Below are 57671 nucleotides of genomic sequence, written 5' to 3' on the forward strand. Positions count from 1 at the left end.
GGCGTCGTTTCCGCCGGATCTGATCGGCCGATGCTTCGATCAGGGCCACTGTGACGCAGTGTGGTGCTCGGACATCACCTATCTGACCTGCGGCGAAGGCGACATGTACTTGTGGGCGATCCGTGACGAGCATTCTCGGCGGGCACTGGGCTGGAACACCGATGACCACATGCTCACCGAGCTGGTCACCAGTGCCGTCGATCCGGCGGCGCTCGTGGGGTCATCCTGCACAGCGATCGCGGGACCCAGTACACCGCCCACGATATGGCCACCGCGTGCGGCAACCACGGACTGCGCCGCTCGATGGGGGCTACCGGGGTCTGCTGGGACAACGCCGGCGCCGAATCGCAAATCAACGAAGGCATTCAGCAATCGGTATGCGCTCACCTATCGACTACGAGCGCACGCTGACCGCCATCACGGAAGCAAGTTAACCGTGTCCACCTTTTCGGGGGAACCCCAATCTTGCCCTCGGCGGTGGGGATTGCCGGTGGAAAGGTCTGGGTAGCGCCGTTGATGTTAATCTGCCCTCATGCGCTTTGCCGTGGCTATTGTGTCACCTCAGAATTTCGAGCACAGCAAGGCATTTGACGAAGTCGCAGAGGGTTTGCACCATGCGCTTTTGGCGCTTGGTCATGAGTCGGTGCTGACCAATCGTCTCGATCTCGACGATCGCCGGAGCATCGTACTCGGCGGAAACGTCCTCGTGCGGCATGGCTTGAAGCCACCCAAGAATCCTATCTTCTACAACCTGGAGCAATTGGGCGAGGACTTGCCTTCGGCGACGCTGCCAGCATTCTTCGACCTGTTCCGGCGCTACCCGACTTGGGACTACAGCCAGGCCAATATCGACTACCTGGCTGCGTTGGGATTGCCCCGGCCCATCCACGTTCCGATCGGATACGTCCCAGAGCTGACCCGGATCACCCCGGCGCCCGAGGACATCGACGTTCTTTTCTACGGCGCTCCCTACGAGCGCCGCTACGCCGTGCTTAAGGACCTGCACAACCGCGGTCTTCGCGTAAAATGGCTGTCCAACGTTTACGGTACGGCCCGCGATGCGTGGATCGCGCGTTCGAAGATCGTGTTGAACATGCACTATTGGGACGCGAAGATATTCGAGATCGCGCGGGTGTCCTATCTGCTGGCCAACAAGCGCGCGGTGGTCTCCGAGCGGGGTGATGATCCGGCTTTGGAGCACGAGTTGGAGTCCGGTGTGGCGTTCGCCGACTACGAGGATTTGGTTGATCGCTGCGTGGAGCTGCTCGGTGACGAGGACGCACGGCGCGAACTCGCCGTGCGTGGCTACCAACTGTTCTCCGCTCGCGATCAGGTCGCGATTGTCGGGCGCGCACTGGCAGCAAGCCCAGAACAGCTCCCCCATGAAACCGCTGCGGCAGATCCCTCATTCCTCGAGGTGCCTATGGAGGGCGGAGACCGCGGTGCCGATCAGCCGCTCCGCGAGCGCGAACTGTTCAGGCACAAGTTCGCACCCGACCGTTATCGGTGGCTGGCCGAAGTTGAACGTGATCCCGAAGATGCCCGGTCGGTTTTTTTCCTTGCCGAGACCTGCTTTCAGTTGGAGGATTTCATCGCCGCGCGCAGGTGGTATGCGCGGCGCATCGAGTTGGGCGGCGATGAGGAGGAGGAGATCTACTGGGCAATGTATCGGCTAGCCGCGACGATGCAGAAACTCGACGAGCCGTGGCACGCTGTGGAAGACGCCTACCTACGCGCCTGGGCTTTCCGACCAACCCGCGCTGAGGCATTACATGCCATCGCCGCTGAGTACCGCCAGGCGCGGCGGTACGGGCTTGGCTACGTGTTCGCCAAGCGTGCTGCCGCAATCTGCTTCCCCGACGAAGACCTCTTCGTCCTCGGATACTTTGCCGAGATTTACGCATGGCGTGCGGTTGATGAGCAGGCGGTGTGTGCGTCCTGGATCGGTCGGCATATCGAGGCGTTTGCCCTGGGACGGCAATTACTGGCCCGCGCCGACCTCCCCGATTCCGATCGGCAACGGATCGCAGCCAACCGTGATTTTTCGGTGCCGACCATGATCGAGGTGGCCTCCCCCTATTCCGAAACCTTGGTGCAGTCCCTGACCGCAACCCCCAGGCACAGCGAGGTCACCGTCAGCCTGATCGCCGGACCGGACCTGCAGACCACCGAGCAGACATTGAACTCATTTCTGAACTGCTGCCTCGATGTATCACGCATCGGGCATTTCCTGGTGCTTGATACTGGCCTATCCCCCGCCGACCGCGCACAGCTGCGCAAACGCTACGGTTTCCTGAAGTTCGCCCGGGGCAGGTCCGGTGGTGGACCGGGAGCCCAGCTCGCACAGCTGCACGCGCAGATCAGGGGACGGTTCTGGCTACACCTGGGCCAAGGCTGGCGGTTCTTCGCCCCCGAGAACTACCTCACCCGCCTGACCGCAGTGCTCGACGCCGACCCCCGGGTCTTCCAGGTCGGCATCAACCTCAACGACGCAACCGCACTCACCGGCGCCAGCGCAGCCGAAGAGGCGATTCATCGCGCCGCTGACACCGGCCGCTACATCCTGACCAACGTCATGGCCCGCGGCCCAGCCATGTACGACACCGCACGCTTAGGCCGGGCCCTCCGCGTCAAAAACACCAACCTCGATCCGGCCACCGGCCCACGCACCGCCAGCCTCGACGAAGTCCTGTGCATCGCAGACCCACAAACCTAGACACGTCACGCCCTATTCAGCGCAGCCCGTCGATAAAGGCGCGCGTCGCGTCCCAACTGGGCAGCAGACCGGCCTCACGTACCTCGGCCAGCGTCGGCGCGGCGGCATCGCGTTCGGCGAGCAGCCGCTCGCCGGCCGGCAGCGGCCACTCGATACCCAGCGCCGGGTCGTCGGCGTTGATGGTGTGCTCGCGCTGCGCGTCGTAACCCGCCGAGCACAGGTACATCACCGTCGAGTTGTCTTGCAGTGCAAGGAAACCGTGTCCCAGCCCTTCGGAGAGGTATATCGAGCGGCGGTTTTCGCCTTCCAGCAGCACCGCATCCCATTGACCGAAGGTCGGTGAGCCGACCCGGATGTCGACCACGACGTCCCACACCGCTCCGGAGACGCAGGTGACGTATTTCGCCTGGCTGGGCGGGAGCTCGGCGAAGTGCAGCCCGCGCAGCACTCCGGCCGCCGACACCGAGCAGTTGGCCTGATGCAGATCGAAGTGGTGGCCGGCGAATCCGGTGAACGCGCGATCGGTGAACCACTCGAAGAACACGCCGCGCGAATCGGCGTGCTGTTTGGGAGTGAGCTCCCACGCACCGGGTACGGCCAGTTCACGGACCTGCATCTCACTGCCCTCGCTCTTCGTATCCACGCTCGACGGCGTCTTTCAATGGTGCCCACCAGGATTCGTTGTTCTCATACCATTCGATGGTTGCGCGCAGGCCGGACTCGAAATCGGTGTGCTGCGGCCGCCAGCCCAGCTCGTCGCGCAGCACCGTCGGGTCGATGGCGTACCGCAGATCGTGGCCCGCACGGTCGGTCACGTGGTCGAAATCATCGGCCTCACGACCCATCAGGCGCAGAATGTCTTGCAGCACGGTGATATTGCTGCGTTCCCCGTCCGCGCCGATCAGGTACGTGCGGCCGAGCTGGCCGTCTTCCAGGATCCGCCAGACGGCGGCGTTGTGGTCGTCGACGTGGATCCAGTCACGCACGTTGGCACCGCTCCCATAGAGCTTCGGCCGGCGACCGGTGAGCACATTGGTGATCTGGCGGGGAATGAACTTCTCCACGTGCTGGTAGGGGCCGTAGTTGTTCGAGCAGTTCGAAATCGTCGCCGCCACACCGTAGGAACGCGTCCACGCCCGCACCAGCATGTCGGAGGCGGCCTTGGTCGACGAGTACGGGCTCGACGGGTTGTAGGGGGTGGCTTCGGTGAAGCGCTGCGCGCCGTCGAGCGGCAGGTCGCCATAGACCTCGTCGGTGGAGACGTGGTGCAGCCGCACGCCGTGCCGGCGCACCGCCTCCAGGATCGTGAACGTCCCGACCACGTTGGAGTGCAGAAACGGCTCGGGGTCGCTCAACGCGTTGTCGACATGGCTTTCGGCGGCGAAGTGCACCACCGCATCCGATTCCGCGACCAGGGACCCGACCACCGCCGCGTCGGCGATGTCACCCTCCACCAACCGGATGTCGTCGGCGACAGCGGCCAGCGATTCGCGGGTGGCGGCGTAGGTCAGCGCGTCCAGCACCGTCACCGCCACCTCGGGGTGCTGGGAAAGGGTGCTGTGCACGAAATTCGCACCGATGAACCCCGCGCCGCCGGTGACCAGAAGCCTCATGACGAGGAATCATAATCATAGCCGCGCTGCGCGCAGTTCCCCGAAAGCCATTCAGCACCGGCTGCGCTCACGCGCAACCGGTGCTGAACCGGACAACTGGTGAGTTACTGCTGCTGGCAGAGCCCGTCCAGCACGTCGATCTCACCGCGCAGCTGGTCGCGCAGCGGCTGCTGAACGGCGTCGTCCGGCGCGTGTCCTGCCAGGTAGTTGATGCTCAGCGACTCCAGCGTGTTGGCCATGTCGCGAGCCGCCGTAGTCAGATCGTCCGGCGCGGCCGGGTTGGCCTCCAGACTCTGGTACAGGTACGCACCACCGGCGAACAGCGACAGACGAGCGTTGGTGCCCACCGCCAGATCGCCGGCCAGGTCACCCGGAACCGGGTTCTGCAGGTTGGTGTTGAACTGCGTCCCCTGCCGCACGACGGCCTGGGCCTCGCAGACCTTGCCCTTGGCTTCGGCGCGCTGGCCGTCCGAGAACTTCTCACCGCTCGACGGGTAGAACCACCCGAAGACACCCACCACGATGCCGATCACGGCCAGCGCCAAAGCGGCGATCGTCGGCAGCGACGAACCCTGCGACGGAGCGGACGATTTCGGAAACCCCGCGCCCTTAGACTTGCTGGTGGGCTTGGGGACCTTGGCCGTGGGAGCAGATTCGCTGGCAGGAGTCTCAGACATTGCGCGATCGTAACGGTCGAAATCCCAATAGTCACGCAGAACAGGCAACCGGTGCGTTGGCGGTACCCTCATGGGCGATGTTGAGCACCGACCTACCGACCACTGCGCGTCGCCTCACCGGCTGGGGCCGCACCTCGCCGAGCGTGGCGCAGGTGCTGTCGACCCCCGATATAGAGGTCATCGCCAAAGCGGTGGCCCGCGCCGCCGACGGCGGGTCCCAAAAAAATCGGGGCGTGATCGCCCGCGGCCTCGGTCGCTCCTACGGCGACAACGCCCAAAACGGTGGCGGCCTGGTCATCGACATGACGGCGCTGAACCGGATCCACTCGATCTCCGACGGAGTCGTCGACCTCGACGGGGGCGTCAGCCTGGACCAGCTGATGAAGGCCGCGTTGCCGTTCGGCCTGTGGGTGCCGGTGCTGCCGGGCACCCGCCAGGTCACCATCGGCGGGGCCATCGCCTGCGACATCCACGGCAAGAACCATCACAGCGAGGGCAGCTTCGGCAACCACGTGCTCTCGATGGAGTTGCTGACCGCCGACGGCTCGGTACGCCACCTCGAGCCCGAGGGTGAGGGGTCCGAACTGTTCTGGGCGACGGTCGGGGGCAACGGCCTGACCGGGATCATCCTGCGCGCGACCATCGCGATGACGGCGACCGAGACCGCGTACTTCATCAACGACGGCGACAACACCGCCACGCTCGATGAGACCATCGCCTTCCACAGTGACGGCTCCGAGGCTGAGTACACCTACTCGTCGGCGTGGTTCGATGCGATCAGTGCGCCGCCGAAGCTGGGCCGGGCCACCATCACCCGCGGGCGGCTGGCGCTGCGCGACGAGCTGCCCAAGAAGCTGGCGCGTGATCCGCTGAAATTCGATGCGCCGCAATTGATGACGGTGCCCGACGTCTTCCCCAACGGGCTGATGAACAAGCTGAGTCTGAGCGCCATCGGTGAGCTGTACTACCGTCGCGGCGGCCACTACCGCGGCAAGATTCAGAACCTGACGCAGTTCTATCACCCGCTGGACCTGCTCGGTGAGTGGAACCGCGGCTACGGCCCGGCCGGCTTCGCGCAGTACCAGTTCCTGGTGCCCACCGAGGCGGTCGAGGAGTTCAAGAGCATCATCATCGACATCCAGGCCAGCGGCCACTACTCGGCGCTGAACGTGTTCAAGCTGTTCGGGCCGGGAAACCAAGCGCCGCTGAGCTTCCCGATGCCCGGCTGGAACGTCTGCCTGGACTTCCCGATGAAGCCCGGTGTCAACGAACTGCTCAACGACCTGGACCGCCGGGTGCTGGAGTTCGGCGGCCGGCTCTACACCGCCAAGGACTCCCGCACCACCGCGGAGAACTTCCACGCCATGTACCCGCGCATCAACGAATGGATCGCGGTGCGGCGCAAGGTCGATCCCGACGGGATCTTCGCCTCCGATATGGCCCGACGTTTGGAGCTGCTCTAGATGGTGTTCGACGCAACCGGCAACCCCCAGTCCGTTCTGGTGCTGGGAGGAACCTCCGAGATCGGCCTGGCGATCTGCGCGCGCTACCTGCGCAACGCCTCCGCCCGGGTGATCCTGGCCTGCCTGCCGGGTGACCCCGGCCGCGACGGCGCGGTGGCCGCGATGCAGGCCGCCGGCGCGAAGTCGGTGCGGATCGTCGACTTCGACGCCCTGGACACCGCGTCGCATCCGGCGGTGATCGACGCCGCGTTCAGCGAGGGCGATATAGACGTGGCCATCGTTGCCTTCGGCATGGACGCCGACGCCGAGGAGCTCTGGCACAACCAGGCCAAGGCCGTGCAGGTCGCCGGGATCAACTACACCGCCGCGGTGTCGGTGGGCGTGCTGCTGGCCAACAAGATGGGCGCCCAGGGCTTCGGGCAGATCATCGCGATGAGCTCGGTGGCCGGCGAGCGGGTGCGGCGCACCAACTTCGTCTACGGCTCCACCAAAGCCGGACTCGACGGGTTCTACCTCGGCCTGGGCGAGGCGCTGCGCGAAGACGGGGTGCGGGTGCTGGTGATCCGGCCCGGCCAGGTGCGCACCCGATTCTCCGAGCACGTCAAGGAAGCGCCGCTGACCGTGGATAAAGAGGACGTCGCCGAACTGGCGGTGGCCGCCGCCGGTAAGGGCAAGGAGATCGTCTGGGCGCCCGGGGCGTTCCGCTACGTGATGATGGTGCTGCGGCACGTCCCGCGGGCGATCTTCCGCCGGCTGCCGATCTGATCTGGAATCATTGCTTCATCACTGATACGACGGGCAGCGACGACGCCGGCGAGCTGATTCACACCAGTACGCCGAGCCTCGCCGAACTGAGCGAACGGATCAGTCGCCACATCAAACCTGGAACCGAACCGCTGCTCGACGTCGCCGAGTTCTACCAGACCCGGCCGTAGCGGCAACATCAACATCGACACCGTCAACCCCGGGCATCAGCCCGGCCGGTAACCTCTGTGACGATGATGCGCAACGCGCTGACCACAGTCGGCCAGATGGTGCTCGCGGGCGGCATCGCCGTCGTCGTCGCCGTCGTCGCCTTGGTGGCCATCGCCCGGGTGCAGTGGCCGGCGTATCCGTCGTCGAACCAACTGCATGCGCTGACCACCGTCGGGCAGGTGGGCTGCGTAGCCGGGCTGATCGTGGCCGCGGCCCTGTGGCGGCGCGGCCGGCAAGCACTGGCCTGGCTGGCCGCGATCGTGTTCACCACCGCCTTCAGCGTGGTGACTCTGGCGATGCCGCTGGGCGCCACCAAGCTGTACCTGTTCGGCATCTCGGTGGATCAGCAGTTCCGCACCGAATACCTCACCCGCCTGGCCGACAGCCCGCAGCTGCACGACATGACCTACCTGGGGCTGCCGCCCTACTACCCGCCCGGCTGGTTCTGGTTGGGTGGACGCGCCGCGGACTGGCTCGGGATACCGGCCTGGGAGATCTACAAACCGTGGGCCATCACCTCGATGGCGGTGGCCGTCGCGGTCGCAATGGTGTTGTGGAACAAGATGATCCGCTTCGAGTACGCGCTGGCCGTCACCCTGGCCGGCGCGGCGGTGACGCTGGCCCACAGCTCACCGGAGCCCTACGCGGCGATCATCACCGTGCTGCTGCCGCCGGTGCTGGTGCTGGCCTGGTCGGGCCTGGGTGCGACCGGCCGGGGCTGGGCTGCGGTCGTGGGCACCGGCGTCTTCCTGGGCTTCGCCGCCACCTTCTACACCCTGCTGGTGGCCTACGGTGCGTTCACCGTGACGCTGATGGCGCTGCTGCTGGCGGTCATCGGGCGGCGGGTGGGCCCGCTGCTGCGGCTGCTGGTCAGCGGGGTGATCGCCGCGGTGATCGCATCGATCACCTGGACGCCGTACCTGCTCCAGGCGCTGCACCGCCCGCTGGGCGAGACCCGCGGTGCCTTCCACTACCTGCCCGGCGCCGGGGCCGAACTGAGCTTCCCGATGCTGCAGTTCACCCTGCTCGGGGCGTTGTGCCTGCTGGGCACGGCATGGCTGGTGGTGCGGGCCCGGAACTCCACCCGGGCGGCCGCGCTGGCCACCGGCGTCGGGGCGATCTACCTGTGGTCGCTGCTGTCCATGCTGGCCACCCTGGCCCAGACCACCCTGCTCAGTTTCCGGCTGCAGCCGACGCTGACGGTGCTGCTGGCCACCGCCGGGGTGTTCGGCTTCATCGAGGGCGCCCAAGCGCTGGGCCGCGCCGCCCAGGGCTGGCACCGGATCGTCTACCCGACGGCCACCGCGGTGGGCCTGATCGGCGCGGTGGCGTTCAGCCAGGACATCCCCGAGCAGCTGCGACCCGACATCACCGTCGCCTACACCGACACCGATGGGCACGGCGACCGCGGCGACCGGCGGGCGCCGAGTGCGGCCAAGTACTACGAGGCCATTGATGCAGCAGTCGCGGCGGCCACCGGCAAGCCCCGCAACCAGACCGTGGTGCTCACCGCCGACTACAGCTTCCTGTCCTACTACCCCTACTGGGGCTTTCAGGGCCTGACGCCGCACTACGCCAACCCGCTGGCCCAGTTCTCGGCGCGCGCCGCGGCCATCGAGTCCTGGTCCAAGCTGGAGACGTCCGAGCAGTTCACCCACGCACTCGACGCCCTGCCATGGCCGGCGCCGACGGTGTTCCTGATGCGCCACGGCTCCGGGGACACCTACACGCTGCGGCTGGCCCGCGACGTCTACCCCAACCAGCCCAACGTGCGGCGCTACACCGTGGAGCTGGACTCCGCGCTGTTCGACGGTTTCACGGTGGAAAAGATCGGGCCGTTCGTCCTCGCCATCCGCACCTGACGGCCAGCTGTCCACGGACCAGCATCACTTCGTGTCAGAATGCATGACATAATGGCTGACAAAAGGAAGACAGGCAGACATTATGGGAGCTAACGCGCTCGCCTCGACGGTGTCGAGTGCGATCGAACACCTGGGATTAACCTACGAGGAAGTCGGCGACATCGTCGATGCATCAGCGCGCTCGGTGGCGCGCTGGACGTCGGGTCAAGTCGTCCCGCAACGCCTCAACAAGCAACGACTGATCGAACTGGCCTACGTGGCAGACGCGCTGACTGAGGTCCTTCCCCGCGACCAGGCCAACGTGTGGATGTTCTCGCCGAACCGACTACTCGCGCACAGCAAGCCCGCCGACCTGGTACGCGATGGTGAGTATCAGCGCGTCTTAGCCCTCATCGACGCCATGGCCGAAGGAATCTTCGTGTGAGCGGTTCCGTGCGCGCCGACGAAATCATTGCCGAACGTCAGGTGATCCAACTGTCCCCCGATGCGGCCGAGGCGTTCGAAGCCGCGCTCGCCCTCCCGGCACAGGTCAACGAGAATCTGCGCAGGTCACTGCAACGGTCCGCCACGTTCACCTGGCTGGATTGACCCGGCGTGCGGTTCCACCGGCCGAGCCTGTTGGCCACGTGCTCGCAGTCGCGGTCCAGATCAACACCACCGCGGCCTGCCGCGCCGTCGTCGTCAACGCACTCGACGCCGACGCCTCGCGGTGGTGGCAGCGCTTCGGATTCACCCCGCTGAACCCCGATAACGACACCGATCTCGACCTGTACCTCCTGACCGGCGACATCCAGCGCACCATCGAAGAGCTGGACGAGATCCCCGACCGCTGACGTCTGCCACGGCACTGTCGAGCACACCGATAGCATCTAGGCCCGTGACCGATACGCGCTCCGACTACCGGATCGCCCGGACCGTCGCCGTCGTCGCCGGCGTACTGGGCGCACTGCTGGCGATCCTCACCCCGCTGCTGCCGGTCAAGCAGACCACCGCGGAGCTGAACTGGCCGCAGAACGGCGTCATGGCCAGCGTGCAAGCGCCGCTGATCGGTTACGTCGCCACCGACCTCGACATCAGCGTGCCGTGCCAGGCCGCCGCCGGGCTCACCCCGGGCCGCAGCGTGCTGCTGTCCACGGTGCCCAAGCAGGCGCCCAAGGCCGTCGACCGCGGACTGCTGATCGAGCGCGTCAACGACGACCTGGTCCTGGTGGTGCGCAACGTGCCGGTGGTGGTGGCGCCGCTGACGCAGGTGCTCGGCCCGAACTGCCAGAAGCTGACATTCACCGCACACGCCGACCAGGTCACCGCCGAATTCGTCGGCCTCAAATACGGGCCCCACGCCGAACACCCCGGCTCCGCGCTCAAAGGAACCCGCAACGGGTACGACTTCCGGCCGCAGATCGTCGGGGTCTACACCGACCTGGCCGGGCCGGCGCCGGCCGGACTGGACTTCACCGCCACCGTCGACACCCGGTTCTCCAGCGCGCCCACCCCGCTGAAGCTGGCCGCGATGATCCTCGGGGTCGCGCTGACGATCATCGCGCTGATCGCCCTGCACATCCTCGACACCGCCGACGGCAGCCGCCACCGGCGCTTCCTGCCCGCCCGCTGGTGGTCGATGTCGCCACTGGACGCCTTGGTAACGCTGGTGCTGGTCTGGTGGCACTTCGTGGGCGCCAACACCTCCGACGACGGCTACATCCTCACCATGGCCCGGGTCTCGGAGAACGCCGGCTACATGGCCAACTTCTACCGCTGGTTCGGCACCCCGGAGGCGCCGTTCGGCTGGTACTACGACCTGCTGGCGGTGTGGTCGCACGTGTCCACCTCCAGCATCTGGATGCGCCTGCCCACCCTGGGGATGGCGCTGGCCTGCTGGTGGCTGATCAGCCGCGAGGTGATACCGCGACTGGGCCACGCCGTGAAGAAGAGCCGCGCGGCGGCCTGGACCGCGGCCGGCATGTTCCTGGCGTTCTGGCTGCCGCTGAACAACGGGCTGCGCCCAGAGCCGATCATTGCGCTGGGCATCCTGGCGACCTGGTGCTCGGTGGAACGAGCGGTGGCGACCAGCCGGCTGCTGCCCCTGGCGATCGCCTGCATCATCGGCGCGATGACGCTGTTCTCCGGGCCGACGGGCATCGCCTCGATCGGCGCGCTGCTGGTGGCGATCGGGCCGCTGCGCACGATCCTGCACCGGCGGTGGAAGCAGTTCGGGCTGGCGCCGCTGCTGGCGCCGCTGGCCGCCGCGATCAGCATCACCGCGATCGTCATCTTCCGGGACCAGACCCTGGCCGGTGAGATCGAGGCCAGCACACTGAAATCCGCGGTCGGGCCCAGCCTGGCCTGGTTCGAGGAGCACGTCCGCTACGAGCGGCTGTTCCTGGCCACGCCCGACGGCTCGGTGGCGCGCCGCTTCCCGGTGCTGGCGCTGGGGGTGGCGCTGGCCGTTTCGGTGGCGATGGCGTTGCGCAAGGGCCGGATTCCGGGCACCGCGGCCGGGCCGAGCCGGCGCATCATCGGGATCACCATCATCTCGTTCATGGCGATGATGTTCACCCCCACCAAGTGGACGCACCACTTCGGTGTGTTCGCCGGGCTCGCCGGTTCCCTGGGCGCGCTGGCCGCCGTTGCGGTCGGCGCCGCGGCGATGCATTCGCGGCGCAACCGGACGCTCTTCACCGCGCTGGTGCTGTTCATCACCGCGCTGTCGTTCGCCAGCGTCAACGGCTGGTGGTACGTCTCCAACTTCGGGGTGCCGTGGTCCAATGCATTCCCCAAGTGGCACTTGGCCTTTGCCACCGTGGGCGTGGGGCTGACGGTGTGCGCGCTGCTGGCCGCGGCCTGGTTCCATTTCGTCAACGGCGAGGACCGGCCGCCGCGCTGGCCGGGGCTGTCCGGGTATCCGCTGGCGATCGCCTCCTGGGTGCTGATCCTGTTCGAGGTGGTCTCACTGACCGCGTCGATGATCGGCCAGTACCCGGCGTGGACAGTCGGGCGCTCCAACCTGGCCGCCGTCAGCGGCAAGACGTGCGGGCTGGCCGATGACGTGCTGGTCGAGCAGGACCCCAACGCCGGCCTTTTGGCGCCGGTGGACGAGCCGGCGGATGAGGCGTTGGGTGCGTTGTTCTCAGTGGGCTTCTCCCCCAACGGGATTCCCTCCGACGTCTCCGCCGACCAGTTGATCGGCCCGCCCGGGCTGGGCCGACTGGCCGACGACGACGCGCAGATCGCCAGTGGTGAGGCCGGTACCGAGGGCGGTACGACGGCGCGTGAGGGCATCAACGGCTCGCGGGCCCGGCTGCCCTACAAGCTCGACCCCGCCCGGGTTCCGGTGCTGGGCAGCTGGCGGCCCGGGATGCAGGTGCCGGCGCTGCTGCGTTCGGCCTGGTACCGGCTGCCCGCCGACCGGGCCAACGCGGGGCCGCTGCTGGTGGTGGCCGCCGCGGGACGGTTCGACCGCGGCGAGGTCACCGCGCAGTGGGCCACCGACGCCGGGGCCGCGGCTGATAAGCCCGGCGGTTCAGCGAGCCTCGACGAAGGAGAGGCGAAGCTGGGACCGCCGCAGAATTCCAGCGGGACCGTCGATTTCGGTGACATCGGGGCGGTGCCGGCCTGGCGCAACCTGCGAACGCCGATGTCGTCGATCCCAGCCGAGGCCACCGTAGTCCGGCTGGTGGTCCGCGACGACGACCTGGCCCCGCAGCACTGGATCGCCGTCACCCCGCCGCGGGTGCCGCAGTTGCGCAGCCTGCAGGACGTGGTGGGCTCGTCGGACCCGGTACTGCTGGACTGGCTGGTGGGCCTGGCGTTCCCGTGCCAGCGGCCGTTCGGCCACCGCAACGGGGTGACCGAGGTGCCCAAGTGGCGGATTCTGCCGGACCGCTACGGCGCCGAGGCCAACTCGCCGGTGATGGACAACAACGGCGGCGGCCCGCTGGGGATCACCGAGTTGCTGGTGCATGCGACCACCGTGCCGAGCTATCTCAACCACGACTGGTTCCGCGATTGGGGCGCCCTGCAGCAGTTGACGCCCTACTACCCGTCGGCGACGGTCGCGGAGCTGGATCTGGGGACGACGGTCCGGTCCGGGCTGTGGAGCCCCGCGCCGCTCCGGCACTGAGGTCCTGCCCCCTCTCTTTGGCGCGAGCGTGCACAAGCGTCCGGTATCTCCGCAGGAGAGGGTAAACATTTGTGCACGCTCGGCGGGGATGACGGCACCCCCCGGTACGGGGTTCCCCGCAAGACCGACCCCGTCGCATAGCATCAGGGCTCGTGTCCTCCCACCACGATCAATCCCCGGACCAGCCCAAGCAGCGCTATCGGATCGCCCGGCTGATCGCGGTGGTGGCGGGCGCCGCCGGCGTGCTGCTGTGCGGCGTCACCCCGCTGCTGCCGGTCAACAAGACCACCGCCGCCATCGTCTGGCCGCAGGGCCTCGACACGCAAGGCCACGTCACCGACGTCACCGCCCCGCTGGTCTCCGGCGCACCGAAGAGCCTGAACATCACCATCCCCTGCTCAGCGATGGCGGACCTGCCCGAAAAGGGCGGCCTGGTGCTCTCGACCGTCCCCGCCGGCGGCGTCGACGCCACCGCGCACGGCCTGTTCGTGCTGGCCAACAAGACCATCGTCGCCGCCGCCTACCGCGACCACGTGGCCGCCGCGGCCCCCCGCGCCAAGCTCGCCGACTGCAGCGAACTGCACCTGTGGGCCAACGCCGGCGAGGTCGGCGCGGACTTCGTCGGGATCCCCGGCGCGACCGGAACCCTGCCCCCGGAGAACAAGCCGCAGATCGGCGGCATCTTCACCGAACTCAAGATCGGCCCCCAACCGGGCCTCAACGCCCGCATCGACGTCGACACCCGCTTCATCACCAACCCCACCACCATCAAGACCGCGGTGATGGCGCTCGGCGTGCTGGCGGTGCTCGCATCGATCTTCGCCCTCGGCGTGCTGGACGGCCCCCGGCGTCGACGGACCAGATCCAAGGTTCACCCCGTGACCCGACTCGCCGACGTGGGCGTCATCGGCACGCTGGCGCTGTGGCACGTGATCGGCGCCATCTCCAGCGACGACGGCTACAACCTGACGATGGCCCGCAACGTCGCGCACGCGGGCTACGTCTCCAACTACTACCGGTTCTTCGGCGCCAGCGAGGCCCCCTTCGACTGGTACCCGGCACTGCTGGGCCAACTGAGCACCATCAGCACCGCCGGCGTGTGGATGCGGCTGCCCGCGACGCTGGCCGGGATGGCCTGCTGGCTGATCATCAGCCGTCGCATCCTGCCCCGGCTGGGCCGACTGTCGGGCAATCGGGTGGCGGTGTTCACCGCGGCGATGATGTTCACCGCGGCCTGGCTGCCGTTCAACAACGGCCTGCGCCCCGAACCGCTGATCGCGCTGGGCACCCTGGTGGTCTGGGTGCTGGTGGAGCGCACCATCGCCACCCGCCGGCTGGCACCGACCGCGTGGGCGATCGTGGTGGCCGTCTTCACCGTCACGCTGGCCCCGCACGGGCTGATCGCGCTGGCCCCGCTGCTCACCGGCTCGCGGGCCATCGAGGCGGTGATCCGCAGGCGCCGTTCCGCCGACGGTCTGTTCGCGCCGCTGGCCGTGCTGGCCGCGGCGGCATCGGTGCTGGCCGTGGTGGCGTTCCGGTCACAGACCCTGGCCGCGGTCGCCGAATCGGCCCGGATCAAATACGTCGTCGGCCCGACGATCGCCTGGTATCAGGAGTTCCTGCGGTACTACTTCCTGACCGTCGAGGAGAACGTCGACGCCTCGCTGACCCGACGGTTCGCCGTGCTGGTCCTGCTGTTCTGCATGTTCGCCATGCTGGTGGTGCTGCTGCGGCGCGGCCGGATCAGCGGGGTTGCGTCCGGCCCGGCCTGGCGGCTGATCGGCTCGACCGCGGTGGGCCTGCTGCTGCTGACCTTCACCCCGACCAAGTGGGCGGTGCAGTTCGGCGGATTCGCCGGGCTTGCCGGGGCACTGGCGGCGCTGACGGCGTTCACGTTCGCCCGGGTCGGGATGCACAGCCGACGCAACATGACCCTCTACGTCACCGCACTGCTGTTCCTGGTGGCCGTGGCGACCTCCGGCGTCAACGGCTGGTTCTACGTCGGCGGCTACGGGGTGCCGTGGTTCGACATCCCGCCGGTGATCGCCAGCCGCCCGGTGACGTCGATGTTCCTGGCGGCCTCGATCGCCACCGGTCTGCTGGCCGGCTGGCAGCACTTCCGGATGGACTACACCGGGCACACCGAGGTGACCGCCAACCGGCGCAACCGGATCCTGGCGTCGACGCCGCTGCTGGTGGTCGCCAGCCTGATGGTGCTGCTGATGGTCGGCTCGATGGCCAAGGCCGCCGCGGGGCGCTACCCGGCCTACACCACCGCCCGGGCCAACGCCGACGCGCTTTTATCCGGCCTGAGCAGCTGCGGCATGGCTGACGACGTGCTGACCGAACCCGACGTCAATGCCGGTCTGCTGCAACCGGTTCCGGGTCAGACCTACGGCGAGCTCGGCCCGCTCGGCGGTTCCGACCCGTACGGCTTCGACCCCAACGCCGTCGACGACGACCTGACCTCGCTGGCCGTCATCGCCAAACCCGGCGTGCCCAACGCCGACGCCTCCCCCAACAAGCCCAGCGCCAACCAGAGCGACGCCGCGGGCACCGCCGGCGGCAAGATCCCCGACGACGCCCCCGACGGCGTGAACGGCTCCCGGGTGGCGCTGCCGTTCGGCCTGGACCCGGCCGTCACCCCGGTGCTCGGGTCCTACAAGGAGCAGGTCGCCGCGCACGCCACCTCGGTCTGGTACCGGCTGCCCGAGCCCTCGAAGGAGCGGGCTCCCATTGTCGTGGTGACCGCCGCCGGCGCCATCTGGTCGCACGGCGAGGACGGCAAGCTCGACTACGGTCAGCCGCTGAAGCTGGAGTGGGGTGTGACGGCCCAAGACGGCACGGTCAAGGCCCACGGCGAGGTGGAGCCCATCGACATCGGGCCGCAGAACTCCTGGCGCAACCTGCGTTTCCCGCTGGCGTGGGCACCACCGGGCACCGACGTGGTGCGGATCGTCGCCAACGACCCGAACCTGTCCACCGAACAGTGGATCGCGTTCACCCCGCCGCGAGTTCCGGTGGTACAGACCATCACCGAGCTGATGGGCTCGCAGACCCCGGTGCTGATGGACATCGCCGTCGCCGCGAACTTCCCCTGCCAGCGGCCCTTCACCGAGCACCTGGGCGTCGCGGAACTCCCCGAGTACCGGATCATGCCCGACCACAAGCAGACCGCGGCGTCGTCGAACCTGTGGCAGTCCGCCGAGGACGGCGGGCCGTTCATGATCACCCAGGCGATGCTGTGGACCACGACCGTCCCCACCTACCTGCGGGGCGACTGGTATCGCGACTGGGGGGCGATAGAGGCCTATCACCGCCTGATCCCGGCCAAGACCGCGCCCGACGCGATCATCGAGCAGGGCACCGTCACCGCTACCGGCTGGAGCCGGCCCGGACCGATTCGAGCACTGCCATGAGCATTCGCACCACTCGCTGGGTGGCCGCCATCGCCGGCCTCGTCGGCTTCCTGCTGTCGGTGGCCACGCCGCTGCTGCCGGTGGTGCAGACCACCGCGACACTGGATTGGCCCCAGCACGGCGACTTGCACAGCGTCACAGCGCCGTTGATCTCGCAGACCCCGATCTCGCTGTCGGTGAAGGTGCCGTGCTCGCTGGTGAGCGAGCTGCCCGCCTCCGGCGGCACGCTGCTGGCCACCGCGCCGGCCAAAGGCAAGGACGCCGCCCTCAACGGGCTGTTCATCACCGTCACCGAGAAGCGGGTGGACGTCACCGACCGCAACGTGGTGCTGGCCACCGCACCGCGGGCCAAGGTGGAAGGCCCCGGCTGCTCCACCATCGAGGTCACCTCGTCGCACGAGGGCACCTACGCCACCATCGGCGGAATCACCCAGCGCTACGGCTGGGCCGACCCGAACCTGCGCCCGCAGATCGTCGGGGTGTTCACCGACCTCGCCGGGGCTGCGCCGCAAGGCCTTTCGTTCAACGCCGACATCGACACCCGGTTCTCCACCAAGCCGACGGCGCTGAAACGGGCCGCGATCTACCTGGCGATCATCGCCACCGTGATCGCGGTGCTGGCGCTGTGGCGCCTGGACCGCCTCGACGGCCACCGGATGCACCGGCTGATCCCGTCGCGCTGGCGGTTCTTCAGCTGGGCCGACGTCGCGGTGGTGCTGGGCTTCGTGGTCTGGTACGTGATCGGCGCGAACTCCTCCGACGACGGCTACATCCTCGGCATGGCCCGAGTCGCCGACCACGCCGGCTACATGAGCAACTACTTCCGCTGGTTCGGCAGCCCAGAGGACCCGTTCGGCTGGTACTACAACCTGCTGGCGCTGATGACGCACGTGTCCGACACCAGCATCTGGATCCGGCTGCCGGATCTGGTTGCGGGACTGGTGTGTTGGCTGCTGCTTTCGCGCGAGGTGCTGCCCCGGTTCGGCCCGGCGGTGGCGGCTTCGCGGCCCGCACTGTGGGCCGCGGGGATGGTGCTGCTGGCCGCGTGGATGCCGTTCAACAACGGCCTGCGGCCCGAGGGCATCATCGCGGTGGGCGCGTTGATCACCTGGGTGATGGTGGAACGGGCGATCATCTCCAGCCGGCTCACCCCGGCGGCGCTGGCGATCATCTGCGCGGCCTTCACCCTGGGCATCCAGCCCACCGGATTGATCGCAGTGGCCGCCCTGCTGGCCGGCGGCCGTCCGCTGCTGCGAATCCTGGTGCGCCGTCACCGTATTCACGGCACCTGGCCGCTGGTGGCGCCACTGCTGGCCGCCGGCGTGGTGATCCTGACCGTGGTGTTCGCCGACCAGACGGTGCGAGCAGTGTTGGAGGCCACCCGGATTCGTACCGCCATCGGCCCCAGCCAGGCCTGGTACACCGAGAACCTGCGCTACTACTACCTGATCCTGCCGACCGTCGACGGCTCGCTGTCGCGACGGTTCGGTTTCCTGATCTGCGCGCTGTGCCTATTCACCGCGATGTTCATCATGTTGCGGCGCAAGCGCATTGCCGGGGTGGCCAGCGGGCCGGTCTGGCGGTTGATGGGCGTGATCCTGGCGACCATGTTCTCGCTGATGTTCGCCCCCACCAAGTGGGTGCACCACTTCGGCCTGTTCGCCGCGGTGGCCGGCGCGATGGCCGCGCTCACCACGGTACTGGTCTCCCGCCAGGTGCTGCGATGGTCTCGGAACCGGATGGCGTTCGCGGCGGCAGTGCTGTTCATACTGGCGCTGTGCTTCGCCACCACCAACGGCTGGTGGTACGTCTCCAGCTACGGGGTGCCGTTCAACGCCGACATGCCGCGCATCGGCGGAATCACGGTCAGCACAATCCTGTTCGCGATGTTCGCTTTGACCGCGGGATGGGCGTTCTGGCTGCACTTCGCCGGGCGCGACGCCGGCGAGGGCCGGATGGCCAGGGCTTTGACCTTCGCCCCCGTCCCGCTGGCCGCCGGGTTCATGGTGTGCGTGTTCGTGGCCTCGATGGTGGCCGGGATCATCCGCGAATACCCGACCTACTCCAACGGCCTGGCCAATGCGCGTGGCCTGTTCGGGGGCTGCGGCCAGGCCGACTACGTGCTGGTCGAGCCCGACCCCAACGACGGCGCCCTGACGCCGCTGCCCGGTTCCTACGGGGACCTCGGGCCGCTCGGCGGGGCCGACCCGGTGGGCTTCACCGCCAGCGGCGTGCCGGAGAAGGTGGTGGCCGAGTCACTGCGGATGCCGATCACCCAGCCCGGCACCGACTACGACTGGGACGCCCCCAAGAAGTTGCGGGCAGCTGGTATCAACGGTTCTACCGTTCCCTTGCCCTACGGACTGGATCCGGCCCGGATTCCGTTGGCGGGCAGCTACTCGGCCGACGGGCAGCAGGAGTCCCGGCTGACCTCGGCCTGGTACGAACTGCCTGCCGCCGACGCCGGGCATCCGCTGCTGGCGGTGACCGCCGCCGGCACCATCGCCGGCAACAGCGTGCTCAAGGGCTACACCACCGGGCAGGACGTGCAGTTGGAGTACGGCGTGCCCGGCCCCGACGGTGCGCCGGTGGCCGCCGGACGGCTGGTGCCCTACGACGTGTTCGGCGAGTGGCCCCGGATGTGGCGCAACCTGCGTTACCCGCGGTCGGCGATACCCGCTGACGCTACGGCGGTACGCATTGTGGCCGTGGACAAGTCGCTGAACCCGCGGGACTGGATCGCGTTCACCCCGCCGCGGCTGCCCGAGGTGAAGACCATCCAGGAGTACATCGGCTCCGATACACCGGTGCTGCTGGACTGGGCGGTGGGCCTGGCCTTCCCGTGCCAGCACCCGATGCTGCACGCCAACGGTGTCACCGAGGTGCCGCAGTTCCGGATCACCCCGGACTACAACGCCAAGAAGCAGGACACCGACACCTGGCAGGACGGCGTCAACGGTGGCCTGCTGGGCATCTCCGACATGCTGCTGCGCGCACACGTGATGGCCACCTACCTGAACTACGACTGGGGCCGTGACTGGGGCTCGCTGCGTCAGTTCGAGGTGATCACCCCGGCGACGCCCGCTGAGCTGGAGTTGGGCAGCGCGACGCGTTCGGGCTGGTGGTCCCCTGGCCAGATCCGGATCAGCCCCTGACGCGCCTTGCTTCCCCCGCCGAGAGTGCACAAGCGTCTTCCTCCGCCGAGAGTGCACAAGCGTCCGGTATGTCCCCAGGTCGGGGCGGACGCTTGTGCACTCTCGGCGAGGGGAGGGGCCGGATTCGGGAGCGGAAGGACGGGGTTCAGGCTGCGCGGGCCAGCTGGAACCTGATCCGCCGCAGCAGCTCATAGGGCCGTTGCCGCACATCGTCGACAATCACCGTCAGCACCACCCAGCCCAGATCCTGCAGCGCGGCGCGCCGGCGCCGGTCGTGGACCAGGGCATCCACCCCGCTGTGCCAGGCCAGGCCGTCGTACTCCAGCGCCACCCGATACTCCGGCCAGGCGAAATCCAATCGCCAGGTCTGGTAGTTGCGGTCCACGATCTCGTACTGCAGCTGCGGGGCCGGCAATCCGCCGTCGATGATCACCAGGCGTGTCTCGCTCTCCATCGCCGATTCCGCTCGGGGGTCGGCCAGCGGCAGCAGGCCACGTATCGTGACGATCTCGCGCCGGCCCGCCTGTTGGTCCGCGGCCCGCCACAACTCTCGTTCAGTACAGGTGCCACTGCGCAATGCTGCGTCCAGCGTGGCCAGGGCTCGTGGCCGCCACAGGCTGCGAGCCGTTTCGATCGCCGTCCACGCCGGAGCCGTGGTGAGCCGCCCATCGACCTCCACCAGTGGGGCGCCTTCGCGACGATGCACCACCAGGCCGGGGACCGGACGCAGTTGGCGCCCTTCGGGATTGAGGACGTGCAACACGTTACGCCCCTCGGTATCGAAGCCGTGCGTCGCTGCCGCGGTGCCCAGGCACGTCGCTACCTTCCGCCCGGTCAGCAGATCTAGCCCGCGCAGCCGCAACCCGGTGTCGGGTTCGACAGCACCGTAGATGCCGTGCCAAACCTGGTACAGCTCGCAGTCTTCCACCGCGTATCGGAAGCGACGGCGGCTCAGGTACGTCAGCGCCTGGGCAGACGTGACGACGCCACCCTGGCTTCGCATCAGGTCATACAGATCGGTATTCATGGGCGCCTATCGTCGGCGCTGACGCCCCGCCGCCGTAGTCACCCCTGACTCACCCTGTGGACAACCCTCACCCCCATCCCCGCGACCGTGCAGAATTGGCCGCCCCCACCTGGGGGGATACCGAACGCTTGTGCACGCTCGGGGCAAATGGGGGGCTAGGCAGAGACCCTGACCCGGGGGCCGACCACCCCGGGCAGCTGCGGGACCCGCACCAGGCCGTCGTCGCCGCGCACCCACGGCCGCACATAGCGGTCCACCGCCCACGCCCCGCCCGGGAAGCCGGCGCGACCCGCGGTCAGCTCCCGAAGCTCCCGCGCCAGGTCGCTCTCGACCCCGGGGATGTCGGTGCCCCGCAGCGAGCAGCCGTTGGTCTCCGGTGCGAACCGCAGCGCCACCAGCCCAACGGCCGCGGCGACGATCAGGCAGGCCGCCGGGAACAGCCCCCAGCCGGTGTGCACGATCACGGTGTCGACGAACATCGGTGCGGTGCCGCCGAACAGAGCTATGCCGGCATTGTCGGCGATGGCGAAGCCCGCGTAGCGCACCTGGGTGGGGAACATCGCCGGGAAGATCGCCGGCACCGTCGCCAGCGGGGCTGCCAGCAGCACGCTGAGCACCCCGAACGCGACCAGCGCGCACACCAGGCCCCGCCCCATCAGCCAGTACATCGGGACCGCCAGAACGATCATGCCCAGCAACGACATTCGCCACATCGGCTTGCGGCCGACCCGGTCCGACCACGCCCCGGCCAGCGGAATGCAGGCCATCATCACCAGCTCGCCGACCAGCATGACGGTGGTGCGGCTGCGCTCCCCGAGACCGGCGGTGGCGTGCAGATAGGTCGGCTGATAGGTGGTCAGTGTGTAGTCGATGAACCCCAACGCCGACACCATCACGAACATGACCGTGATCGGGCGGGCGTAGTGGGTGAACAGGTCGACCAGGCGATCCCACGCTGAGCCGGTGATCGCCTCGACCGCTGCGCACTCCTCGAAGACCGGCGTCTCCTCCATCTGGCTGCGCAGCGCCAGGCCGACCAGGCCCAGCGGCAGGGCGATCAGGAACGGCACCCGCCAGCCCCACTCCGTCATCTGCTCGGACGTCAGCACCGACTCCAGGCCCAGCACCACCGCACTGCCGAACATGAAGCCGGCAAGCGCGCCGAACTCCAGGAAGCTGCCGTAGCGGCCACGTTTGTCATCGGGCGCATGTTCAGCGAGAAACGTTGCCGCACCGCCGTATTCTCCGCCGGTGGAGAAGCCCTGCACCACCCGCAGCGCGATCAGCAGGCCCGGCGCCCACCAACCCACACTGGCGAAGGTGGGCAGGACGCCGATCAGCGTGGTGGCCACCGCGATCAGCAAGATCGTGGCCGTCAGCACTGATTTGCGGCCGAACCGGTCGCCGATCGGCCCCCACACCATGCCGCCCAGCGGCCGCAACACGAACGAGACGGCGAAGCCGAGCATGGTGCCCAGGCTGCCGAAGTCTTCCGGGAAGAACGCCTTGGTCAGGTAGGTGGCAACCACGGCGTAGACACCGTAGTCATACCACTCGGTGGCATTGCCGACAGCCGAAGCCAGAATTGCCTTGCGCAGCATCGGGTTTCGTCTTGATGCGGGCGCCGCGGTACGCCGCTCCTCCAGCAGCAGGCTCATGCAGCCTCGTCACTGCGACGCACTGCTGCCTCCTGCATTGTCCCCGGGCCGTGAAATCACCTCTGAGACAGAATAATTGCTGAGATGCAGAAGTTACCGGTGTTGCCGAAGCGTTACCCAACACTTACCGGTGTGAGACCCCGCTAAATGGGCAGCAGGCCGTGCTTGCGCTGCACCTTGGGGGCGTTCTGCTTGTCGCGCAGCAGCCGCAGCGACTTACGCAGCAGCAGCCGGGTCTCGTGCGGCTGGATCACCGCGTCGATGTAGCCACGCTCGGCCGCGGTCCACGGAATCGCCATGTTCTCGTTGTAGCCGGCGATGAAGTCGGCCTTGATCTTCTGGACCTCCGGCGCGGTCGGGTCCGGGAAGCGCTTCACCAGCAACTGGGCGGCACCGTCGGCGCCGATCACCGCGATCCGGGCCGTCGGCCACGCGAAGTTCAGATCCGCCGACAGCTGCTTGGAGCCCATCACCGCATACCCACCGCCGTAGGCCTTACGGATGATCACGGTCACCTTCGGCACGTCGGCTTCGACGATCGCGTTGAAGAACCGGCCACCACGCTTGATGATCCCGTTCTTCTCCTCGGTCACACCGGGCATGGCGCCTGGGGTGTCGACGACGAAAACCAGTGGGAGGTTGAAGGAGTCGCAGAACCGGATGAAGCTGGCCGCCTTGTCGGAGGCTTCGGTGTCCACCGCACCCGACATGAACATCGGCTGGTTGGCGATCACCCCGATCGGATGCCCGTCGACCCGGGCGAACGCGGTGATCATCGCCTGGCCGCGCTGCTCGGAGATCTCGAAGATGTCGCCGTCGTCGAAGATCCGCAGCAGGATCTCGTGCATGTCGTAGGCGGTGTTGTCCGCGTCCGGCACGATCGAGTCCAGCTCCAGGTCGTGCGGGGTGATCTCCGGCTCCAGGCCCGGGTTGACCACCGGCGCGTCGTCAAAGTGGTTGGCGGGCAGGAACGACAGGTAGTCGCGCACGTACGCGAAGGCCTCGGCCTCGTCGGCGACCACCTTGTGGATGTTGCCGCGCTGCGCCTGCACGTCGGCGCCGCCGAGCTCGTCGAATGTCACGTCCTCACCGGTGACGTCCTTGATCACGTCGGGCCCGGTGATGAACATGTAGCCCTGGTCGCGCACCGCCACCAGAAGATCGGTCTGGATGGGCGAATACACCGCTCCCCCAGCACATTTGCCGAGGATGATGGAGACCTCGGGAACCAGGCCGCGCAGCATCTCGTGACGGCGGCCCAGTTCGGCGTACCAGGCCAGCGAGGTAACCGCGTCCTGGATGCGGGCGCCGGCAGAGTCGTTGATACCGATGATCGGGCAGCCGACCATGGCCACCCACTCCATCAGCTTGGCCACCTTGCGGCCGAACATCTCACCGACCGAGCCCTGGAACACCGTCTGGTCGTGGCTGAACACCCCGACCGGCCGGCCGTTGATCCGGCCGTGGCCGGTGACCACGCCGTCGCCATAGAGCGCATTCGGGTCGCCTGGGGTCTTGGCCAGCGCGCCGATCTCGAGGAAGGTACCCGGGTCCAGCAGCGCATGGATGCGCTCGCGGGCACTCGGGATGCCCTTCTTGGCCCGCTTGGCCACGGCCGCCTCACCGCCGGGTTCCTTGGCCAGTTCCAGCTTTTCACGCAGCTCTGCCAACAGTTCGGCGGTGGTCTTGTTACTCACTGCTCTCCCTGGATCCGGTTGATGGCCTCGCTCATGTGCGCACCCACCTTGGCAATGTACGGCTCATCGATGGCCTGGATGTGCTCGCCCCCGATGGGCACGATCTCCAGGTCCTCGACGTACTCGCCCCAGCCGCCGTCGGGCTTACGAGTGGCGTACGCAGGCTCGAAGACGATGGCGTCGTCGTGGTAGCGGTCGGCCATGTAGAGCGCGACGTGCCCGTCGTAGGGCTGGATCTCGATGGTGTCCAGGGCCCGGTTATCCAGGTACGACGTGCGCTGGTGCTCGATGATGCCGCCGGGGATCTGCACGCCGCTCTGCGAGACGACCTCCAGGACGAAGCGCACCTGGCCTTCGTCGTCGAGCTTCTCCAGCTCCTCGTAGGGGATCTCGGGCACCTCGACGTTGAAGGTGCGCTCGGCGAACCGGGCGTAGCGGTCCCAGCGGGCCCGCATGCCCGCCTTGCTCTGGTCGATCGGCTCGCCCGGCAGCACCAGATCGATCAGGCCCACGTAGCGCACGTCGGCGCCGGCCCGCTTCAGTCCGATCGCACACGCATACGCCAGCGCCCCGCCCAACGACCAGCCCGCCAGCATGAACGGACCGTCATGCAGCTCAAGCAGTTTGGGCACATACTCGGCGGCGCGCTCCTCGATGGAGCCCTCCACCCGCTCGATGCCGTAGATCGGGGTGTCGGCGGGAAGGCGCTTCATCAGCGGCTCGTAGACCACCGTCGAGCCACCGGCCGGGTGGAACACGAACAGCGGCGCCGCATTCGAGCCCTCTTTGCGGGCGCGCAGAGTACGGACGAAGCCGTCCACCACACCGTCTTCGAGCTGGTCGCGGACGACGGTCGCCAGGGCCTCGATGGTGCCGGCGGCCTTGACGTCGTCGACCGTGATGATGCCCTCGGCCCGCTCGGACAGCCGCTCGGCCATCTTCTCGGCGGCGGCGTCAGCCAACGCGGGCAGCTCGTTGAAGATGCCGCCGGGCGACTTACCGGTGACGATCGCCCAGGTGGCGAACGTGACCCGCTCGGCGGCGTCACGCGGCGGCACGTCGGCACCCAGCGCTTCGGTGACGGCCTCGGAGGTGAGCACCTTGGCGGCCGCCGCGGCAGCGGTCTTGGTGTTCATCGCGCTGGGGCCGGCCGGGTTGGTCGGCGGCGGCGGAATCGGGATGTCCGAGGCGGGCGGTGCCGCAACGGGTTCGGGCTCAACAGGAGCGGTCTCCGCCGACTTAGCCGCCGCGATCATGGCGGCCTGCTCCGCGGCGATCTCGTCCGCGGTCTGGGTCTTCTGGTGCTCGTGCAGCGCCTCGATCTCGTCGCGGTGCTCGACCGCGTAATGGATCATCTCCGCGACGTTGTAGAGGTTCGCGTCGCGCACCGCGGTCAGCTGGATCGGCGGCATGTCGAAGTCGTACTCGACCCGGTTCTTGATCCGCACCGCCATCAGCGAATCCAGGCCCAGCTCGATCAGCGGCACCTCCCACGGCAGGTCCTCGGGCTCGTAGCCCATCGCACTGCCGACGATCGTGCCCAACCGGTCCGCGATGGTCTCGCCGGACTCCGGTGACCACTTCGCGAAGCCCGCCGCCAGGCCGGCGCCCGCGGTCAGGTTGTCGTGCAGGATCTCGGCATCATCGACCTCGGGTTCGACATGTGCAACAACGGATTCCGTCGCGACTGCAGTACCCGCACCGACGGCGACCGGCAGGACTCCGGCGGCACCCCCGCGCGTCACCAGGGCGTCGTAGACCAGAGTGAAGGACTCACCGATGCGCGAGTGCACCTGCACCGCCGCGCCACCGGGATGCCGGGTCAGCGTGGTCACCAGCCGGGAACCCTCGGCCGGCACCGCCCGCTGCTCGGAGGCGGCGACGGTGGCGTCCGGAAGCACCACGGCCGCAGCCGCTTTCACCAGGGCAGCCAGGTCGACGTCCGAACCCCGGGCAGCGTACTCGAAGACGTGCCGGCCGTCCGGGGTCGCCACGTGCGAGCCGGGCATGACACCGGTGGCATCGCCGGAGAAGTGCGCGTCGAGCCAGTGCGGCTTGCGCCGGAACGGCGTCGGCGGAATGTTGGCGAACTCCGCCGGGCTGACCGGGCCGTCGACCTCACGCGGGAACAGGGTGCGGAAGTCGACGTCGTGGCCGAAGACATACAGCTGGGCGATCGCCATGGTCATGGCGTCGACGTCGTCGGTCTTGCGGGCCAGGGTGGCGATCAGCTGGGCGTCGTGCAGACCGGCACTGGCCGTCGTCAGTCCGACCTGCATGAGCGCCACCGGGTTCGGGGCCAACTCCAGGAAGGTGGTGTAGCCGTTGTCGACGGCGTTGCGGACCCCGTGGGTGAAGTAGACGCTGTGCCGCATCCCCTTCTTCCAATAGTCCACGTCGTGGATCGGCTCGCCGCCGGGCTTGATGTAGTTGCCCTCGTGCACGGTGGAGAAGATCGCGATCTGCGGCGTCTTCGGCTCGATGCCGGCCAGCTCGGCGGCGAACTCGCCCAGCAGCGGGTCCATCTGGGAGGTGTGCCCGGCGCCCTTGGTCTGCAGCTTGCGGGCGAAGCGGCCCTCGGCCTCGGCGCGGGCGACGATCGCGTCGATCTGCTCGGGCGGTCCGCCGATCACGGTCTGCGTGGGGGCGGCGTAGACGCACACCTCCAGTCCGGGGAAGTCGGCGAAGACCTCCTTGAGTTCGTCGGCGGAGTACTCCACGAGCGCCATGAAGCGGATGTACTCGCCGAACAGCATCGCCTCGCCCTCACCCATCAGGTGCGCACGGGACGCGATCACCCGGGTGGCATCAGCCAGCGACAGCCCGCCGGAGAAGTAGGCCGACGCGGGCTCGCCCAGCGACTGACCGATGACGGCGGTGGGGCGGGCCCCGTGCGCCTTGAGCACCTCACCCAAAGCGATCTGGATCGCGAAGATGACGACGTTGGAGGTCTCGATGCCGTACTCGTGCGAGTCGTCGAGGATCAGCTCCAGCACCGAGTAGCCGCGCTCGTCCTGGATCAGCGCGTCGACCTTCTCGATCCATTCGGCGAAGACCTTGTCGCGCAGGTAGAGGTTCTTGCCCATCTTGCGGTGCTGCGCACCGAAACCGGCCATCACCCAGATCGGTCCGTTGGTCACCGGGCCGTCGGCGGAGTAGACGTTCGGCTTCTGCTTGCCCTCGGCGACTGCGCGCAGGCCGGCGATCGCCTCGTCGTGATCGTGGGCCAGCACGACCGCGCGCGAGCGGCCGTGATTGCGCCGGGACAGCGCCCGGCCGATCGACGTCAACGGGGTGGCGCGGCCATCTTCGCTGTCGATCCAGTCGGCCAGCGCCGCGGCGGCGGTCTTCTTGCGCGATGTCAGGAAAGCCGAGATCGCCAGGGGGATAAGTGGTTTCACCACCTCTTCGGCGGCGAGCTCGGCACGCGCCTCTTCGCGCAGCCGCAGCGCCTCATCGGTCAGACCGGGCAGCTCGTACTCGGGCTCATCAACCGAACCCTCGGGCGCGATGAACTCGCCGTACTCGTCGAACCGCGGCGACTCGTGCTCGATCTCCTCGGAAATCTCTTCGACGGCAGCCACTTCGGGCTCCTTGACTTCCTTCTCCATCACGTCCCGCGGCAGCACCTCGCGCACCACCAGGTGCGCGTTCGCCCCGCCGAAGCCGAAGCCCGACACACCCGCCACCGCGTACCCGCCGTAACGGGGCCAGTCCGTGGCGGTGTCGGCGACCTGCAGGTGGGTGCCGGCGAAGTCGATGTAGGGGTTGGGGCCGGAGTAGTTGATCGACGGCGGGATCTTGTCGTGCTGCAGGGCCAGCACGACCTTGGTCAGGCTGGCCGCCCCGGCCGCCGACTCCAGGTGTCCCACATTGGATTTCACCGCACCCAACAAGGCGGGCTTGTCGGCGGCGCGGCCACGGCCCACCACCCGGCCCAGCGCCTCGGCCTCGATCGGGTCGCCCAGGATGGTGCCGGTGCCGTGCGCCTCGATGTAGTCGATGGTCCGCGGGTCGATGCCGGCGTTCTTGTAGGCCTTACGCAGCACCGCGGCCTGCGCATCCGGGTTGGGCGCCAGCAGGCCGTTGGAGCGGCCGTCGTGGTTGACCGCGGAACCGGCTATCACCGCCAGGATCTGATCGCCGTCGCGGCGGGCGTCGTCCACCCGCTTGAGGACCAGCACGCCGCCACCTTCGGCACGCGAGTAGCCGTCGGCGTCCGCGGAGAACGACTTGATCTTGCCGTCCGGTGACAGCACGCCGCCGACCTCGTCGAACCCGACCGTCACCAGCGGGGTGATCAGCGCGTTGACGCCACCCACCACCGCCACGTCGGCCTCGCCGCTGCGCAGCGCCTGCACACCGGAGTGCGCGGCCACCAGCGACGACGAGCACGCGGTGTCCACCGTCACCGACGGTCCGCGGAAGTCGTAGAAGTAGCTGACCCGGTTGGCGATGATCGAGCTGGAGTTGCCGGTGATGGCATACGGGTGGGTGACGCTCGGGTCCGACAGCGCCAGGTTCTGATAGTCGGCATTCGACGAGCCCATGAACACCGCGACCGCTTCACCGCGCAGCGACGACGCCGGAATCCTGGCGTGCTCCAACGCTTCCCAGGTCAGCTCCAACGCCATCCGCTGCTGCGGGTCGATGTTGTCGGCTTCCATCTTCGACAGCGCGAAGAACTCGGCGTCGAAGCCCTTGATGTCACTCAGATATCCGCCGCGGGTGCGCGCCTTGGCGACCCGCTCGGCGATCCGCGGCTCCTCCAGGAACTCGCTCCAGCGGCCCTCGGGCAGGTCGGTGATCGCGTCGAACCCGGCCAGCAGCTTGGCCCAGGTCTCGTCCGGGGTGTTCATGTCGCCCGGGAAGCGGGTGGCCAGGCCGACCACCGCGATGTCGACTGTGCTGTCGGCCTCGCGGGACCAGTCCTGGGCGTCGGCGTCGAACTCGACCACCGGCTCGCCCTCGACGATCACCGTGGCCAGCGCCTCGATGGTGGGATGGCGGAAGGCCACCGTCGCCGACAGCGTCACCCCGGCGAAGTCCTCGATGTCCGAGGCCATCGCGACCGCATCACGAGAGGACAGCCCCAGCTCGATCAGCGGGGCCGTCTCGTTGATCTTCTCCGGCGCCTGCGAGGTCGCATTCGCCACCCAGTTGCGCAGCCAGGCCCGCATGTCGGCGACGGTCAGGTCGGTGCGGCTGGTGCCGCGCAATGCTGCGTCATCGCCGTCGCTCATCTGCGGTGCCTCACTCATCTATGGAATCACTCCTGGTCGGGGTAGGCGTTCGGGCCGGTGGTGCCGCCGCGCAGGCTGCCGTCCAGATAGGCGGCCCGGCAGGCGCGCCGGCCGATCTTGCCGCTGGAGGTACGCGGCACGGCGCCCGCCGACACCAGCAGCACGTCGCGCACGGTCACGCCGTGGCGCACCGCGATCGCGGCCCGGATGTCGTCGGCGATCGGCTGGTAGTCCAGCTTGTGCGCGCCCACGGCCCGCTCGGCGACGATCACCAACTGCTCGGAAGAGTCGTCGGCGTCGTACTTCAGCCCGGTGTGCGGGTTGTCGAACACCTCGGCCGGCAGCTGGTTGGCCGGCACCGAGAACGCCGCGACGTACCCGGCACGCAGGGCCCGGCTGGCCTCCTGGGCGGAGTACTCCAGGTCCTGCGGGTAGTGGTTGCGGCCGTCGACGATCACCAGGTCCTTGACCCGGCCGGTGATGTAGAGGTCGCCCTGGAAGTAGGTGCCGTAGTCACCGGTGCGCACCCAGTAGCCGTCGTCCTTGGAGCCCTCGGCCCGGGACGGGCTGGTGCGGGACTTCAGCACGTTCTGGAAGGTGTCGACGGTCTCCTCGTCGCGGTTCCAGTAGCCGACGCCCATGTTGTTGCCCTGCAGCCAGATCTCGCCGATCTGGCCGTCGGGCAGTTCCGCGCCGGTCTCGTAGTCGACGATCACCGCCCACTGGTCCACGCCGACCTTGCCCGCCGAGGCCTGGCTGACCGCGTTCGGGGCGTCCGCGGAGACCTCGACGAACCGGTTGGCGTTGTTGAGCTCTTCGCGGTCGACGTAGACGATCTTGGGCGCCTCGTCCATCTCGATCATCGAGACGAACAGGGTGGCCTCGGCCAGGCCGTAGGACGGCTTGATGACGCGGTCCCGCAGGCCGTAGGGGCCGAACGCGTCCATGAACTTACGCACCGACGCCGCCGAGACCGGCTCGCTGCCGTTCATGATCGCCTTGACGTTGGACAGGTCCAGCGGCGGGTCGCCCTCCTTGGGCAGGCCACGCACTGCGGCGTGCTCGAAGGCGAAGTTCGGCGCCACCGTGAAGCACTCGCCGGTCTCGCCCTCCTTGCGGGCCATCTCCCGGATCCACCGGTAGGGCCGGCGCACGAAGGCCGCCGGGGTCATGAACGTCATCTGCTGGCCCATCACGCTCGACAGCGTGATCGTGACCAGACCCATGTCGTGGAAGAACGGTAGCCAGGTGACGGCACGGTCGCCTTCGCGGCCCTGCAGCCGGTCCAGCAGCTGCACCACGTTGGTGGGCAGGTTCAGCTGGGTGATCTTCACCCCGGTCGGGGTGCGGGTGGAGCCGGAGGTGTACTGCAGGTAGCTGACCGCGTCCATGTCGGCTTCCGGCAGCACCCAGGTGGCGCCGACCTCGGCGGGCACCGCGTCGACCGCGATCACCCGGGGCCGGGCGCTGGCCGGGCGGCTGCGCAGGAATTTGCGCACCCCCTCGGCGGAGTCGCTGGTGGTCAGCACCGCCGACGGGCTGCAGTCGTCCAGCACCGCGTGCAGCCGGCCGACGTGGCCGGGCTCACCCGGGTCGAACAGCGGCACCGCTATGCGGCCGGAGTACAGCGTGCCGAAGAACGAGACCAGGTAGTCCAGGTTCTGCCCGCACAGGATCGCCACCCGGTCGCCGGGCTGGGTGACCTGCTGCAGGCGGGCGCCGACGGCGCGGTTGCGGGCACCGAAGTCGGCCCAGGAGATGTCGCGGGCGACGCCGTCGCGCTCGGTGGAGAAGTCCAGGAACCGGTAGGCCACCCGCTCACCGCGCAGCGCCGACCAGCGCTCGACGGTGCGCACCAGGTTGGCGTTGTCCGGGAACCGGATCTTGCCGTCCTTGACGAAGGGATTACGGTATGCGGCCTGGGCTGCCGGGACCATGCAAAACTCCTGTCGCGAACAAACGTCTCATCAGCTGCCGGGCGCACCTGGCCACGCCGAAGATGGTAGCGGGATTCGGATACCCCGCGGCGAACCCCCACGCGCGTTGCTGCCCATCGGCCCGTCGGCCGTCAGCTCTTAAATTGTTCTTAATGTTAGAGGCCCAGGGGGCTCATGCCAAATCAAACGGTACCGCGTGTGACGGCCGTCTCCGGTCTCTTAAGCCTTCTAGCCGTGTGGCGGACGCGGTGCGTTGTCGACGAGGTCACGCGCCCAGTTGAGCGTCCACTGGGTGGCCGACAGCCCGTCCTGGTCCCAGACCTGGGTGGTGCCGTACAGCGCGTGCACCGGCTGGGCCGCGCCACCGGCCAGCGTCTCCAGGGTGGCGGGCAGTTTCCCGATGCTGAACGCCTCTTGCGGGGCGGCGCAGATCAGGTCGCCGCGCGCGCAGATCTCGTTGGTGCGCTTGTCGAGGTCGCCGAAACCGCCCTCTCGAGGGCCGGTCATGGTCAGCCCCATCCCGGACAGGATCGGCAGCTCATGCAGCGTCACCTCGGCGCCCTGCCCCGGCGGGCTGGGCGGCACGTCGACGCCCACCCCGTCCTGGCGGCGGCCGTCGGCGATCAGCGTCACGCCCAGCACCAGGTCCTCGTCGACCGGGCCGCGCCAGTTGCCGATATCGCTGGCCACGTCGCCGGCGATCACCGCGCCCTGGGAGAAGCCGATCAGCACGTAGCTGGTCAGCGGGCAGCGCTCGTTCATCTCGGTCATCGCCTTGACGGTGGCACGCTTGCCCTCGGCGCGACTGTCGTCGTAGTTCATCTGCTTGTCGGCCGAGAGCGGATTGTGGAACTGCGCGGTGTAGGCGACGGTGTAGGTCTGCACCCGGGCCGCGTCGAACTGTTCGGCGATTCCGCGGGTGACCGTGAGCAGCAGCGCGATCGGGAACTGGGTGGGGTTGAGCGGATCATCCGTCGGCGACGTCTCCCAGGTGCCCGGCACCGACACCAACTGCACGTCCGGGCAGGACGCGTCCTGCGAGGCCGGTCGCGGCTTCTTGGTGTGCGGCTGCGTCGAGCTGGTGGGCGGCACCCCGGTCGGCGGCTCGGCGACGGGCGGCCGATCGGGCTGGCGAATCCAGATCACCACCGCCACGATCACCAGGGCCACCACCAGCGCCATCGCCCCGGCGGCGATCCACGCCAGCAGGCGGCGGCGGTCACGCTTTGTTCTACGCGGCGTTTTGCGGGGAGACTTGCGCGGCGATTTCGGTGTCTTCTTGTTGGCCATAGCGCTTATCACGGTACAGATCAGCGACACATGGCATCGACTCTGCGCGTACCAGGGTGCCTACTCGCACTTTTGTCTGGTGAGCGCAGAGTCGATGGGGGTTTTACCTAATCGCGCCGACGATGTCGCCGGACATCGCTCCCAGCTGCGAGGCCCACGAGCCCCACCCGTTGTCACCGGGCGAGAAGTCGAAGTGTCCGTTGTGCCCGCGCACCTGGCGGTACTGCATGTTGAAGTAGCGGCCGCTGCCGGTCGCCTCGGACGGGTCGCCGATCATCGCGGCCGGGTTGGAGGCGCCGCCGGTCGGGTTGTAGACCCACACCCGGGTGTTGTTCTGCGCCAAAAGGGTGGCGTGCACCGTCGGGTCGTGCCACTTCCACCGGCCCAGCTGCGGCGCACCCCACATGCCGTAGGGGTCCACGCCGCCGAAGTTCTCCAGGCCGGCGCTGATCACACCGCTCTCGGTGGTGTTGGCCGGCCCGAGGAAGCCCGACATCGATCCGGCGAATCCGAACCGGTCCGGGTGGAAGGTGGCCAGCGCCATCGCGCCGTAACCGCCCTGGGCCGCACCGACCACCGCGTGGCCGCCGGGAGCCAGGCCCCGGTTGGCAGCCAGCCAGTCCGGCAGCTCGGCAGAAAGGAAGGTGTCCCACTGCTTGCTGCCGTCACGCTCCCAGTTGGTGTACATGCTGTAGGCCCCACCGGCGGGAGCCACCACCGAGACGCCCTTGCCGGCCAGCGTGCTCATCGCGTTTCCCGCGGTCACCCAGTTGCTCAGGTCGGGGTGGGCGTCGAACGCGTCGAGCAGGTAGACGGCATGCGGACCCTGGTTGAGGAACGCGACCGGGATGTCGCGGCCCATCGATGCCGACGGCACCATCAGGTTCTCGAACTGCGCGGCCTGCGCGCCGGTGGCGACCATCGCGCCGCCGCCCCACAGTCCCAGTGTCAGCACGGCCACGCCCAGCGTCCGCATCAACTTCGACAGTCCGATCATGCCCACCTCGTTCGTCGGAAGAGATTTCCGGGGACCTGCTTCTTGGAGACTTGCCGCCGTCCGCGCGCCCCGATTCACCCCCGGTAGTCAACCACACGCCGGTGGCGGGCCGGGACGGAAACGACCGACGGCGGCGACCCGGAGGTCACCGCCGTCGGCGTTGCGTTTGCGCTTGTGGCTACTCGCCCGAGTCCGAGCTGCTGGCGCCGCCACCCGGGGTCGCACCCAGGTGAGCCTGCAGGTCCGGCTTCATGGCCTGCAACTGCTGACCCCAGTACTCCCAGGAGTGAGTTCCGTACTCCGGGAAGTTGAAGACCGCGTTGCTGCCGCCGGCAGCGGTGTAGAGCTCCTGGAACTTCTTGTTCGCACCGATCATGAAGTTCTGCTCCAGGAACACGGCCGGGATGTTGTCGCCGCCGAGCTCGTTGGCCTTGCCGTTGCCGCAGAAGACCCACAGCCGGGTGTTGTTGGCCACCAGCTTGTCCACGTTGACCGTCGGGTCGTTGCGCAGCCACGCCGGGTCGCTGTCTTCGCCCCACATGTCGTTCTTCTTGTAGCCGCCGGCGTCGCCCATCGACAGGCCGATCCAGCCCTTGCCGGTGGACGGGTTCAGGTAACCCGACAGCGAGCCCGCGTAGGTGAACATGTTCGGGTGGTAGATCGCCAGCGTCATCGCCGACGAGCCGGCCATCGACAGGCCGACCGCGGCGTTGCTGCTCTGGCTCACGCCGTACTCCGAGGCCAGGTAGGCCGGCAGCTCACTGGTCAGGAAGGTCTCCCACTTGTAGGTGGAGCAGCCCGCCTTGCCGCAAGCCGGCTTGTACCAGTCGCTGTAGAAGCTGGACTGGCCACCGACCGGCATGATCACCGAGATGCCCGAGTTCAGGTACCACTCGAACGCCGGGGTGTTGATGTCCCAGCCGTTGAAGTCGTCCTGGGCGCGCATGCCGTCGAGCAGGTACAGACCGGGCGAACCCTGGCCACCGCTCTGGAACTGCACCTTGATGTCGCGACCCATACCCGCGGACGGCACCTGCAGGTACTCGACCGGCAGACCCGGCCGCGAGAAGGCCTCCGCCTCGGGCGTACCACCCACGAAACCGACCAGGCCCGCGAGTACGGTCGCGCCGGCGGCAGCAACCAACAACCTGTCAAGCAACTTCATCCTTGGCATCCTCATTCGTATCGTCGCCGTATCCGGCCTCAATAGTCTTGAAATAACGTGGCCCGATTCGGGCTCGATCTGCCCGCGCGAACGCGACAGTGCGGAAGTAGTCAACCACAGATGCTCGCCACCAAACCCGTTCAGGCTCGGCCAGCCGGCCGCGGAGACGGCCTGACAAGGCATTTTGCGCGGACATGACGTCGGTCACATTTTCGCCCCGCGCGGACTCCGCGTCAGGGAAGCTCGGGCGGCATCCCGGTGTAGGGGGGGCGAGTCGGCTCGGGCACGGCCAGCCCGCAGCGCAGCAGTTCATCGCGCGGCACCCGCTCGATCCGGTAGCGGGTGTAGCTCGCCGAGTGCAGCACGTTGGACAGGAACCGGCGCGGGCCCATCGGGGCACGCACCGAACCCAACACCGCCGCGGTGTCGGGGCAGCGCAGCGCCGCCTCGGCCTGGGCGATCCAGTCCTGGTCCAGATAGCCGGGAATGATCGGGTACCACTTGACCCACGGGCCGTCGGCCACCACGAAGTCGCGGAACAGGTCCTTGTCGTGGCCGATCCGACCATGCTCCAGTCGTCCGGTGTGCGCCGCGATGGGGTTGGCCAACCCGATCTGGTCCAGCAGCCGGACGTCCAGGCCGGTGTTCATGCCCAGCATGCCCAGGTTGGTGAAGAACACGGTGTGCGGTCCGCTGTCGCCCCGCGCCGGGTCTTCTGCGACGCCGACGCCCGGGGGCGGCGGCAGGATGACCGGGACGACGTCCCACTGGTCGTAGTTGCCCGACGGCAGCAGCAGCGCGCCGTCCGGGGTGGCCGCGATGGTGGTCAGCACCGCACGCATCCGCGGATAGCCCAGATAGTCCGCCGCGGTCATCGGGTGCGCGTTGCCGACCGCCTGCGAATAGAACCGACGCTCGTCGACGATCCCGGAGTAGGTGACCCGGGTGCCGTCATACCCCATGCCGGGCGAGTTGGCCGCCCACAGCGCCCAGCCGGCCACCGCCACCCAGACGACGGCGGCCGCGCCGCTGAGCAGCACGCCCGCCTCGCGTCGGTAGCGCACACCGTCGGGCAACAGCACCGGGATGACGGCCACCGGCGCCAGCATGCAGAACAGCGGCGCCAGCAGCACCCGGCCGTGCATGAAGTCACCGCCCTGGCGCACCCAGTAGGCCCCCTGCAGGAAACCGCTGAACACGAAGAAGAAGGCCACCGCCGCCGGGCTGCGCACCAGCCGGGCCCAGCCGCCTACGCCCCGGGGCACCGGATTGCGGGTCCGGTGACGCACCGCGGCGCCCACCCACAGCACCCCGCCCAATGCCACCAGCAGCACCGCCGGCACCCACAGGGCGTAGGGGGAGTTGAAGTTGCGCAGGTAGATCATGCCCTGCGACCACTTGTCGCCGGCGGCGTCCTTGGCCAGCGCGGTACCCGGAACCAGCAGTGCGTAGTAGCCCATCCGGAAGATCTGGTAGGCCACCGGCAGCGCGCCGCCGGCCACCAGGATCAGGGTGCGGGCCCGCCAGTTCTTCGGCGCCGCGATCAGCTGCATCACCAGCGCGCCGCCGCCGATCAGCGCCAGCTCGGGCCGGACCAGCACGCTGGCGCCGGCCACGAACGCCAGACACCCGGCGAACCAGGGCCCGCGAGCCCGCGACCTGGGCATCCGCAGTGCCTGCGCCCAGCAGACCAGCATCCACCACAGCAGGCCCAGATAGGCCAGCACCAGACCGGCCTCCAGGCCGGAGGTGGCGAAGTCCCGTGCCGGCGGCAGCGCGATGTAGACCAGCGCGCCGGCCGGCAGCAGCAGTGCGCGGCGGCCCTGCAGTCCGGGCGCGTACAGCCGCGTCGTGCCCAACATCAGCAGCGCCACCCCGGCCAGGCTGAACACCAGCGCGAACACCAGGGCTACATATTCCAGGCGCATCGGGCCGGCCAGCCAGCTGCCGACGTACATCAGGTACGTCCAGGCGGTGGAGGTGTTGGCCTCCACCCGTTCGCCGGCGTTGAACACCGGCCCGTTGCCGGCCAGCATGTTGCGCACGGTGCGCAGCACGATCAGCCCGTCGTCGGAGATCCAGCGTCGTCGCCACGCGCCGATGCCGAACATCAGCAGCACCACCGCCACGCCGGCCCACGAGCTCAGCCGCACCGACGGGCTGTAGGAGACCGCGGGCCAGCCCAGCGGCCGTACCCGACGGTCCGGTGCTCTGCCTGCCGCGGCCCCGCGGGCCGCGCTAGCCGAAGGCGACGGCCGCACCGATGGTTCCGATCCAGGCCAGCGCGGACAGTTGCAGCACCTTGTCGTGGCGAAGGATGTCTTCGGCTTCGCCGGCGTTACCGCCGTCGACGTCGACCGCGAACCGCAGGATCCCGACGAGAATCGGGATGATCGAGACCGCGTACCAGGAGCCGGAGCCGTTGTCGCGCTCGAACGCGTACAGCGAGTAACAGACCACCGCGGCGGTGGCCGCCAGCGTCCAGACGAAGCGCAGGTAGGTGCTGGTGTAGTTCTCCAGCGATCTGCGGATCTTGGCTCCGGTGCGTTCGGCCAGCTGCTTCTCGGCGTAGCGCTTGCCGGCCACCATGAACAGCGACCCGAACGCCATCACCAGCAGGAACCACTGTGACAGATAGATGTCGGCGGCCACACCGCCGGCGATCGCGCGCAGCAGGTACGCCGAGGAGACGACGCAGATGTCCAGCACCGCTTGGTGTTTGAGGCCGAAGCAGTATGCCAGCTGCATGACGAGGTAGACCCCGATCACCAGCGCCAGGTTCGGGGACTGCCACCAGGAGATGCCCAGCGCCACCGCCGCCAGGACCGCGGCCAGGACGTAGGCCAGCGTCGCCGGCACCACCCCGGCGGCGATCGGCCGGTACCGCTTGGTGGGATGCGCCCGGTCGGCTTCGACGTCGCGGGCGTCGTTGACCAGGTAGATCGACGACGCCGCCAGGCTGAACACCACGAACGCGACCAGCACCTTCTTGCCGACGTCGGCGTAGTCGAAGTGCACGTCACCGCCGAGTGCGGCCAGCGGTGCGGCCAGCACCAAGACGTTCTTCACCCACTGGCGGGGCCGCATCGCCTTGACGATCCCGGCGGCCAGGTTCGCCGGCGGGCCGGGCTGCTTCTCAGTCATCTGATGCTCCCGTTTTTTCCAGTCCGGCCACGCGGCTGGTCAGGGCTGCGACGCTCGCGCCGACCGCGACGCCGGCGGCCACGTCGCTGGGGTAATGCACCCCGAGCACCAAGCGTGACAACGCCATCGGCGGCACCAGCAGTGCCGGCAGCAGTCCCCCGGGCAGCCCGAGTGCGCGCCCCAGCAGGATCGCCGCGGCCGTGGTGGAGGTGGCATGCGCCGACGGGAAGCTCAGCCGGCTCGGGGTGGCAACGTTGACCGCGATCGCCGGGTGATGCGGCCGCTGGCGTTTGGCGACGCGCTTGATGACGACCGCGGCGGCGTGCGCGGCGAACGCCCCCGCACCGGCGGCCAGCCAGGCCCGGCGCCGGCGCGGTTGGGCCAGTGCCCCGGCCGCCGAGAGCGCCAGCCAGCCCAGGCTGTGCTCGCCGAAGTGCGACATGGTGCGCGCGGTGGTCAGCACTCCGGTGCGGCCGGTCAGCGCCGACTGCACCCCGACCAGCACGGCGTCCTCGCCGTGCGGCGGGCCCACCACCGGCTCAGTCATCGTGGCCCAACAACACGGTCTCCCACTGCTGCTTGCTCGACAGCGTCGGCAGCGCCTTACGGTAGGTGCGGCGCAGCTCGTCGAAACGCCGAGCCAATTGGTATTGGCGGCGCAGGGATTCGCGCAGCAGCGAGAACATCTTCTCCCGGTCACGCTGCCGGTAGACCACCCCGCGGCCGTCGGCGGTGGTGACGGTGACGCCGTCCTGGGTGCACAGCAGGAACCACCGGGCGTCCTGGGTGGGAACGTTGAGCTGCGGACGCCGATGATGCTGCGGTGCAGTGGCTTTGAGGTTGTGCGCGATGCCGCGGGCCAGCCGGTAGCCGATGGTCAGCGGTTGCACCGGCGGGCGCATCGCTCTGCCACGTCGCGACGGTTTCGGCAGCTCGCTGGCGGCCGGCAGCACCACGGCGTCCGGGTAGGTCTTGCGCAGCGCGTGGATGTCCGGCAGCGCCGACTCCAGGATCGAGAAGATGTGCTCCGGGCCGGCCATGAAGTCGTCCAGCGCCTTGTTCTGCACCGCCACGGTCGAATACTCAAGGCAGGCAAGGTGTTTCAGGGTGGCCTTGAGGTGGCTGCGGATCAGGCCGGCGATGTTGCCGTCCCAGTGCAGCGCCGCCACGATCAACCGGTTGCGCAGGTGGAAGTAGGCCTGCCAGTCGATCGCGTCGTCCTTGTCGCTCCAGGCCATGTGCCAGATCGCCGCCCCCGGCAGGGTGACGGTCGGGTAGCCGTGCTCACCGGCCCGGATGCCGTACTCGGCGTCGTCCCACTTGATGAACGACGGGATCGGCTGGCCGATCTCCTCGGCGACCGCGCGCGGGATCATGCACATCCACCAGCCGTTGAAGTCGACGTCGATGCGCCGGTGCAGATCCGGGCTCTCGGCCAGCGGGTCGGTGGCGAAGTTGTGGTCGTACTCGGTGTGCGGGGCGTTGGTCCACATGAACACCCCGGGGTCGACGACCTCGCCCATGATGTGCAGGTGCGACGGCTCCTGCAGGTTCAGCATGTGACCGCCGATCAGCGTCGGCGTCTTGGCGAACCGGTTCAGGGCGAGCGCCCGCAGGATCGAGTCCGGTTCGATGCGGATGTCGTCGTCCATGAACAGGATCTGTTCGCAGCCGGTGTTTTTCAGCGCCTCATACATCACCCGGCTGTATCCGCCGGAGCCGCCGAGGTTCGGCTGGTTGTAGATCGACAGGCGATCGCCCAGTGCGGCGGCGGCCTCGGCGAAGTCCGGGTGGTCGCACACCTTGCGGGTGCCCTGGTCCGGGACGATCACCGCGCTGATCACCGCGTCCACATCGGCGTCTGAGGTCAAGGCCGCCAACGCATTGACGCAGTCGTCGGGCCGGTTGAAAGTCGGGATGCCCACGGCGATGTCGGCGCGCCCCGGCGCCTCGACCGGTGCATACCAGCCGCCGTGGCGCACGGTCACGCACGAGTCGGTGGTGATGTCGAACCAGATCCACCCACCGTCCTCGAACGGCTGCAAGCCGACCTCGAACTCGACTACCGTGGGTGTCTTGGACCCGTCAAAAGACTTGCCGTCCACCGCGATACGCGCACCGGTGGCCTTCGAGCGGTAGACGTCCACCCGGCCGGACCCGGTCAGTTCCAGGTGCAGCACCACCGACTCGAGTGTCGACCAGCGCCGCCAGTAGGAGGCCGGGAAGGCGTTGAAGTACGTCGCGAACGACACCTCGGACTCTTCGCCGATCTCCAGGCTGGTGCGCGACAACGGGTGCGCCCGGCGGCTGTTGGTGTCGGACTCTTCGATGTAGAGCTTGCGGACGTCCAGCGGCTCACCGTGGCGCGGCAGGATGATCCGCGAAAGCCGGCTCACCGCAATGGAACCCTCGTTCATGCCTTACTCTCTCCCAGCGGCACCCCGTCGGCCAGATGCGGCGCCAGGGTGTTGTCGTACATGTTCAGCGCACTGGCGATGGCCATGTGCATGTCCAGATATTGATAGGTGCCCAGCCGGCCGCCGAAGAGCACCTTCGCCGACTCGGTCTCGGCTTTGGCGCGGGCCCGGTAGGCCGCCAGCAGCGCCCGGTCGGACTCGGTGTTGATCGGATAGTAGGGCTCGTCGGAGTCGTCGGCGAAACGCGAGTACTCCCGCATGATCACCGTCTTGTCGGCCGGGTACTCGCGTTCGGGGTGGAAGTGCCGGAATTCGTGGATACGGGTGTAGGGCACGTCGGCGTCGTTGTAGTTCATCACCGGGGTGCCCTGAAAGTCGCCGGTGCCCAGCACCTCCAGCTCGAAGTCCAGGGTGCGCCAGCCCAGCCGGCCCTCGGCGTAGTCGAAGTAGCGGTCCAGCGGGCCGGTGTACACCACCGGCGCGTCGGGGCTTTCGGCACGCAGTTCGTCGCGGACGTCGAACCAGTCGGTGTCCAGGCGCACCTCGATGCGCTCGTCGGCGGCCATGTTCTGCAGCCACGCGGTGTAGCCGTCGACCGGCAGACCCTCGTAGGTGTCGTTGAAGTAGCGGTTGTCGAAGTTGTAGCGCACCGGCAGCCGGGCGATGTTGGCCGCGGGCAGCTGCTTGGGGTCGGTCTGCCACTGCTTGGCGGTGTAGTCCTTGACGAAGGCCTCATAGAGCGGGCGCCCGATCAGGCTGATGGCCTTCTCTTCCAGGTTCGCCGCCTCAGCGGTCTCGATCTCGGCCGCCTGCTCCTTGATCAGCGCGCGAGCCTCATCGGGGGTGAAGTAGCGGCCGAAGAACTGCGAGACCAGGCCCAGGCCCATCGGGAACTGGTAGGCCTGGCCGTCGTGCATGGCGAAGACCCGGTGCTGGTAGCCGGTGAAGTCGGTGAACTGCCGCACGTAGTCCCAGACCCGCTTATTAGAGGTATGGAACAGGTGCGCGCCGTACTTGTGGACCTCGATCCCGGTCTGCGGCTCGGCCTCGGAGTAGGCGTTGCCGCCGATGTGCGGGCGCTTCTCGACGACGAGGACACGCTTGCCGAGCTGCGTGGCCGCGCGCTCGGCAATGGTCAGGCCGAAGAATCCAGAGCCGACAACGTAGAGGTCAAAACGAGAAGTCATCGGCGCCTAGGGTATCGGACCAGCGCCGAGGAGCATCGTCGGCGCCCCGCGACATCGCCAGACCTCCCTTTTGGGCCCGCTGGGCGCCCAGCCTGAATCTCACGACGCTCCGGCGGCGTGTCGCGTCGTCAGATTCCGGCTCGCGGTGATCACCGGGCCAGGGCGGCCAGAAAAACGATTGGTCGCGGTTTCCTCACGATTCAATCTCGTCACTCTATTCACACCAGTCACACGCGTACCGTCGTTTTTGTAAGTCCAATGCAAGTGCAGTAAGCGCCCGAAGGCCCCGGACAACCGGGGTACGACGGCAAAACACATTGAGGAGACTTCCGTGCCGAACCGACGTCGACGCAGGCTCTCGACCACCATGAGCGCAGTCGCCGCCCTGGCAGTCGCAAGTCCGTTTGCTGTGATCGCAGTATCCGAGCTGGCCGCCCGCAACAGCGCGCCGCAGCACCAAGACTTCGTCGCCGCCGCTTCGGTGGCCGACCTGCCGGGTGAGCTGATCTCGGCTCTTTCGCAGGGGTTGTCCCAGTTCGGGGTGAACCTGCCGCCGGTGCCGGGCTTCGGCGGCTCCAGCTCGATGCCGCTGACCTCGCCGGGCACCTACCCGGGCCTGGGCGACCCGTCGCTGGCCACCCCCGGCCTGGCCTCGCCGAGCACCTACCCCGGCCTGACCTCTCCGGGTCTGACCTCGCCCGGTCTGACCTCTCCGGGTCTGACCTCGCCCGGTCTGACCTCGCCCGGCCTGACCACGCCGGGTCTGGCGGACCCGTCGTTGTCCACCCCACCTCTGGGTACGCCCGGGGTGTCGACGACGTCGGGCCTGACCACGCCCGGGCTCACCACGCCGTCGCTGACCAACCCGGGCCTGACCAGCCCCGGCCTCACCAACCCGGGATTGACCAGCCCCCTGACCAGCCCCGGTCTGACCAGCCCGGACACCGGCCTGGGGCTGGGTGCCGGCGACCTGCCGCTCACCTCTCCGGTGGGACTGGACCCGGGCCTGGACGGCACCTACCCGATCCTCGGTGACCCCTCGCTGGGTATGCCGGAGAGCAGCGGCAGCGGTGGGCTCGTCAGCGACCTGATGAGCGCCGCCAACCAGCTGGGCGCCGGACAGGCCATCGATTTGCTCAAGGGTGTGGTGATCCCGTCCATCGCGCAGGCCGCACAGGGCGCGGCGCCGGCCGCCGCGGCCGTGCCCGCACCGCCGCTGCCGTAACCCAGAGGAGCCTGTTTCCAAACGGCACCGCAGAGTCAGTCCGCATCAGGCGGGCAGCGTGGGACTCTGCGGTGCCGTTGACCCCTTGCGTCCCTTTAGTTGCGTGTCGCATCACTGGCATCTCTTGACACATACGTAACATCAGCACGTGCCAACCCGTCGCCCCCCACCGACGATCAAGCTGACCGCCACCGTCGCGACCGTGCTGATCCTGCCGTGGGCGCTGGGCTACGGATCAGGGCCCAAACCCGAACCGGCGACCCCGAGCGCGGCCGCCACCAAACTCAGTCAGCAGCCGCTGGACCTCGAACCCGGCGTCACCGTCCGCGAGATCACCCAGGACGAACCGTTCAGCATGGTCGCACTCACCGGCGCCGACCTGCGCGGCACCTCGGCACGGATTCGCGCCAAACAGGACGACGGGTCGTGGGGGCCCTGGTACTCCACCGCGCACGAGGTCAAGCAGGAACCCCAAGCCGCCGGCGACGCGGTCGACGCGCCCGCCCCCGGGCCGGATGGGACCGAGCCGGTGTTCGTCGGACGGACCACCGCGGTGCAGATCGCGGTCACCACCAAGGACAGAGACGGCAAAGGCAAGGCCCCCCAGTCCCCGAAGCCCCCGAAGTCCGGGAAGGCGGAGAAGGCCGAAAAGGCCCAACAGTCCCAGACCAAACCCGACCTCGGCTACGTCCCGGCCACCGCCGCGCAGCCGTTCGCCCAAAACGTCTCCGCGGTGCTGATCACCCCGCCCAAAGCCCCGGTCGACGCCCATTGGACCCTGCCGCGCGCGGTGCTGGGCCCGGGGCAGCCGCCCAACATCATTCCGCGCAGCCACTGGGGCGCAGGCACCGCATTCCGGTGCGGCAAGCCGGTGGAGAGCGGCGCCGTGCACGCCGCGGTGGTGCATCACACCGCCGGCTCCAACAACTACGCGCCGGAGGATTCGGCGGACATCATCCGGGCCATCTACGCGTATCACACCCGGACTCTGGGCTGGTGCGACATCGGCTACAACGCACTGGTGGACAAGTACGGCCAGGTGTTCGAGGGCAGGGCCGGCGGCGTGACCAAGGGCATCATGGGCAGCCACGCCGGCGGCTTCAACAGCAACACCTGGGGGGTGTCGATGATCGGCACCTTCGAAGACGCCCCACCCCCGGCGATCCAACTCGAGACCGTCGGCCGGCTGCTGGGCTGGCGGCTGGGGCTTGATCACACCGACCCGCGCGGCACGGCGCAGTTGGTGTCCGCCGGCGGTTCCTTCACCCCCTTCGCCCGCGGCGCCGAGCTGACGCTGCCGGCGATCATCGGCCACCGCGACGTCGACGAGACCGAATGCCCCGGCAGCCAGGGCTACGCCTCGCTCAACGAGATCCGGGAGATCGCCGCCCGGTTCGGCGACCCGCCCGGGCCCGAGGACCTCGCTCGGATCATGGAAGGCGGCGCCATCCACACCCGTTGGATGGAGATGGGCGGCATGGACAGCCCGCTCGGCGCGCCCACCACGATGGAGGCCATCGGCGAGGGCGGCACCAAGTACGCGAACTTCGAGCACGGCGCGGTGTACTGGTCGCCGGAGACCGGCGCCCAACCCGTCACCGGAGCGATCTACGACGCCTGGGCGTCACTGGGTTACGAGCGCGGCGTGCTGGGACTGCCCACCAGTGCCGAGCTGAACGAACCGGAGTGGGCCGGCCAGAACTTCCAGCACGGCACGCTGAACTACAACCGGGCCACCGCCACCGTCACCCGGGTGGTCGACGGCAACGCCGAAGTGCTGCCGCCGCCCCCGCCGGAGGGCCCGCCGGTGCAGTTGGAGCGCTTCACCCGGGTAGTCGACCCGTTCGGAGTGGGCTAGCCACCTCGGTTGAGGAAGAGGCGCTCCAGCACCCGCGCCAGACCGTCGTCGGTGTTGGGCGCGGTGATCTCGTCGGCGGCGGCCAGCACCTGCGGGTGAGCATTGCCCATCGCCACACCGTGCCCGGCCCGCCGCAGCATCGGCAGGTCGTTGGGCATGTCGCCGAACGCCACCACGTCGCCGGCGCCGATGCCCCAGGGCGTGATCAATTCCTCGATGCCGGTGGCCTTGGTGATACCCGCCGGAACCACCTCGATCAGGCCGTTGTTGGTGGAATAGGTGAGCTCGGCGGCGTCGCCGATGTGGGCGGTCAACTCCGCGGCCATGTCGGCGCTGGCCGCACCCGCCTTGCGGATCAGCAGTTTGATCGCCGGCTCCGACAGCAGATCGGCCACCGACACCTCGGTGTTGTCCGGGTTGAGCCAGGCGTGTTCGTAGCCCGGTGAGCTGACGAACTGCGGGGTCGCCGCGTCGTGGGCCCGCTCGCCGATCCGTTCCACCGCCAGACCCGCTCCCGGCATCACGCGGCCGACCACCTCGGCCAGCTTCATCAGCTGGTCGGCCGACAGTGTGCGCGCCGAGATCACCCGGTCGGTGTCGGGGTCATAGAGCACCGCCCCGTTGGCGCACACCGCCATCGGGGCGAAGCCCAGGGCGTCGACCACCGGGGCGATCCAGCGCGGCGGGCGCCCGGTGGCCAAAATGAACCGGGAGCCGGAATCAACGGCCGCAGCCACCGCCGCCCGGGTCCGCGCGGTGATGGTCTCGGTGTCGTCGAGCAGGGTGCCGTCGACGTCGCTGGCGATCACCGCCGGCGATGCGACGCCGCCCATCAGCGCTTGCCCCGCTTCAGCCGTTTGCGGTCCCGTTCGGCCAGTTCGGCCTCGCGCATCCGCAGCGCCTCGGCCATCGTGGGTGCGCTGCCGCCCAAGCGCCGCGGCACCCAGTACGCGCCGGACGGGTGCGGGTACTGCAGCTGCGCCTGCTCCAGCATGGCGACCATGGTGTCGCGCAGCTCGGCGGTGGTGGCCTCGATGTCGCCGGACGGGGTTATCGGCGTGCCGATCTTGGCGAGCACCGGAATGTGGTTGCGCCACAGGTGCTTCGGATGATCTTTGGTCCACACCCGGTGGATGCCCCAGACGATGACGGGAATGATCGGCACCCCGGCGGCGGCGGCCATCCGCACCGCACCGGTCTTGAACTCGCGCAACTCGAAGCTGCGGCTGATGGTGGCCTCCGGGTGCAGGCCGACCAGCTCCCCGTCGCGCAGCTTGCGCACCGCCACGTCGTAGGCGCCGGACCCGGCGGAGCGGTCCACCGGGATCAGCTTGACGTGCCTGATGACGTAGCTGACCACCGGCACCCGGGTCATCTCGGCCTTGATCATGAACCGCAGCCGGCGTCCCCGCCGCAAAGCAGCGATGGAGCCGGGGTACCAGTCCAGGTAGCTGGTGTGGTTCAGCGCCAGCACCGCGCCGCCGTGTTCGGGAATGTTCTCCAGGCCCTCGATGGTCAGGTGCGGCCCGTTGGCGTTCACCACCCGCGGCACCACGATCTCCAGCATGCGGAAGAAGGGTTCGGCCATGCCAGCGCTACTCCGAGGCGTGACGGCGGGCGGCCCGCGCCTCCGCCTTGCGTGCGGCCTCGGCGGCGTCGAGCTCGAGTGCCTCCGCCGGTGTCGGCGCGCCCCCGCCGAGCCGGTGGGGCACCCAGAACTCCCCGGCCGGGTGCTCGGGATAGGCGTCCTGCGTCTGCTCGAGCAGATGCTGCATCCGGGTCTGCAGCAGCGCACGCAGATCCTCGACCGGCAGCGTCGGCGGAATCGGCTCGCCAATGGTCACCGAGATCGGGATCTTGCTGCGGCCCAGCCGCCTGGGGTGGTCCTTGGTCCAGAGTCGCTGGGCGCCCCACACGATGTGCGGGATGATCGGCACCTGCGCGTCGATGGCCATCCGGGCCGCACCGCTCTTGAACTCCCGCAGCTCGAAACTGCGGCTGATGGTGGCCTCCGGGTAGACGCCGACCAACTCGCCGGCCTTGAGGTACTCCACGGCGGAGGTGTAGGCGTCGCCGCCCTGCCCGCGGTCCACCGCGATGTGCTTGCAGCCGCGCATGACCGGGCCGGTGAACTTGTTGTCGAACGTCTCCTGCTTGACCAGGAAGCGCACCCGGCGACGCGGCTTGCCCAGGTAACTGGCCATCCCGGCGAACGTGAAGTCGAGGTAGCCGGTGTGGTTGATCGCGATCACCGCACCGCCGGTGGCGGGCACGTTCTCGGCGCCGACGACGGTGATCTTGAGCCCCTCGAAGCGCCAAAGCGTGCGGGCAGCCGTCGCGACACTTCCGTACCAGAGCTCCACAGGGGTCCAGCCTAGGCGATCCGCCCGGCTCTACCGCCGTTAAGCTCGGAGGGAATCTCTTCAGGCGAGGCGGGAGTGGGAACTAGTGCAGGTCACCAGCGTCGGGCACGCCGGCTTCCGGATCGAGACCCCGGCGGGCAGCATCCTCTGCGACCCCTGGGTGAACCCCGCCTACTTCGCGTCGTGGTTCCCGTTCCCGGACAACTCCGAGCTGGACTGGGATGCCCTCGGCGACTGCGACTACCTCTACATCTCGCACCTGCACCACGACCACTTCGACCCGCGGCACCTGAGCAAGCACGTCAACAAGGATGCGGTGGTGTTGCTGCCGGACTTCCCGGTGCCCGACCTGCGCGGTGAGCTGGAGAAGCTGGGCTTCCACCGGTTCTTCGAGACAGAAGACTCGGTGCGGCACACGGTGAGCGGCCCCAAGGGCGAGCTGGACGTGATGATCATCGCGCTGCGCGCCCCGGCCGACGGCCCGATCGGCGACTCGGGGCTGGTGGTGCACGACGGCACGACGACCGTGTTCAACATGAACGACTGCCGGCCGATCGACCTGGACGTACTCGGTGCGTTCGATGCGATCGACGTGCACCTGCTGCAGTACTCCGGGGCGATCTGGTACCCGATGGTCTACGACATGCCGGCCCGCGCCAAGGAGGCGTTCGGCACCCAGAAGCGGCAACGGCAGATGGACCGGGCCCGCCAGTACATCGACCATGTCGGCGCGACCTGGGTGGTGCCCTCAGCCGGCCCGCCGTGCTTCTTGGATCCCGAGCTGCGTGACCTCAACGATGATCATGGCGACCCGGCCAACATCTTCCCCGACGAGATGGTGTTCCTGGACCAGATGCGCCGCAACGGCCACGACCGCGGTCTGCTGATGATCCCCGGCACCACCGCGAGTTTCACCGGCGCGCAATTGGATTCGCTGACCCACCCGATCCCCGAGGCCGACGTCGAGGCGATCTTCACCTCCGGCAAGGCGGACTACATCGCCGCCTATGCCGATCGGATGGCTCCGGTGCTGGCCGCCGAGAAGGCGTCCTGGGCGCCGGCGGCGGGCCCGGCCATGCTGGAGCCGCTGCGCGCGCTGTTCGAGCCGATCATGGGCAAGAGCAACGAGATCTGCGACGGCATCGGCTATCCGGTGGAGCTGGTGCTAGACGGGGACGGTCACACGGAGACAGTGGTGCTGGACTTCCCCCAACGTATGGTGCGCGAGCCGGTGGCGGGCGAGAAGTTCCGCTACGGCTTCGGGATACCACCGGAGCTGGTGCGCACCGTGCTGCGCGACAACGAACCGGACTGGGTCAACACCATCTTCCTGTCCACCCGGTTCCGGGCCTGGCGGGTCGGCGGCTACAACGAGTACCTCTACACGTTCTTCAAGTGCCTGACCGAGGACCGGATCGTCTACGCCGACGGCTGGTTCGGTGAGAGCCACGACGACTCGGCGATGATCGAGTTGGGTGACTGGCAGATTCAGCGTCGCTGCCCACACATGAAGGCCGACCTGTCGAAGTTCGGGGTGATCGAGGGCGAGACCCTGACCTGCAACCAGCACGGCTGGCAGTGGGACCTCAAGACCGGCCGCTGCCTGACCGCCAAGGGCCACGAGTTGCGCTGCGAGAAACTGTGACCGGCTCCTACGACGACGGCCTGGTGGTGTTGGACGCCCAGGCGATCACGTTGCGCCGCTACCACTTTCCCTCCGGTACGGCCAAGGTGATCCCGCTGTCTGCGGTGGTCGGCTACCGCGCCGAACCGCTGGGGGTGGTTCACCGGTTTCGGATCTGGGGTAGCTCGGATCTGCGGCGCTGGCTGCCACTGGACATCGGGCGGCCGATGCGCAGCACGCTGGTCACCCTGGATCTCGCGGGCTCCCCGTGGCCGCAGCCGGCCTTCACCCCGGCCGAACCGGAGAAGTTCCAGAAGCTGCTCGACGAACTGCTGGCCGGCTGATCCCTCTGCCGGTCGTGCAGAAACGTACACCCCCACCTGGGGCTTTGCCGAACCTTTGTGCACCCTCGCGGGGTGGGGGAAGTGGTAGCGTTGGACGCCGCTGACAGTTGGGGGTGATCATGTTCGTCGATCGGGCAGGATTGCGCTACGGCGCTCGTGATTCGAGTGCCGCCGGCGAGCACGCCCAGACCGGTGGACAACACCTTGCGGGGTCCTCGCCGGTGGAGGGGATGTTCGGGGATTTCCCGGAGGCCGCCGGCCTGCATGAGGTGGTCGGCGCGGCCCACGACCATCACACCACAGCGCTGGACACTCACCAGCGAATCCTGAATGGCGTTGCCCACCATGCGAACTACGCCGAGCAGCAGTTCGGCGCGATGGACGAACGCAACGCCCAAGCGCTGCGCGACGTGCGGTGCACCTAGAGTCGATCAGCATTCCCCTGCTGGTCGCCGAGGCCGGCGGTGACCCGTGGGTGATCAATGCGGCCCTGCAGCACGGCCGTCCGGGCCAGATCGACAACCTGGCGAGTGCGTTCCACAACGCCGGCAAGTCCGCCTCCGACGCCGACACCGCCTTCGAGCAGGCCCGCAAGCGCTTTGAGGGCGCCTGGAACCGCGAGACCGGCGACCATCCGATCAACGACGCCGCCCAGGTACAGCTGGTCACCGGCTCACTCGGCGTGCAGGCCGCCCAGCTGCCGAAGATCGCCGCCGACCTGGAAAGCATTGCCGCGGCCCTGGCCGAGGCGCAGAAAGCGTCGGCGGCGTGCATCGCCGAACTCGAGACCGTCCTGGAGGACATCGACAAACACCTGACGCGCTGGCTCCAGTTGGACCGGGACCCGACGCTCACCGCCGAGCAACGCCAAGACGTCCACGACAACATCCACGAGCTGCAACAGGCGGCGATCGACGACACCGCGGAGACCCTGCGCCGCGTCAAGGCCATCCGCGACACCTACCTGACGGCGTTGCGCGCCGCCGAGGCCCGGCTGCGGGCCGAAGGCTACGATCCGGGGCTGGTCAAGAATCTCGACCAGCCGACGTCACCGCTGGGCGATCCGCTGCTGCCGATCCCGCCGGCCGGCACCGACTCGCAGGCGGTCACGAACTGGTGGAACTCGCTGACCCCGCAGCAGCGGGCGACCTACATCGCCCAGCACTCCGAGGATCTGGGCAACCTGCCGGGTATCCCGGTCGACGTGTCCAACGAGATCAACCGCGCAGTGATGACCGACGACCTGAATCGCGTCACCGACGTCGCGCACGCGCGGGGTGTGTCCGTCGACGACGTGCTGGCCGACCCGGGCAAGTACGGCATGTCGGCTACCGCCATCCACCGCTACAACATCGCCCGCAACACCCAGGACGGCCTGTCCACCTCAGCGGATGTGAAGGACGAGCGAGGCGATCACCCGGATGTGTTCCTCTGGCGCTACCGGCCCGAGGCATTCGCCAGCGGCGACGGGGCCGCGGCGATCGCGATGGGCAATCCGGACAAGGCGGCCAACACCACCGTGCTGGTGAAGGGATTGGGTTCCGGTGTCGCTCAAGGAACCCTGTCCAACCCCGACGGCACCCGGCTGTACCACGAGGCCAACGCCGCCGACTGGGACAAGGACACCGCGGTGGTGATGTGGGTCGGTTACGACGCACCCGACTCGGTGTTCGATCCCGGCCTGTACCAACCGAACATGGCGCGCACCGGGGGCGAGGCGCTGGCACTCGACGTCAACTCGCTGGCAGCCACCCACCAGGGCGCGCCGACGCACCTGACCGTGGTGGGCCACTCCTACGGTTCCACGACGGTGGCCGACGCCGCGGCCGGCTACGGCATGCACGCCGACGACGTGGTCCTGGTCGGCAGCCCGGGGACCGACCTCGCTCACTCGGCCGCCGACTTTCACCTTCCAGAAGGCGGGCATGTCTTCGTCGGTGACTCCGCCCGTGACGAGGTGGGCTGGCTGGGGCACAACACCATTCGGACGCCGTTCGGCGGAATCGGTTTGGGTGACGACCCGGCCATGGAAGACTTCGGCGCGACGCGGTTCAAGGCGGAACTCCCCGATCGCTCACTCAACCCCGTCTACGCGCACTCGCACTACTTCGACAACGGCTCGGAATCGCTGTTCAGCATCGCCGATGTGGCCTCCGGGCACGGCGATGCCCTCGAGCACGACGGCATGCTTGCGCCGCACCGCCGGGATTCGTTCCTGCCGCCGGTCCTCGATCCGGAATCCGCCCGGGACGGCACCGTCGGCCACTACCACAGCACACCCGGCGGCTGAGCATGCACGACGAACCCTACGGAGAGGACGGAACGAGTGTGGATCTTCTGGAAATCCGCTGCGGCGGCGTCGATTACCGCCCTGTTGCTGGGCGGGTGTGCTGAGGTGCGCGACCCCATCACTCCCGAGCAGGCCCGTGCCGAAGTCGTCGACGCCGCCCGCGAGGTGGTCCGTGACCTGCACGCGGATGTCACCGAGGCGCTGTTCCGCTACGAATCCTGTAATGACCAGGGCGAACCGCCGTTTCGGGGCGTGGTGATGATGTCGTTCTGGATGCCGGGCGTCCCGCACGACCAGCCCGCTGATCCGCAGCGTGTCATCGCGGAGATGACCGCACACGGCTGGAGCACCGACTCCGATTTCATCTCGCACTCGCCGACGCTGCGCAAGGGCGACGTCAACGCCATCGTCACGGTGGTGCCACCGGCTCGCCCCGGGCAGACGTTCCACAGCCACGTCGGCGTCGACCTCAACGGCCAGTGCCGCGACACCTTCGACCACCGCAAGGACCGCTCCATCCTCTCGGTCGACGTCTCGGGCGAACTGACCCGTCCTTAGCGGTCGGCCAGCACCTGATGCGCCGCGTTGTAGCCGGGGATGAAGGTGATCCCGGGCCCGCCGTGACAGCCCGCGCTTCCCAGATACAGTCCGGTGACCGGTAGCGGTTGCCCGACAAAGCCTTTGGCGCCGGGGCGGTTGGGGCCGATCGCATTCGGGTTCAGCAGGCCGTGGCAGTAGTCACCGCCGGGGGCGCCGAACATGGTGGCCATATGACGCGGGGTGAAGGTGGTGTGCCGGGTGATGCTGCTCTCGAAATTCGGTGCCAGCCTGGTGATCTTGTCGATCACCCGCTGGCCCATCTCCACCTTCATCTCGCCGTAGTTGCCGTCGCCCTCGATCGGGAACCACAGCGCGAACGCCGACGCCGCGTGCTTGCCGGCCGGGGCCAGGTCGGGATCGTGCAATGACGGGATCTGCAGCACCACAGTCGGATCGGCGGGCACGATACCGCGGCGGGCGTCCTCCCACTGCTGTTGCACCTCCTCGGGGGTGCAGAAGATCCCCAGCGACGCCTGCAGGGCGGGATCGTTGAGCAGCTCGTAGGGCGCGCTGAACCGCGGCGCCTCGTCCAGCGCGAAATGCATCTGCAGGTAGGAGCCGCGGTGGTCGGTGCGGGCGTAGCGGGCGCGGACGTCCTCGGGTATCGCGTGTGGATCGATCAGGTCGCCGATGGTGACGTCGGGCGCTATGGCCGACACCACCACCGGCGCTGCGACGGTGTCCCCGGCTTCGGTACGCACTCCGGTCACCCGGCCCTCGGCCACCAGGATCTCGGCCACCTTGGCACGCAGCCGCAGCTCACCGCCGAGGCGGGTGAAGGTGTCGGCCAGATGCCCGGTCAGCGCGCCGATCCCGCCGCGCAGCTTCTTCATCAGGATGGTGTTCTCGTCGGGAACCCCCAGTCCGTAGGCCAGTGCCGCGGCGCTGCCGGGGGTGGCCGGGCCGCGGTAGAGCGTGTTGACGGCCAGCACGGTGAACGACCCGCGCAGCGCCCCGTGCTTCTCCCGGTCGGGTAGGTAGCGGTCCAGCACGTCGGTGACCGAGGCGAACAGCATGTCGTCGATGGCGGCACGTTCGAATTCGTTTGTGGCGCACGCATACATCTCGTCAAGCGTCTTGAGTGGCAGGCCGGCCTCGAAGCGGCCCAGCGCCCGGGTGGGGGCCTGGCTCCAGGCCAGCAGCCCGGCCATGCCGTTGACGGCCTCGGCGCCGTGCACCTCGGACAGGTGGGTGAACAGCTTCATCGGGTCGGTGTACTGGATCAGCGGGTCATCGCCGACGCCGCGCAGCGCCACCGACATCACCTCGAGGTCGAGGCTGTCCAGGTCGTCCAGGCCCAGCTCGGCGCTGACCGCGCGCGACGTCGGGAACTGCACCGAGCCAGCGATCTCGAATCGGTAGCCGTCGAACAGCTCCACCGTCGAGGCCATCCCGCCGGCGTACAGCCCGGACTCCAGGCACAGGGTTCGCAGTCCGGCGCGCTGCAGGATGAGCGCCGCCGCAAGCCCGTTGTGTCCCGCGCCTATGACGATCGCGTCGTAATCGGCCATCACACCCACCCTTCTCGACTTGGGCAGGCTGACACGGGCCGATAAGTTTTGTCAATATTGACGGAACTAGAGGTTCGACAGCGAATCCAGCGCGGTGCGGCACATCCGGGCCAGCTCGGCCAGCGAACGGTCCTCACCCAGCATCCAGACCTCCATCGCGGCGAACACTGCCGCGCCGACGCACCGAGCGGTCACCGCCACCCGCAGCGGGTCAGCCGGCTCGGCGATCCGCAGTCGCTCGGCCACCGCGTCGGCGAAATCGGCCTCCACCTGACGGATGTGGCGCACGATGCGCTCCGGGTCGAGCTCCTCGGCGCGCAGCGCGGCGATCCGGGTCACCGCCTCAACGTCGTAGGGAAACGCGAAGATCGCCGCCTGGACCGACTCCACCACAGGCTCGCCGGGCGGCCGGGCGGCCAGCGCGGCGCGGAACCACTGCAGGCCCGCGTCGTAGTCGGCGAACAGCAGGTCGTGCTTGGAGTTGAAGTGCCGGTAGAAGGTCCGCAGCGAGACCCCGGCGTCGGCGGCGATCTGCTCGGCGGAGGTGTCCTCGACGCCCTGGGCCAGAAACCGCACCAGCGCCGCCTGGCGAAGCGCCTCGCGGGTGCGCTCGCTGCGAGCGGTCTGCGGCGGCCGGGCCATGCCGGTAAACGTACCTCAGGGTGGGCGGGCGAAAAATGTCATTATTGACAAAACTTGCGGCGCCTGGTGAGACTGGCCGCATGATCTCGCTCATCGTGCATGCAGTGCTGGGCCTGGCGACCATCTGGTGGATCGTGGCATCCAACCGCGCGGTCTTCGCGAAACCCTCTGGGGGCAAATCCTTCTCACCCCTGGAGATCGTGTACTACGTGATCGGCATCGCCTCGATCGGGCTGGGCTGGTACTTCAACATCCGCTTCGTCCAGGAATACGCGCACGGCCCCAACCACAATCCGATCTGGGGGCCGGGCAGCTGGACGCAGTACATCCAGCTGATGTTCACCAATCCCGCTGCCGGGTCGGCCAGCCAGGACTACACCATCATCAATGTGGTTCTGCTGCCGCTGTTCACCATCGTCGACGGGTATCGGCGCGGGCTGCGGCGGCCCTGGCTGTACTTCGTGTCGAGCCTGTTCACCAGTTGCGCGTTCGCCTACGCGTTCTACTTCGCGACCATGCACCGCCAGCACCGGCACGCCGCGGCTTCGTCATAGCGGGACCGCGTCAAAACCGCCTCGCGATAGGCTGGCCGCGACGACGGGAGGCAGGTCGTGGCCAAGCCGGTGGCGCCGCGTGGATCCGCGCGCGAACGGGTGCTGCAAGCGGCGCTGACGCTGTTCATGGACAACAGTGTGGGCGGCACGTCCATGCAGATGATCGCCGACCAGCTGGGCGTCAGCAAACCGGCCGTCTACTACCAGTTCCGGTCCCGCGACGACATCGTGATCGCACTGGTGGAACCGATGTTCGACGACATCGTCCGCATCATCAAGATCGCCCAGGCCATGCCGACAGGTCAGGGCAAACGCGACGTAACGGTCAGTGGCGTAGTCGAACTCGCCGTCCGATACCGCCGGCTGACGTTCCTGTTCTACGACCGCGCCGTGGAGCACGCGGTGCGATCCCGCGAAGATTTCATGGCCGTCCGCGATGACGTCGCGGCGATCCTGCACGGCCCCGAGCCGGACGCGACAACCCGCGTGATCACGACCGCGCTGCTGTCCGGAACCTTCACCGCCGCAGCAGATCCCCAGCTGGAGGATATCGACGACGAGGAGCTGCACGAGATCCTGCTGGCCACCGCACAGCGGATGGTATCCCCGCTGGCGTGAGCCGCACGTCACCAGCTGCGGTGCGCGCCGCCGCCCGATCCGACCAGCTCCGGTTCGCGCTGCAGCGGCGCTGGCCACGGCGCCGGCTTGGGCCGTAGCCGCGGCACCTGCGGCCACCAGAACCACTTGCCGAGCAGTGTCGCGATCGCCGGGGTCATGAACGAGCGGATGATCAAGGTGTCCAGCAGCAGACCCAATCCGATGGTGGTGCCCACCTGCCCGACCACCCGCAGTCCAGACACGGCCATCGTCATCATGGTGAAGGCGAACACCAGACCCGCCGCGGTCACCACCGACCCGGACCCGCCCATGGCGCGGATCATGCCGGTGTGCAGGCCGGCGTGGATCTCCTCCCGCAGCCGTGACACCAGCAGCAGGTTGTAGTCGGCGCCGACGGCCAACAGGATGATCACCGCCATAGGCAAGACCATCCAGTGCACCGGCAGCCCGATGATGTCCTGCCACAGCAGGACCGCGAGGCCGAACGCGCTGGCCAACGAGACCACCACGGTGCCCACGATCACCAGGGCGGCCACCACCGCGCGGGTGATCAGCAGCATGATGATGAAGATCAGGCACAGCGCGGCGACCCCGGCGATCATCAGGTCGTAGTCGGAACCCTCCTGCATGTCCTTGAACATCGCGGCGGTTCCGCCGACGTAGATCTTGGAACCCTCCCACGGGGTGGTCTTGATGGCCTCCTTGGCCGCGAGCTTGATCGCGTCGATGTGCTCGATGCCGTCCGCGCTGAGCGGATCGCCCTCGTGAGTGATGACGAACCGCACCCCGTGACCGTTCGGGGAGATGAACATCTTCATGCCGCGCTGGAACTCGGCGTTGTCGAAGATCTCCGGCGGCAGGTAGAACGAGTCGTCGTTGCGGGCCTTGTCGAAGGCCTCCCCCATCGCGGCGGGATTCGTCTGGGATTCCTGCGACGCCTTGGCCAGCCCGCTCTGGGTGGCGTAGGTGGTCAGCATCATCGCCTTGGCGCTCTTCATCATCGCGATCATCGCCGGCATGATGGCGAGCATCTGCGGCAGTTGCGCGGCCATCGCATCCATGTCCGGGACGATCTGGGCGAAGCTGTCGGTCATCGTGTCGACGCCGTCCATCGCGTCGAACACCGACCGCAGTGAATAGCAGACCGGGATGTCGAAACAGTGCGGTTCCCAATAGAAGTAGCTGCGTATCGGCCGGAAGAAATCATCGAAGTTGGCGATGTCGTCACGCAATTCCTCGATGTCGGAGACCATCAGGTGCATCTTGGAGACCATCCGCCCCATGGTGGCGTTCATCTGCTCCATCAGCTCGATCATCTTGGTCATGTTGTCGATGGAGCCCTGCATCTCCTCGGCTTGGGCCAGCATCTCGGCGGTGCTGTTGTCGTTGAACTTGCGGGTCATGTCCTGATTCACCGCCTGCATGCCGAGCATGAAGCCGAACGTGGAGTGCTCCATCGGTGTGCCCTGCGGCCGCGTGATCGACATGACCCGGGAGATGCCCGGCACCGCGGTAACCCGCTTGGCGATTCGCTCGATCACCAGAAAGTCGGCGGAATTGCGGACGTCATGGTCGGTTTCGATCATCAGCATCTCGGGGTTCATCCGCGCCGACGGAAAGTGCCGGTCCGACGCCAGGAATCCCTGGTTGGCCGGCAGGTCGGCGGGCATGTAGGCGCGATCGTTGTAGCCCGGCTGGTAACCGGGCAGGGCGAGGATGCCGACCATGGCCGTGGCGGTCGCGGCGATCAGGATCGGCCCCGGCCAACGGCTCACGGCCGCACCGATTTTCCGCCAGCCGCGGCCCTGACCGGCCCGCTTGGGTTCCAGCAGTGCCCCGAACCGGCTGGCCACCGAGATCACCGCGGCGCCCATCGTCAACGAGGTGATCACGACGACCGTCATGCCGATGCCGAGCGGAATGCCCAGCGACTGGAAGTAGGGCAGCCGGGTGAAATGCAGGCACAGCGTGGCACCGGCAATCGTCATACCCGAACCGAGCACCACATGCGCGGTGCTGCGGAACATGGTGTAGTAGGCCTGTTCCCGGTCCTCGCCGGCACCGCGGGCCTCCTGATAGCGGCCGATCAGGAAGATCGCGTAGTCGGTGGCCGCCGCGATCGCCAGCGTCACCAGCAGGCTGGTCGCGAACGGTGAGAGCCCGATCAGGTGGTGATAGCCCAGCAGCGCGACGATGCTGCGGGCCGACATCAGGCCGGTCACCACCATCGTCAGCGCCAGCAGCACGGTGGTGATCGAGCGATAGACCAGCAGCATCATC

Annotated in this window: 41 protein-coding genes (1 of these 41 running past the window's edge); 19 read left to right on the forward strand and 22 right to left on the reverse strand. The window is 68.2% G+C overall.

What is annotated here, in order from left to right; translation table 11 throughout:
- The first annotated feature begins 532 nt into the window (after positions 1-532).
- Positions 533-2716: a hypothetical protein gene (locus K6T84_RS17715; RefSeq protein ID WP_225400921.1), complete on the forward strand. Its 2184-nt coding sequence runs from the start codon at positions 533-535 to the stop codon at positions 2714-2716.
- A 16-nt stretch (positions 2717-2732) separates the two neighbouring features.
- On the opposite strand, the gene rfbC is transcribed toward K6T84_RS17715, so the two are convergent.
- From rfbC to K6T84_RS17730, 3 genes are all read right to left on the reverse strand, one after another.
- Complete coding sequence (gene rfbC / locus K6T84_RS17720; protein WP_225402078.1) at positions 2733-3332, reverse strand: dTDP-4-dehydrorhamnose 3,5-epimerase; 600 nt, start codon at positions 3330-3332, stop codon at positions 2733-2735.
- Between the two features lies 1 nt (position 3333).
- Positions 3334-4329 (reverse strand): dTDP-glucose 4,6-dehydratase, encoded by a 996-nt coding sequence (gene rfbB, locus K6T84_RS17725; RefSeq protein WP_225400922.1) that lies wholly within the window; start codon positions 4327-4329, stop codon positions 3334-3336.
- Between the two features lie 104 nt (positions 4330-4433).
- Positions 4434-5006 (reverse strand): hypothetical protein, encoded by a 573-nt coding sequence (locus K6T84_RS17730; protein WP_225397717.1) that lies wholly within the window; start codon positions 5004-5006, stop codon positions 4434-4436.
- A 77-nt stretch (positions 5007-5083) separates the two neighbouring features.
- On the opposite strand from K6T84_RS17730, the gene dprE1 reads away from it, so the two are divergent.
- From dprE1 to K6T84_RS17775, 9 genes are all read left to right on the forward strand, one after another.
- On the forward strand, positions 5084-6469 hold the full coding sequence (dprE1, locus tag K6T84_RS17735) for a decaprenylphosphoryl-beta-D-ribose oxidase (protein WP_225400923.1): 1386 nt from the start codon (positions 5084-5086) through the stop codon (positions 6467-6469).
- Complete coding sequence (gene dprE2, locus K6T84_RS17740) at positions 6470-7234, forward strand: decaprenylphospho-beta-D-erythro-pentofuranosid-2-ulose 2-reductase (protein ID WP_225400924.1); 765 nt, start codon at positions 6470-6472, stop codon at positions 7232-7234.
- Between the two features lie 236 nt (positions 7235-7470).
- Positions 7471-9306 (forward strand): galactan 5-O-arabinofuranosyltransferase, encoded by a 1836-nt coding sequence (locus tag K6T84_RS17745; RefSeq protein ID WP_225402079.1) that lies wholly within the window; start codon positions 7471-7473, stop codon positions 9304-9306.
- Between the two features lie 82 nt (positions 9307-9388).
- Positions 9389-9730 (forward strand): antitoxin Xre/MbcA/ParS toxin-binding domain-containing protein, encoded by a 342-nt coding sequence (locus tag K6T84_RS17750; protein WP_225397722.1) that lies wholly within the window; start codon positions 9389-9391, stop codon positions 9728-9730.
- Positions 9727-9894, forward strand: a complete 168-nt coding sequence (locus K6T84_RS17755; protein WP_225400925.1) for a type II toxin -antitoxin system TacA 1-like antitoxin — start codon at positions 9727-9729, stop codon at positions 9892-9894. The genes K6T84_RS17750 and K6T84_RS17755 overlap by 4 nt, the downstream gene beginning before the upstream one ends.
- Before the next feature lie 38 nt (positions 9895-9932).
- A complete protein-coding gene (locus tag K6T84_RS17760) occupies positions 9933-10139 on the forward strand; it encodes a hypothetical protein (RefSeq protein WP_225400926.1) in 207 nt (68 codons plus the stop codon).
- 14 nt (positions 10140-10153) lie between these two features.
- Complete coding sequence (locus K6T84_RS17765) at positions 10154-13426, forward strand: arabinosyltransferase domain-containing protein (protein ID WP_225402080.1); 3273 nt, start codon at positions 10154-10156, stop codon at positions 13424-13426.
- 152 nt (positions 13427-13578) lie between these two features.
- Positions 13579-16845: an arabinosyltransferase domain-containing protein gene (locus K6T84_RS17770; protein WP_225400927.1), complete on the forward strand. Its 3267-nt coding sequence runs from the start codon at positions 13579-13581 to the stop codon at positions 16843-16845.
- Positions 16842-20000 (forward strand): arabinosyltransferase domain-containing protein, encoded by a 3159-nt coding sequence (locus K6T84_RS17775; protein WP_225400928.1) that lies wholly within the window; start codon positions 16842-16844, stop codon positions 19998-20000. Before K6T84_RS17770 ends, K6T84_RS17775 begins: the two co-directional genes overlap by 4 nt.
- Positions 20001-20145: 145 nt before the next feature.
- Here the strand turns inward: K6T84_RS17775 and K6T84_RS17780 are convergent, their stop codons facing one another.
- The 13 genes from K6T84_RS17780 to glf form a co-directional block, all read right to left on the reverse strand.
- Positions 20146-21027 (reverse strand): type IV toxin-antitoxin system AbiEi family antitoxin, encoded by an 882-nt coding sequence (locus K6T84_RS17780; protein ID WP_224863522.1) that lies wholly within the window; start codon positions 21025-21027, stop codon positions 20146-20148.
- Positions 21028-21182: 155 nt separating this feature from the next.
- Positions 21183-22685 carry an MFS transporter gene (locus K6T84_RS17785; protein ID WP_225400929.1) on the reverse strand — a complete coding sequence of 501 codons (1503 nt, stop codon included), beginning with the start codon at positions 22683-22685 and terminating at the stop codon, positions 21183-21185.
- 143 nt (positions 22686-22828) lie between these two features.
- A complete protein-coding gene (locus K6T84_RS17790; protein WP_225400930.1) occupies positions 22829-24382 on the reverse strand; it encodes an acyl-CoA carboxylase subunit beta in 1554 nt (517 codons plus the stop codon).
- Entirely contained in the window at positions 24379-29643 is a 5265-nt protein-coding gene (pks13, locus tag K6T84_RS17795) for a polyketide synthase Pks13 (protein ID WP_225400931.1), read from the reverse strand. Before pks13 ends, K6T84_RS17790 begins: the two co-directional genes overlap by 4 nt.
- 8 nt (positions 29644-29651) lie before the next feature.
- Positions 29652-31562, reverse strand: coding sequence for a long-chain-fatty-acid--AMP ligase FadD32 (gene fadD32 / locus K6T84_RS17800; RefSeq protein WP_225400932.1), 1911 nt, complete (start codon positions 31560-31562; stop codon positions 29652-29654).
- A gap of 228 nt (positions 31563-31790) precedes the next feature.
- Positions 31791-32852 carry a carboxylesterase Culp6 gene (gene culp6 / locus K6T84_RS17805; protein WP_456341108.1) on the reverse strand — a complete coding sequence of 354 codons (1062 nt, stop codon included), beginning with the start codon at positions 32850-32852 and terminating at the stop codon, positions 31791-31793.
- 103 nt (positions 32853-32955) lie between these two features.
- Positions 32956-33849 carry an esterase family protein gene (locus K6T84_RS17810; RefSeq protein WP_224863536.1) on the reverse strand — a complete coding sequence of 298 codons (894 nt, stop codon included), beginning with the start codon at positions 33847-33849 and terminating at the stop codon, positions 32956-32958.
- A 178-nt stretch (positions 33850-34027) separates the two neighbouring features.
- Positions 34028-35023, reverse strand: a complete 996-nt coding sequence (locus tag K6T84_RS17815) for an esterase family protein (protein ID WP_408066136.1) — start codon at positions 35021-35023, stop codon at positions 34028-34030.
- Between the two features lie 224 nt (positions 35024-35247).
- A complete protein-coding gene (gene aftB / locus K6T84_RS17820) occupies positions 35248-37275 on the reverse strand; it encodes a terminal beta-(1->2)-arabinofuranosyltransferase (RefSeq protein ID WP_408066137.1) in 2028 nt (675 codons plus the stop codon).
- Positions 37253-38158, reverse strand: coding sequence for a decaprenyl-phosphate phosphoribosyltransferase (locus K6T84_RS17825; protein WP_224863539.1), 906 nt, complete (start codon positions 38156-38158; stop codon positions 37253-37255). Before K6T84_RS17825 ends, aftB begins: the two co-directional genes overlap by 23 nt.
- The gene (locus K6T84_RS17830; protein WP_225402082.1) at positions 38151-38693 is read right to left on the reverse strand and encodes a phosphatase PAP2 family protein; all 543 of its coding nucleotides are present in this window, start codon (positions 38691-38693) and stop codon (positions 38151-38153) included. Before K6T84_RS17830 ends, K6T84_RS17825 begins: the two co-directional genes overlap by 8 nt.
- A gap of 4 nt (positions 38694-38697) precedes the next feature.
- Entirely contained in the window at positions 38698-40575 is a 1878-nt protein-coding gene (locus tag K6T84_RS17835) for a glycosyltransferase (RefSeq protein ID WP_224863541.1), read from the reverse strand.
- On the reverse strand, positions 40572-41762 hold the full coding sequence (glf, locus tag K6T84_RS17840; protein WP_224863544.1) for a UDP-galactopyranose mutase: 1191 nt from the start codon (positions 41760-41762) through the stop codon (positions 40572-40574). The genes K6T84_RS17835 and glf overlap by 4 nt, the downstream gene beginning before the upstream one ends.
- A gap of 331 nt (positions 41763-42093) precedes the next feature.
- Between glf and K6T84_RS17845 the strand changes: the two genes are divergently transcribed.
- Complete coding sequence (locus tag K6T84_RS17845) at positions 42094-42987, forward strand: hypothetical protein (protein WP_224863546.1); 894 nt, start codon at positions 42094-42096, stop codon at positions 42985-42987.
- 148 nt (positions 42988-43135) lie between these two features.
- Positions 43136-44845 (forward strand): N-acetylmuramoyl-L-alanine amidase, encoded by a 1710-nt coding sequence (locus tag K6T84_RS17850; RefSeq protein ID WP_225400933.1) that lies wholly within the window; start codon positions 43136-43138, stop codon positions 44843-44845.
- On the opposite strand, the gene K6T84_RS17855 is transcribed toward K6T84_RS17850, so the two are convergent.
- Genes K6T84_RS17855 through K6T84_RS17865 form a run of 3 tightly spaced genes read right to left on the reverse strand, consistent with a single transcriptional unit; the run spans position 44842 to position 47208 of the window.
- A complete protein-coding gene (locus K6T84_RS17855) occupies positions 44842-45678 on the reverse strand; it encodes an HAD family hydrolase (RefSeq protein ID WP_224863550.1) in 837 nt (278 codons plus the stop codon). The genes K6T84_RS17850 and K6T84_RS17855 overlap by 4 nt on opposite strands.
- Positions 45678-46433: a lysophospholipid acyltransferase family protein gene (locus K6T84_RS17860; RefSeq protein ID WP_224863552.1), complete on the reverse strand. Its 756-nt coding sequence runs from the start codon at positions 46431-46433 to the stop codon at positions 45678-45680. Before K6T84_RS17860 ends, K6T84_RS17855 begins: the two co-directional genes overlap by 1 nt.
- Before the next feature lie 7 nt (positions 46434-46440).
- Positions 46441-47208, reverse strand: coding sequence for a lysophospholipid acyltransferase family protein (locus K6T84_RS17865; protein WP_224863554.1), 768 nt, complete (start codon positions 47206-47208; stop codon positions 46441-46443).
- 85 nt (positions 47209-47293) lie between these two features.
- On the opposite strand from K6T84_RS17865, the gene K6T84_RS17870 reads away from it, so the two are divergent.
- The 5 genes from K6T84_RS17870 (at position 47294) to K6T84_RS17890 (ending at position 52024) form a co-directional block, all read left to right on the forward strand.
- Positions 47294-48853 carry an MBL fold metallo-hydrolase gene (locus K6T84_RS17870; RefSeq protein ID WP_225400934.1) on the forward strand — a complete coding sequence of 520 codons (1560 nt, stop codon included), beginning with the start codon at positions 47294-47296 and terminating at the stop codon, positions 48851-48853.
- On the forward strand, positions 48850-49176 hold the full coding sequence (locus tag K6T84_RS17875; protein WP_224863558.1) for a hypothetical protein: 327 nt from the start codon (positions 48850-48852) through the stop codon (positions 49174-49176). The genes K6T84_RS17870 and K6T84_RS17875 overlap by 4 nt, the downstream gene beginning before the upstream one ends.
- Before the next feature lie 119 nt (positions 49177-49295).
- Complete coding sequence (locus K6T84_RS17880; protein WP_224863560.1) at positions 49296-49601, forward strand: DUF2563 family protein; 306 nt, start codon at positions 49296-49298, stop codon at positions 49599-49601.
- Entirely contained in the window at positions 49592-51466 is a 1875-nt protein-coding gene (locus tag K6T84_RS17885) for a putative alpha/beta hydrolase (RefSeq protein ID WP_225400935.1), read from the forward strand. The genes K6T84_RS17880 and K6T84_RS17885 overlap by 10 nt, the downstream gene beginning before the upstream one ends.
- Positions 51467-51502: 36 nt before the next feature.
- Complete coding sequence (locus K6T84_RS17890; protein ID WP_225400936.1) at positions 51503-52024, forward strand: lipoprotein LppJ family protein; 522 nt, start codon at positions 51503-51505, stop codon at positions 52022-52024.
- Here the strand turns inward: K6T84_RS17890 and K6T84_RS17895 are convergent.
- Positions 52021-53577 (reverse strand): phytoene desaturase family protein, encoded by a 1557-nt coding sequence (locus K6T84_RS17895; RefSeq protein WP_225400937.1) that lies wholly within the window; start codon positions 53575-53577, stop codon positions 52021-52023. The genes K6T84_RS17890 and K6T84_RS17895 overlap by 4 nt on opposite strands.
- Positions 53578-53643: 66 nt before the next feature.
- Positions 53644-54219, reverse strand: a complete 576-nt coding sequence (locus K6T84_RS17900) for a TetR/AcrR family transcriptional regulator (protein ID WP_225400938.1) — start codon at positions 54217-54219, stop codon at positions 53644-53646.
- Between the two features lie 80 nt (positions 54220-54299).
- Between K6T84_RS17900 and K6T84_RS17905 the strand changes: the two genes are divergently transcribed.
- Positions 54300-54773 carry a DUF2834 domain-containing protein gene (locus K6T84_RS17905; RefSeq protein ID WP_224863570.1) on the forward strand — a complete coding sequence of 158 codons (474 nt, stop codon included), beginning with the start codon at positions 54300-54302 and terminating at the stop codon, positions 54771-54773.
- Between the two features lie 57 nt (positions 54774-54830).
- The gene (locus K6T84_RS17910) at positions 54831-55391 is read left to right on the forward strand and encodes a TetR/AcrR family transcriptional regulator (protein ID WP_224863571.1); all 561 of its coding nucleotides are present in this window, start codon (positions 54831-54833) and stop codon (positions 55389-55391) included.
- Positions 55392-55399: 8 nt separating this feature from the next.
- On the opposite strand, the gene K6T84_RS17915 is transcribed toward K6T84_RS17910, so the two are convergent.
- Positions 55400-57671 carry the 3' portion of an MMPL/RND family transporter gene (locus tag K6T84_RS17915; RefSeq protein ID WP_225400939.1) on the reverse strand. The gene runs 584 nt beyond the window's last position, so only the last 2272 of its 2856 coding nucleotides appear in the window; its start codon lies beyond the right edge, outside the window — the gene reads right to left on this strand; its stop codon occupies positions 55400-55402.

Source organism: Mycobacterium zoologicum (assembly GCF_020181635.2).
In the GTDB taxonomy this organism is placed as follows: domain Bacteria; phylum Actinomycetota; class Actinomycetes; order Mycobacteriales; family Mycobacteriaceae; genus Mycobacterium; species Mycobacterium zoologicum.

Excerpts from the sequence above, each read along its gene's own strand:
- K6T84_RS17715 (WP_225400921.1), top strand. The coding sequence starts at position 533 with ATGCGCTTTGCCGTGGCTATTGTGTCACCTCAGAATTTCGAGCACAGC.
- rfbC (WP_225402078.1), bottom strand. The coding sequence starts at position 3,332 with ATGCAGGTCCGTGAACTGGCCGTACCCGGTGCGTGGGAGCTCACTCCC.
- rfbB (WP_225400922.1), bottom strand. The coding sequence starts at position 4,329 with ATGAGGCTTCTGGTCACCGGCGGCGCGGGGTTCATCGGTGCGAATTTC.
- K6T84_RS17730 (WP_225397717.1), bottom strand. The coding sequence starts at position 5,006 with ATGTCTGAGACTCCTGCCAGCGAATCTGCTCCCACGGCCAAGGTCCCC.
- dprE1 (WP_225400923.1), top strand. The coding sequence starts at position 5,084 with ATGTTGAGCACCGACCTACCGACCACTGCGCGTCGCCTCACCGGCTGG.
- dprE2 (WP_225400924.1), top strand. The coding sequence starts at position 6,470 with ATGGTGTTCGACGCAACCGGCAACCCCCAGTCCGTTCTGGTGCTGGGA.
- K6T84_RS17745 (WP_225402079.1), top strand. The coding sequence starts at position 7,471 with ATGCGCAACGCGCTGACCACAGTCGGCCAGATGGTGCTCGCGGGCGGC.
- K6T84_RS17750 (WP_225397722.1), top strand. The coding sequence starts at position 9,389 with ATGGGAGCTAACGCGCTCGCCTCGACGGTGTCGAGTGCGATCGAACAC.
- K6T84_RS17775 (WP_225400928.1), top strand. The coding sequence starts at position 16,842 with ATGAGCATTCGCACCACTCGCTGGGTGGCCGCCATCGCCGGCCTCGTC.
- K6T84_RS17780 (WP_224863522.1), bottom strand. The coding sequence starts at position 21,027 with ATGAATACCGATCTGTATGACCTGATGCGAAGCCAGGGTGGCGTCGTC.
- K6T84_RS17785 (WP_225400929.1), bottom strand. The coding sequence starts at position 22,685 with ATGAGCCTGCTGCTGGAGGAGCGGCGTACCGCGGCGCCCGCATCAAGA.
- pks13 (WP_225400931.1), bottom strand. The coding sequence starts at position 29,643 with ATGAGTGAGGCACCGCAGATGAGCGACGGCGATGACGCAGCATTGCGC.
- fadD32 (WP_225400932.1), bottom strand. The coding sequence starts at position 31,562 with ATGGTCCCGGCAGCCCAGGCCGCATACCGTAATCCCTTCGTCAAGGAC.
- culp6 (WP_456341108.1), bottom strand. The coding sequence starts at position 32,852 with ATGGCCAACAAGAAGACACCGAAATCGCCGCGCAAGTCTCCCCGCAAA.
- K6T84_RS17810 (WP_224863536.1), bottom strand. The coding sequence starts at position 33,849 with ATGATCGGACTGTCGAAGTTGATGCGGACGCTGGGCGTGGCCGTGCTG.
- K6T84_RS17815 (WP_408066136.1), bottom strand. The coding sequence starts at position 35,023 with ATGCCAAGGATGAAGTTGCTTGACAGGTTGTTGGTTGCTGCCGCCGGC.
- K6T84_RS17825 (WP_224863539.1), bottom strand. The coding sequence starts at position 38,158 with ATGACTGAGAAGCAGCCCGGCCCGCCGGCGAACCTGGCCGCCGGGATC.
- K6T84_RS17835 (WP_224863541.1), bottom strand. The coding sequence starts at position 40,575 with ATGAACGAGGGTTCCATTGCGGTGAGCCGGCTTTCGCGGATCATCCTG.
- glf (WP_224863544.1), bottom strand. The coding sequence starts at position 41,762 with ATGACTTCTCGTTTTGACCTCTACGTTGTCGGCTCTGGATTCTTCGGC.
- K6T84_RS17855 (WP_224863550.1), bottom strand. The coding sequence starts at position 45,678 with ATGGGCGGCGTCGCATCGCCGGCGGTGATCGCCAGCGACGTCGACGGC.
- K6T84_RS17860 (WP_224863552.1), bottom strand. The coding sequence starts at position 46,433 with ATGGCCGAACCCTTCTTCCGCATGCTGGAGATCGTGGTGCCGCGGGTG.
- K6T84_RS17880 (WP_224863560.1), top strand. The coding sequence starts at position 49,296 with ATGTTCGTCGATCGGGCAGGATTGCGCTACGGCGCTCGTGATTCGAGT.
- K6T84_RS17895 (WP_225400937.1), bottom strand. The coding sequence starts at position 53,577 with ATGGCCGATTACGACGCGATCGTCATAGGCGCGGGACACAACGGGCTT.
- K6T84_RS17900 (WP_225400938.1), bottom strand. The coding sequence starts at position 54,219 with ATGGCCCGGCCGCCGCAGACCGCTCGCAGCGAGCGCACCCGCGAGGCG.
- K6T84_RS17905 (WP_224863570.1), top strand. The coding sequence starts at position 54,300 with ATGATCTCGCTCATCGTGCATGCAGTGCTGGGCCTGGCGACCATCTGG.